This window comes from Kitasatospora sp. NPDC058190, from assembly GCF_042883685.1.
In the GTDB taxonomy this organism is placed as follows: Bacteria; Actinomycetota; Actinomycetes; order Streptomycetales; family Streptomycetaceae; genus Kitasatospora.
Window position 1 is genome coordinate 56,535 of the sequence record NZ_JBHVVI010000008.1, and the last position, 54,904, is coordinate 111,438.

At 71.3% G+C, this 54,904-nt stretch carries 60 protein-coding genes, 1 tRNA gene and 1 pseudogene (2 of these 62 only partly in view); 20 read left to right on the forward strand and 42 right to left on the reverse strand.

The genetic code is table 11. From position 1 onward, the window contains the following. From ACFVWU_RS05730 to ACFVWU_RS05745, 4 genes are all read left to right on the forward strand, one after another. Positions 1-1,709, forward strand: the 3' portion of a protein-coding gene (locus ACFVWU_RS05730; RefSeq protein WP_387616103.1) for a radical SAM protein. It extends 145 nt beyond the left edge of the window; only the last 1,709 of its 1,854 coding nucleotides appear in the window; its start codon lies off the left edge, out of view; it ends in the stop codon at positions 1,707-1,709. 93 nt (positions 1,710-1,802) lie between these two features. After that, positions 1,803-1,979, forward strand: coding sequence for a hypothetical protein (locus tag ACFVWU_RS05735; RefSeq protein WP_387616106.1), 177 nt, complete (start codon positions 1,803-1,805; stop codon positions 1,977-1,979). Positions 1,980-2,058: 79 nt separating this feature from the next. Continuing rightward, the gene (locus ACFVWU_RS05740) at positions 2,059-2,961 is read left to right on the forward strand and encodes an aKG-HExxH-type peptide beta-hydroxylase (protein WP_387616109.1); all 903 of its coding nucleotides are present in this window, start codon (positions 2,059-2,061) and stop codon (positions 2,959-2,961) included. Further along, on the forward strand, positions 2,958-4,241 hold the full coding sequence (locus ACFVWU_RS05745; RefSeq protein ID WP_387616112.1) for a serine hydrolase domain-containing protein: 1,284 nt from the start codon (positions 2,958-2,960) through the stop codon (positions 4,239-4,241). Before ACFVWU_RS05740 ends, ACFVWU_RS05745 begins: the two co-directional genes overlap by 4 nt. A 146-nt stretch (positions 4,242-4,387) precedes the next feature. Here ACFVWU_RS05745 and argS read toward each other — a convergent pair whose 3' ends face one another. Beyond that, entirely contained in the window at positions 4,388-6,112 is a 1,725-nt protein-coding gene (gene argS / locus ACFVWU_RS05750; protein ID WP_387616115.1) for an arginine--tRNA ligase, read from the reverse strand. Between the two features lie 378 nt (positions 6,113-6,490). Here argS and ACFVWU_RS05755 point away from each other — a divergent pair, with 378 nt between their 5' ends. Beyond that, positions 6,491-7,252, forward strand: coding sequence for a methyltransferase domain-containing protein (locus ACFVWU_RS05755; RefSeq protein WP_387616118.1), 762 nt, complete (start codon positions 6,491-6,493; stop codon positions 7,250-7,252). A gap of 131 nt (positions 7,253-7,383) precedes the next feature. On the opposite strand, the gene ACFVWU_RS05760 is transcribed toward ACFVWU_RS05755, so the two are convergent. The 3 genes and pseudogenes from ACFVWU_RS05760 to ACFVWU_RS05770 form a co-directional block, all read right to left on the reverse strand. Continuing rightward, entirely contained in the window at positions 7,384-8,214 is an 831-nt protein-coding gene (locus tag ACFVWU_RS05760) for a phosphotransferase (RefSeq protein ID WP_387616292.1), read from the reverse strand. Beyond that, a pseudogene (locus tag ACFVWU_RS05765) lies at positions 8,197-8,706 on the reverse strand (AAA family ATPase); the annotation flags it as partial. The gene ACFVWU_RS05760 and the pseudogene ACFVWU_RS05765, both read right to left, overlap by 18 nt. Before the next feature lie 434 nt (positions 8,707-9,140). Continuing rightward, on the reverse strand, positions 9,141-9,953 hold the full coding sequence (locus ACFVWU_RS05770) for a helix-turn-helix transcriptional regulator (RefSeq protein WP_387616121.1): 813 nt from the start codon (positions 9,951-9,953) through the stop codon (positions 9,141-9,143). 419 nt (positions 9,954-10,372) lie between these two features. On the opposite strand from ACFVWU_RS05770, the gene fabG reads away from it, so the two are divergent. The 4 genes from fabG (at position 10,373) to ACFVWU_RS05790 (ending at position 13,867) form a co-directional block, all read left to right on the forward strand. Beyond that, on the forward strand, positions 10,373-11,077 hold the full coding sequence (gene fabG, locus ACFVWU_RS05775; protein ID WP_387616124.1) for a 3-oxoacyl-ACP reductase FabG: 705 nt from the start codon (positions 10,373-10,375) through the stop codon (positions 11,075-11,077). A 406-nt stretch (positions 11,078-11,483) separates the two neighbouring features. After that, entirely contained in the window at positions 11,484-12,035 is a 552-nt protein-coding gene (locus tag ACFVWU_RS05780) for a hypothetical protein (RefSeq protein ID WP_387616127.1), read from the forward strand. 15 nt (positions 12,036-12,050) lie between these two features. Further along, positions 12,051-13,301, forward strand: coding sequence for an MAB_1171c family putative transporter (locus ACFVWU_RS05785; protein WP_387616129.1), 1,251 nt, complete (start codon positions 12,051-12,053; stop codon positions 13,299-13,301). Continuing rightward, a complete protein-coding gene (locus ACFVWU_RS05790; protein ID WP_387616132.1) occupies positions 13,298-13,867 on the forward strand; it encodes a hypothetical protein in 570 nt (189 codons plus the stop codon). The genes ACFVWU_RS05785 and ACFVWU_RS05790 overlap by 4 nt, the downstream gene beginning before the upstream one ends. Positions 13,868-13,892: 25 nt before the next feature. Here ACFVWU_RS05790 and ACFVWU_RS05795 read toward each other — a convergent pair whose 3' ends face one another. After that, entirely contained in the window at positions 13,893-14,774 is an 882-nt protein-coding gene (locus ACFVWU_RS05795) for a helix-turn-helix domain-containing protein (RefSeq protein WP_387616135.1), read from the reverse strand. Between the two features lie 741 nt (positions 14,775-15,515). Between ACFVWU_RS05795 and ACFVWU_RS05800 the strand changes: the two genes are divergently transcribed. The 9 genes from ACFVWU_RS05800 to ACFVWU_RS05840 all read left to right on the forward strand — a co-directional run bounded on the left by ACFVWU_RS05800 (position 15,516) and on the right by ACFVWU_RS05840 (position 22,446). Then, positions 15,516-15,830, forward strand: a complete 315-nt coding sequence (locus tag ACFVWU_RS05800; RefSeq protein ID WP_387616138.1) for a transcriptional regulator — start codon at positions 15,516-15,518, stop codon at positions 15,828-15,830. A 1-nt stretch (position 15,831) separates the two neighbouring features. Beyond that, complete coding sequence (locus ACFVWU_RS05805; protein ID WP_387616141.1) at positions 15,832-16,881, forward strand: hypothetical protein; 1,050 nt, start codon at positions 15,832-15,834, stop codon at positions 16,879-16,881. Then, positions 16,881-17,588 carry an ATP-binding protein gene (locus ACFVWU_RS05810; protein WP_387616144.1) on the forward strand — a complete coding sequence of 236 codons (708 nt, stop codon included), beginning with the start codon at positions 16,881-16,883 and terminating at the stop codon, positions 17,586-17,588. The genes ACFVWU_RS05805 and ACFVWU_RS05810 overlap by 1 nt, the downstream gene beginning before the upstream one ends. 109 nt (positions 17,589-17,697) lie before the next feature. Further along, positions 17,698-18,261 carry a WhiB family transcriptional regulator gene (locus ACFVWU_RS05815; RefSeq protein WP_387616147.1) on the forward strand — a complete coding sequence of 188 codons (564 nt, stop codon included), beginning with the start codon at positions 17,698-17,700 and terminating at the stop codon, positions 18,259-18,261. Then, the gene (locus tag ACFVWU_RS05820) at positions 18,258-19,271 is read left to right on the forward strand and encodes a DUF2637 domain-containing protein (protein WP_387616150.1); all 1,014 of its coding nucleotides are present in this window, start codon (positions 18,258-18,260) and stop codon (positions 19,269-19,271) included. Before ACFVWU_RS05815 ends, ACFVWU_RS05820 begins: the two co-directional genes overlap by 4 nt. A gap of 85 nt (positions 19,272-19,356) precedes the next feature. Then, entirely contained in the window at positions 19,357-19,581 is a 225-nt protein-coding gene (locus tag ACFVWU_RS05825) for a hypothetical protein (protein WP_387616152.1), read from the forward strand. 179 nt (positions 19,582-19,760) lie between these two features. Then, the gene (locus ACFVWU_RS05830; RefSeq protein ID WP_387616154.1) at positions 19,761-20,195 is read left to right on the forward strand and encodes a MobC family plasmid mobilization relaxosome protein; all 435 of its coding nucleotides are present in this window, start codon (positions 19,761-19,763) and stop codon (positions 20,193-20,195) included. Next, positions 20,192-21,937: a relaxase/mobilization nuclease domain-containing protein gene (locus tag ACFVWU_RS05835; RefSeq protein ID WP_387616157.1), complete on the forward strand. Its 1,746-nt coding sequence runs from the start codon at positions 20,192-20,194 to the stop codon at positions 21,935-21,937. The genes ACFVWU_RS05830 and ACFVWU_RS05835 overlap by 4 nt, the downstream gene beginning before the upstream one ends. A 110-nt stretch (positions 21,938-22,047) precedes the next feature. Next, positions 22,048-22,446 (forward strand): hypothetical protein, encoded by a 399-nt coding sequence (locus tag ACFVWU_RS05840; RefSeq protein WP_387616160.1) that lies wholly within the window; start codon positions 22,048-22,050, stop codon positions 22,444-22,446. A 50-nt stretch (positions 22,447-22,496) separates the two neighbouring features. Here the strand turns inward: ACFVWU_RS05840 and ACFVWU_RS05845 are convergent, their stop codons facing one another. The 6 genes from ACFVWU_RS05845 to ACFVWU_RS05870 form a co-directional block, all read right to left on the reverse strand. After that, positions 22,497-22,850 carry a hypothetical protein gene (locus ACFVWU_RS05845; RefSeq protein WP_387616163.1) on the reverse strand — a complete coding sequence of 118 codons (354 nt, stop codon included), beginning with the start codon at positions 22,848-22,850 and terminating at the stop codon, positions 22,497-22,499. A gap of 48 nt (positions 22,851-22,898) precedes the next feature. Further along, on the reverse strand, positions 22,899-23,129 hold the full coding sequence (locus ACFVWU_RS05850; protein ID WP_387616166.1) for a MarR family transcriptional regulator: 231 nt from the start codon (positions 23,127-23,129) through the stop codon (positions 22,899-22,901). A 114-nt stretch (positions 23,130-23,243) separates the two neighbouring features. Beyond that, on the reverse strand, positions 23,244-23,573 hold the full coding sequence (locus ACFVWU_RS05855; RefSeq protein ID WP_360466862.1) for an esterase: 330 nt from the start codon (positions 23,571-23,573) through the stop codon (positions 23,244-23,246). Positions 23,574-23,658: 85 nt separating this feature from the next. Beyond that, positions 23,659-23,871: a hypothetical protein gene (locus tag ACFVWU_RS05860; RefSeq protein WP_387616169.1), complete on the reverse strand. Its 213-nt coding sequence runs from the start codon at positions 23,869-23,871 to the stop codon at positions 23,659-23,661. A 925-nt stretch (positions 23,872-24,796) separates the two neighbouring features. Further along, a complete protein-coding gene (locus tag ACFVWU_RS05865) occupies positions 24,797-25,141 on the reverse strand; it encodes a hypothetical protein (protein WP_387616172.1) in 345 nt (114 codons plus the stop codon). 28 nt (positions 25,142-25,169) lie between these two features. Beyond that, positions 25,170-25,517, reverse strand: coding sequence for a DUF317 domain-containing protein (locus ACFVWU_RS05870; protein WP_387616175.1), 348 nt, complete (start codon positions 25,515-25,517; stop codon positions 25,170-25,172). Between the two features lie 197 nt (positions 25,518-25,714). Between ACFVWU_RS05870 and ACFVWU_RS05875 the strand changes: the two genes are divergently transcribed. Then, positions 25,715-25,975, forward strand: a complete 261-nt coding sequence (locus ACFVWU_RS05875; protein ID WP_387616178.1) for a hypothetical protein — start codon at positions 25,715-25,717, stop codon at positions 25,973-25,975. Positions 25,976-25,982: 7 nt separating this feature from the next. On the opposite strand, the gene ACFVWU_RS05880 is transcribed toward ACFVWU_RS05875, so the two are convergent. The 11 genes from ACFVWU_RS05880 to ACFVWU_RS05930 all read right to left on the reverse strand — a co-directional run bounded on the left by ACFVWU_RS05880 (position 25,983) and on the right by ACFVWU_RS05930 (position 34,496). Further along, complete coding sequence (locus ACFVWU_RS05880) at positions 25,983-26,468, reverse strand: hypothetical protein (protein WP_387616180.1); 486 nt, start codon at positions 26,466-26,468, stop codon at positions 25,983-25,985. 30 nt (positions 26,469-26,498) lie between these two features. Further along, positions 26,499-27,353, reverse strand: a complete 855-nt coding sequence (locus tag ACFVWU_RS05885) for a DUF317 domain-containing protein (protein WP_387616182.1) — start codon at positions 27,351-27,353, stop codon at positions 26,499-26,501. A gap of 18 nt (positions 27,354-27,371) precedes the next feature. Continuing rightward, entirely contained in the window at positions 27,372-28,154 is a 783-nt protein-coding gene (locus ACFVWU_RS05890) for a DUF317 domain-containing protein (RefSeq protein ID WP_387616184.1), read from the reverse strand. Between the two features lie 113 nt (positions 28,155-28,267). Next, positions 28,268-29,089: a winged helix-turn-helix transcriptional regulator gene (locus tag ACFVWU_RS05895; RefSeq protein ID WP_387616186.1), complete on the reverse strand. Its 822-nt coding sequence runs from the start codon at positions 29,087-29,089 to the stop codon at positions 28,268-28,270. A gap of 15 nt (positions 29,090-29,104) precedes the next feature. Next, a complete protein-coding gene (locus ACFVWU_RS05900; protein WP_387616188.1) occupies positions 29,105-29,947 on the reverse strand; it encodes a hypothetical protein in 843 nt (280 codons plus the stop codon). Further along, on the reverse strand, positions 29,944-30,594 hold the full coding sequence (locus ACFVWU_RS05905) for a hypothetical protein (RefSeq protein ID WP_387616190.1): 651 nt from the start codon (positions 30,592-30,594) through the stop codon (positions 29,944-29,946). Before ACFVWU_RS05905 ends, ACFVWU_RS05900 begins: the two co-directional genes overlap by 4 nt. After that, a complete protein-coding gene (locus tag ACFVWU_RS05910) occupies positions 30,594-31,085 on the reverse strand; it encodes a hypothetical protein (RefSeq protein ID WP_387616192.1) in 492 nt (163 codons plus the stop codon). The genes ACFVWU_RS05905 and ACFVWU_RS05910 overlap by 1 nt, the downstream gene beginning before the upstream one ends. Further along, positions 31,082-31,822 (reverse strand): glycosyl hydrolase, encoded by a 741-nt coding sequence (locus ACFVWU_RS05915; protein ID WP_387616194.1) that lies wholly within the window; start codon positions 31,820-31,822, stop codon positions 31,082-31,084. Before ACFVWU_RS05915 ends, ACFVWU_RS05910 begins: the two co-directional genes overlap by 4 nt. Continuing rightward, positions 31,819-32,409 carry a DUF4913 domain-containing protein gene (locus tag ACFVWU_RS05920; protein ID WP_387616196.1) on the reverse strand — a complete coding sequence of 197 codons (591 nt, stop codon included), beginning with the start codon at positions 32,407-32,409 and terminating at the stop codon, positions 31,819-31,821. Before ACFVWU_RS05920 ends, ACFVWU_RS05915 begins: the two co-directional genes overlap by 4 nt. A 135-nt stretch (positions 32,410-32,544) precedes the next feature. Further along, complete coding sequence (locus tag ACFVWU_RS05925) at positions 32,545-33,258, reverse strand: HAD family hydrolase (RefSeq protein ID WP_387616198.1); 714 nt, start codon at positions 33,256-33,258, stop codon at positions 32,545-32,547. A gap of 29 nt (positions 33,259-33,287) precedes the next feature. Beyond that, complete coding sequence (locus ACFVWU_RS05930; protein WP_387616200.1) at positions 33,288-34,496, reverse strand: MFS transporter; 1,209 nt, start codon at positions 34,494-34,496, stop codon at positions 33,288-33,290. 1,211 nt (positions 34,497-35,707) lie between these two features. On the opposite strand from ACFVWU_RS05930, the gene ACFVWU_RS05935 reads away from it, so the two are divergent. Beyond that, the gene (locus ACFVWU_RS05935) at positions 35,708-36,322 is read left to right on the forward strand and encodes a glyoxalase (RefSeq protein WP_387616202.1); all 615 of its coding nucleotides are present in this window, start codon (positions 35,708-35,710) and stop codon (positions 36,320-36,322) included. A 215-nt stretch (positions 36,323-36,537) separates the two neighbouring features. Here ACFVWU_RS05935 and ACFVWU_RS05940 read toward each other — a convergent pair whose 3' ends face one another. The 20 genes from ACFVWU_RS05940 to ACFVWU_RS06035 form a co-directional block, all read right to left on the reverse strand. Then, positions 36,538-36,741 carry a cold-shock protein gene (locus ACFVWU_RS05940; RefSeq protein WP_358908729.1) on the reverse strand — a complete coding sequence of 68 codons (204 nt, stop codon included), beginning with the start codon at positions 36,739-36,741 and terminating at the stop codon, positions 36,538-36,540. Between the two features lie 427 nt (positions 36,742-37,168). Further along, on the reverse strand, positions 37,169-37,813 hold the full coding sequence (locus tag ACFVWU_RS05945) for a hypothetical protein (RefSeq protein WP_387616204.1): 645 nt from the start codon (positions 37,811-37,813) through the stop codon (positions 37,169-37,171). A 265-nt stretch (positions 37,814-38,078) separates the two neighbouring features. After that, positions 38,079-38,155: transfer RNA gene (locus tag ACFVWU_RS05950), tRNA-Met, on the reverse strand. A gap of 252 nt (positions 38,156-38,407) precedes the next feature. Beyond that, a complete protein-coding gene (locus ACFVWU_RS05955; RefSeq protein WP_387616206.1) occupies positions 38,408-38,983 on the reverse strand; it encodes a hypothetical protein in 576 nt (191 codons plus the stop codon). Then, complete coding sequence (locus tag ACFVWU_RS05960; protein WP_387616208.1) at positions 38,980-40,158, reverse strand: DnaB-like helicase N-terminal domain-containing protein; 1,179 nt, start codon at positions 40,156-40,158, stop codon at positions 38,980-38,982. Before ACFVWU_RS05960 ends, ACFVWU_RS05955 begins: the two co-directional genes overlap by 4 nt. Continuing rightward, positions 40,159-40,377 (reverse strand): hypothetical protein, encoded by a 219-nt coding sequence (locus ACFVWU_RS05965; protein WP_387616210.1) that lies wholly within the window; start codon positions 40,375-40,377, stop codon positions 40,159-40,161. A gap of 28 nt (positions 40,378-40,405) precedes the next feature. Then, entirely contained in the window at positions 40,406-40,891 is a 486-nt protein-coding gene (locus tag ACFVWU_RS05970) for a hypothetical protein (RefSeq protein WP_387616212.1), read from the reverse strand. Continuing rightward, the gene (locus ACFVWU_RS05975; protein ID WP_387616214.1) at positions 40,888-42,669 is read right to left on the reverse strand and encodes a type IV secretory system conjugative DNA transfer family protein; all 1,782 of its coding nucleotides are present in this window, start codon (positions 42,667-42,669) and stop codon (positions 40,888-40,890) included. Before ACFVWU_RS05975 ends, ACFVWU_RS05970 begins: the two co-directional genes overlap by 4 nt. Before the next feature lie 104 nt (positions 42,670-42,773). Continuing rightward, positions 42,774-43,199: a hypothetical protein gene (locus ACFVWU_RS05980; RefSeq protein ID WP_387616216.1), complete on the reverse strand. Its 426-nt coding sequence runs from the start codon at positions 43,197-43,199 to the stop codon at positions 42,774-42,776. 27 nt (positions 43,200-43,226) lie between these two features. Further along, positions 43,227-43,871: a hypothetical protein gene (locus tag ACFVWU_RS05985; protein WP_387616218.1), complete on the reverse strand. Its 645-nt coding sequence runs from the start codon at positions 43,869-43,871 to the stop codon at positions 43,227-43,229. A 30-nt stretch (positions 43,872-43,901) separates the two neighbouring features. After that, a complete protein-coding gene (locus ACFVWU_RS05990) occupies positions 43,902-45,179 on the reverse strand; it encodes a hypothetical protein (protein WP_387616220.1) in 1,278 nt (425 codons plus the stop codon). 132 nt (positions 45,180-45,311) lie between these two features. Then, on the reverse strand, positions 45,312-45,809 hold the full coding sequence (locus tag ACFVWU_RS05995; RefSeq protein WP_387616222.1) for a hypothetical protein: 498 nt from the start codon (positions 45,807-45,809) through the stop codon (positions 45,312-45,314). Between the two features lie 33 nt (positions 45,810-45,842). Further along, entirely contained in the window at positions 45,843-46,604 is a 762-nt protein-coding gene (locus tag ACFVWU_RS06000; RefSeq protein ID WP_387616224.1) for a hypothetical protein, read from the reverse strand. Between the two features lie 93 nt (positions 46,605-46,697). Continuing rightward, entirely contained in the window at positions 46,698-47,762 is a 1,065-nt protein-coding gene (locus ACFVWU_RS06005) for a hypothetical protein (protein ID WP_387616226.1), read from the reverse strand. A gap of 105 nt (positions 47,763-47,867) precedes the next feature. Then, positions 47,868-49,133 (reverse strand): hypothetical protein, encoded by a 1,266-nt coding sequence (locus ACFVWU_RS06010; protein WP_387616228.1) that lies wholly within the window; start codon positions 49,131-49,133, stop codon positions 47,868-47,870. 17 nt (positions 49,134-49,150) lie between these two features. Next, positions 49,151-50,653, reverse strand: coding sequence for an ATP-binding protein (locus ACFVWU_RS06015; protein ID WP_387616230.1), 1,503 nt, complete (start codon positions 50,651-50,653; stop codon positions 49,151-49,153). Between the two features lie 26 nt (positions 50,654-50,679). Further along, entirely contained in the window at positions 50,680-51,129 is a 450-nt protein-coding gene (locus tag ACFVWU_RS06020; RefSeq protein WP_387616232.1) for a DUF6238 family protein, read from the reverse strand. Positions 51,130-51,163: 34 nt separating this feature from the next. Next, entirely contained in the window at positions 51,164-52,633 is a 1,470-nt protein-coding gene (locus ACFVWU_RS06025) for an SCO6880 family protein (protein ID WP_387616234.1), read from the reverse strand. Between the two features lie 142 nt (positions 52,634-52,775). Then, positions 52,776-54,227 (reverse strand): ATP-binding protein, encoded by a 1,452-nt coding sequence (locus ACFVWU_RS06030; RefSeq protein ID WP_387616236.1) that lies wholly within the window; start codon positions 54,225-54,227, stop codon positions 52,776-52,778. A gap of 22 nt (positions 54,228-54,249) precedes the next feature. Further along, on the reverse strand, positions 54,250-54,904 hold the 3' portion of the coding sequence (locus ACFVWU_RS06035) for a hypothetical protein (protein ID WP_387616238.1). Its footprint extends 41 nt past the window's final position; 655 of the gene's 696 nt are visible here — the last part of the coding sequence; its start codon lies beyond the right edge, outside the window — the gene reads right to left on this strand; its stop codon occupies positions 54,250-54,252.

The following is a 54,904-nucleotide window of genomic DNA, read 5'->3' on the forward strand; positions in this document are numbered from 1 at the left end:
AGAAGCGCAAGGAGGCCCCGGGCGGAGCCGTCATCACCCGCGAGCAGATCCGCAAGCTCGGCACGCTCTTCCCCGGCCGCCGGCTGGTCGTCGAACTCCACGGCGGCGAGCCGCTCACCGTCGGCCAGGACGCCATGGCCGAGATCCTCGACGAACTCGCCGCCCAGCCCGCCGTCCTGCGCGTCCACCTGCAGACCAACGGCATGCAGCTCGACGACTCCTGGCTCGACCTCTTCGAGAGGCACTACCCGCAGCTGGGCATCGGGATATCCCTCGACGGCGACGAGAAGGGCAACTCCTGGCGCCTCGGCTACGACGGGCAACCGATCTACCCGAAGATCGCCGCCGCGCTCCACCTCCTCGCCCGACGCGGGCGCACCTGCGGCGTCGTCACCGTCGTCACCCCGAGAGTCCTGGACCGGGCCGCCGAGATCATCGACCACATCGCCTCGTTCACCGCGGTGACCGCCATCAACCTGGTCCCGGCGTTCGACAGCTCGACCATCACCGCGACCGCCTCCGCCTCCCGCCGGACACCCACCAGCCGCGTCCTGCAGCAACAGGCCATCACCGAGCGGGGACCGGCCTGGGCCATCACCCCCGACCAGTACGCCCGGTTCGTCCTGCAGGCCGCCGCCCACTGGATCACCGCCGGCCATTACCGCCGTATCAAGCTCGACCCCGTCGTCGCGGTGATCCGGCAGCTCCAGGGCGTCGGAGGAGACCACTGCCACTTCTCCAACCTGAAGTGCTCCCACGTCTTCACCGCCTACCCCCACGGCCGCTTCGGCTCCTGCGACGAACTCCCCTGGCCCGCCGCCCGGCTCCTGCCGCTCACCGCAGTCGGCGAACAGCAGATCACGGCCGCCCAGCACACGAACACCCTGCTCACCGACGGGCGAGCCATGATGGCTAAGTGCCTCACCTGCCCCTACCGGGCCGTGTGCGGCGGTGGCTGCACCGCGACCCGCTGGCGCATGCTCAAGTCGACCGGCAGCGACGACGCCTACTGCGAGCACCGCGCCCGGCTGGTCGACGGCGTCGCCGCCCTGCTCGCCGCACCCGGCCACCCGGCCGGAGCTCTGTGCCGAACCGCCCACTGGCGGCGCCACACCGTCAACGAGATGGCCGACGCCGACGCCTTCCTCGCCCGCTGGGACGACCCCGACGCGCCTCGCCCGCCCGCCCGGCTGGTGACCAGCGAGCACGGAAACATCAACACGGTCGGCCTGCCCGGCATCCACGAGGCCGACGACCTCGACCCCCTCCACCCCCAGTGGTCGGACGGCATCGAACCGCGCGTCAAACCCCTCCTCGCCGCCGTGACCGGCAGCTGGCGGGCTGTCACCTACGACAGCTGCGAAGGCCACCGCCACCACGGCACCGAAGAGCCGCCGTCCCCGTTCCGCGTCGGCCTGCTGCCGCGCAGCCCCGCCGAGTACGGAGCGCTCGCCGCCCGCGCCTGCCACACCGTCACCCGCGCCGCCCCGTACCTGCCCACGGGGCTGGCGCTCCAGCTGATCCACACCGACCTCGCCAGCACGGCCACCGGAAGGACCCACCGCACCATCGAGATCCGGCTCGTCCCCGCCGACGGCGACTGGGACGCCTACTTCGCCGGCCTCGACCAGGGCGCCCGCGTCCTGATCCACGCCGCCCGCCACGCACCGGCCCTCGACCGCTGCCCCTGCGAGCGCGACACCCCCTGAACCCGCCCGCACCCGTGCGGGCGAAGGCGATGCACGCGAGACGGCCGCTCGCCCACCGCCCGACCATCACCACCCCGACAGAAAAGAGGACCCATGGACCACATCACCGGCTTCCTCGCCGCCGTCGACGAGCTGCGCGGCCAGGACGCCACCGTCCGCACCACGGCTCACACCTCGCGCGTCTCCGCCGAGGGCTGGCCCGCCGCCGACGACGCGCCGGTCACCGCCGAGGACGGCGAGGGCGCCGTCGAGGAGAACCACACCGTCTGAACCACCTGACCTGGGGCCGGGCCGCCATCCCCGACCGGCGGCCCGGCCCCAGCCACCACCAGCGACAGGAGGAATCCCCATGGCCACCCCCGTCCAGCACAGCGGCTTCCGCTTCACCCCCACGGACCGCCTGCACCCACGGCGCGTCCAGCGAATCCGCGACCTCGCCGCCACCGCACTGGCGCCGGCGGCGGAGCACGCCTTCGCCTACGCCACCGCGCACCACTACCTCGAAGGTGCCGACGCCGCCGCCCGCGCCGGAGACCACGACCTCTTCGCCTGGTACACCGCACACCCCGACGCCGGCGCCCACGCCCTCGCCACCCCCACCGCCGTCGGCAACTGCGTGGTCATCGCCCCCGAGCAGCTCATCACCTCGCCGATCTCCGACACCCCGTACTACCTCCTGAACCCCTACACCCGACCCGCCCCGGGCGGAGACCAGGAACTCGCCCGCGCCGCCTACGCCGTGGCCGACGACACTGGCTTCGGCGACCTCTTGGCCGGCCACGCCCGCATCCTCGCCTTTCTCGGTCACAAGCAGTACAACGACACCTTCGACAGCTGGACGATCAGTCGCCTGCCCGGCACCGTCTTCGTCGACCACGTCGCCGACCCGGCTGCCCTCGCCCGCGACCTCATCCACGAAGCCGGCCACAACTGGCTCAACGACGCGCTCGTCGCCACCGGCTGCAAGCTCGACGACCAGGCCCTGTTCCACTCCCCGTGGAAGCGCACCCTGCGGCCCGCGTACGGCTTCCTCCACGCCTGCTGGGCCTTCCCCCTCACCATGATCTACACCGCCCGAGTCCTGGACCGCACCGACGGCGCCAGCCGCAGGTTCCTCACCTCCTACCTCGACCTCCAGCGAACCTTCCTCGCCGACACCGGCCCCGACCACGCCCGAGCCCTCGCACTCATCCCCGACGAGGACCTGCGCGAGCACCTGCACGTTGTGCACCAGCAGGCCATCCAGCTGTGAACGCAGGCACCCCCGGCCTGTCGGTCCTGGTCCACCGCCCCGGCGAGAAGCCCCAGCGGTGGACCACCGGCCTGGCCAACCTCGAAACCTCCACCCCCATCACCACGGACACCGCCTTCATCGCCGGTTCCACCGCCAAGCAGATCACCGCCTACCTGGTGACCGAAGCAGCCGCCGCTGGCGCCCTGCGCCTTGACCAGCCGGTCGCCGAACTCGCGCCCGCCGTGCGCGTGCCCGGCGTCACCATCGCCGACCTGATCACCCACAGGTCGGGCCTGCGAGACACCGAGTCCCTGCTCCCGTTCGCCGGCCTGCGCGACCTCGACCACTACACCGCCGACGACCTCCTCGCCCTCGCCGCCCGCCAGCAGCATCGTGCCGTTCCCGCAGGCCAGTTCCTCTACAGCAACACCAACTACCTGCTCCTGGCCCGGATCCTGCAGACGGTCCACGGAGCCACGCTCGACGACCTCGCCCGCGACCGCGTCTTCGTCCCCCTAGGGATGGATGCCACACGCTTCAAGCACGACCCCCGCGACGTCATCCCCAACGCCGCGAGCGCCTACCGGCCCACCGCTTCCGGCTGGCAGCACACCGCCCAACCGGCACCCCTTTCCGGAGCCGGATCGCTCTCCACCACCCCTGACGACCTCAACCGCTGGCTCGGCCACCTCCACCAGCTCTGGAACCGGGACGCCGGACACCTGCCCTTTCAGCACGCGGTCCGCTACGGCCCCAGCGACCACAACCCCTACCTCTACGGCGCCGGGCTGTACGCGGACCCCCGGCCCGGCCGCCGCAGCGTATTCCACGCCGGGCACGAACACGGCTTCTCGGCCACCGCCCACCTCACCGCCTCCGGCACCCGGGTCGTATGCCTGTCCAACCACGCCAGCCTGGACGCGGCCCGCGTCGCGGCACCCGTGGCCGCCGCACTCAGGTCGGCCGCCCTCGACCTGCCAGCCCTACTGGCCGGGTACCTCGCGGACACCGGCAACAGCGTGGAATCCGGCTCGCGTTCGGACCCGGCCGACGACCGAGCGCACGTCGAGGTCGGCACGTACGCCTGCCTGGAAGTCCCGGGGACACTCCGGCTCACCCGCACCAGCAGCGGGCTCCACTTGTGGCGGCTGGGCACCCAAGACCAGCTCGCCCAGACCGGTCCACGGACCCACGTCGGCCCCGGCTACCGCATCACCCTCGACCACGGCTGGCCGGCGACGTCCTTCCGGCTGGACCTGCAACGAGCCCCCGGGCTGCTCTACCGGCAACGCGACTAGGCGCCAGGCTGATGCTCGCTACCCGAGCACGGGGTCGGCTGAACGTGATCAACGACTGCCTAACTGGGCTCAGCACCAAATCCGATACTGAGCCCAGCTATCAACTGGTGCCCTGCCCCACCCCGGTAGCCGGTGGGGCAGCTGCGTCACATCTGATTGGGCGCGTCGATCCCGAGCAGTTCCAGGCCGAGCTCCAAGGTCCGCGCGGTGAGGGCGCACAGCGCCAAGCGGCTCTGCCGGATGTCACCCTCGGCACGGAGCACATGGCACTTCTCGTAGAACGACGTGAAGGTGCTGGCCAGCCCGTAGAGGTAGTGCGCGAGCCGGTGGAACTCCAGGTTCTCTGCGACCTCGGAGATCAGGGTGCCGAAGCCGAGCAGCTCCAGTGCGAGGGCACGCTCGGCCGGCTCCGCGATGACCAGTGTGTCGATGGTGCGGTCGGGCTCGATCCCGGCGCGCCGGAAGATCGAGCAGATCCGGGCCCGCGCGTATTGCAGGTAGGGGGCGGTGTTGCCCTCGAACGAGAGCATCCGGTCGTAGTCGAAGACATAGTCCTTGAGGCGGTCGGTCGACAGATCGGAGTACTTGACCGCGCCGGTCCCCACAGCCCGCGCAACGGCGGCACGGGTCTCCTCGTCCAGCTCCGGGTTCTTCTCCGCGATGACGGCGGAGGCCCGGATGATCGCCTCCTCCAGGAGGTCGACGAGCTTGACGGAGATGCCGGCGCGGGTGCGTAGCATCTTGCCGTCACTGCCGAGGATCGAGCCGTGGCCGATGTGCTCGGCACGGGCCGGCGGGGCGAGCCAGCCGGCCTCGCGGGCCGTCTCATAGACCATCGCGAGGTGCTGGTGCTGGGGCAGACCAACGACGTAGAGCAGCCGCGTGGCGTGCAGGTTCCTCAGGCGATGCCGGATGGTGGCAAGGTCCGTGGCGCCGTAGCCGAACCCGCCGTCGCCCTTCTGGACGATGATCGGTAGCGGGTCGCCGTTGCGGTTGAGGTAGTCGCCGGGGAAGACGCACTTGGCGCCTTCACTGTCACGGAGCAGCCCGAGCTCGTCCAACTCGTCCAGAACCGATTGGAGCTGGTCGTTGTAGTAGCTCTCCCCGAAGAAGTCATCCTCGTTCAGGCGCACGCCCAACATGCTGTAGACGGTGAGGAAGTACTTCTTCGATTCGTCGACCAGAGTGCGCCACAGGCGCAGCGTGGTCTCGTCCCCACTCTGCAGCAGAACCACGCGCTTGCGGGCCCGGTCCTTGAAGGTCTCGTCGGCGTCGAACTTGGTGCGAGCGGCCCGGTAGAAGCCGTTGAGGTCGCCCACGGACAGCTCGTGGGCGGCCTCGGACTCGCCGATGTCCAGGAGGTGTTCGACGAGCATGCCGAACGGCGTGCCCCACTCTCCGATGTGGTTCTGGCGGATCACCGTGTGCCCCCGCCATTCGAGCAGGCGCACGGCGGCGTCGCCGATGATCGTCGACCGGAGGTGGCCGACGTGCATCTCCTTGGCGGCGTTCGGGGCCGAGTAGTCGATAGTGATCGTCTCGGGGGCCTCGGCCTGCGAAACGCCCAGGCGGTCGTCATCGAGCGTGTCGGCCAGCAACTGGCCGAGGACGTCGTCGGAGATGGTCAGGTTGATGAAACCCGGCCCGGAGATCCCCACGGACGAGCACAGGTCGTCGAGCTTGGCCTTTGCGACCACCTGCGCGGCGATCTCGCGCGGGTTGCCGCCGATCTTGCGGACGAGGGGCAGGGCGGCGTCGGACTGGAAGTGTGCGTGCTGGGATCGTCGGAGGAGGGGGTCCACGGAAGTTCCCGCCACTGCCTCGAACGCCGATTTGAGCCGCTGACCCAGCAGCTCTTCCAGGTTAGCCATTTCAAAAATTTAGCCGAGCCGAAGGAGAAGCGTCCAATCCCAGCCGCCGATCTGACGAGGAGTAGATCCGGCGATCGCCCCCTTGTTGCTGCAGCCCGACTGCCCTACCAGACGTCGGCTCGCCGCTGCCAAATCATCCGGACGGGCTGCGGCAAGGGTTGATGATTGACCGTCAAAGACATGTAGCTTATGAATCACCACAGGTCAGAACTGCCCGAGATGTCATGGCCGGTACCGCCCTCCGCTACCCAGAACATCGGTGGCGCTACCGGCTGGCGGTGAGAAATCCGTGCTTCCGGCTTCACGCAGCCGGCCACCGTTCTTCTTGCGCAGGATGGTCAGCTGTCCGCTGGTCGCAGCATCGATGGAGAAGTCGGGATGTCCGAAGAGGATGAGCTGATTCACCATCACCTGGTCGACTCGGCGAAACCACCGCCAAACGGGCGAGTGATCGATCTCGGCTGTGGAAGGGGACCCACGCTGGCGGCCTTCGCTCGTCGGTTCCCGATAGTGCATCTGACCGGCGTCGATCGCTCTGCCGCAAGTGTCGAAGCAGCCCGGGAGCTGCTTGCTGATCACGCCGGCGGTAGCGAAGTTCTGGTGACGGACCTCCGACAGCCCGTTCCCCTGCCAGATGGCTGTGCTGATGCGGTTGTCTCGTACAACGTGCTTGAGTGCCTTCCGGACGCACCTGCGTTCCTCGCAGAGACCTGGCGGCTACTCAAACCCGGAGGCCGTGCGGTCGTGGCGCACGTGGACTTCGACTCGATCGTGATTGCGGGCGCGCACCGCGACCTGGACAGACGAATCTGCCATGCCTTCACCGATGATCAACAGCAGTGGATGGATCACGCGGATGGACGAATTGGCCGGAAGCTACCCGGACTGGTCCAGGCATCGCCGTTGGTCTCGGAGCGGGTTGCCACCTGGGTCACGTCCTCAACTGAGCTGGTCGGCCAAGCAGCGCGGCGCATCGAGAATATGAGGCAAGCGCTGATCCACACAGCCTCTCGGGGGAAGGGCCTTGTAGACATCGAGGAGGTCGAGGCATGGCACGCGGCGGTGCAGGAGGCGGCTGCGGGCGCGCGGTTCTTCTTCGCTGAGACGGCAGTAGTCGTAACAGCCAAGCGTCTGGCGTAGCGTGAGGCGCGCCGCGCCCCAAGGCGGCAAGTATTCGTTGCCCGTACGGCTGATCGGGGCCGCCGCTCCGACTCCCTTACCAGCGGATTGATCCATCCAGGCGAGGAACCAGCGACCGCGCTCGTCGGGGCTCAGGCCGACACGTTCAACGCTTGATCGAATGTTCGGCGATGGGTGTGGACGAAAGCGTGCGCAAGTCGGCTCCACTGGATCCGGGAGGCGAAGGTGGATGCGCTGGCGCCGGTGTGGTCGGCGGGTTGTTGCTCGGCCCAGAAGCGGGCGTTGCGGATCTGCCGCTCCAGGATGGCGTCGACCAGCGCCGCCCGTCCGGCAGCGTCGAGGCGGTAGGCGTCCGCGAGGAGCCGAACCTGGGCCGCTTGCTTCTGGACGGTTGGCGCGGTCGGCTTCGCCGCGATGCACCAGGTCCAGGCCATGTATCCGATGTCCTCGAGCGCCGATCCGGGGGCCGCAGTATCGAAGTCGATGAACGCGGTCGGCATCCCGTTGCGGAAGGTCATATTGTTCGGGCCTGGGTCGTGGTGGCACACCACGGGGTGCCGGCCGGCGAGCGCGCTGCCCCTGGTCGCGTCGTGTAGCGAGCGTAGGAGGGCGCCGGCGGCGGCGACTTGCTCGTTCGACCAGGTGCGGAAGCGTGCCGGAACGTCGCCAGGCATATAGGTGAGGACATCCGTGGTGCCCTCGCGGCGGAGGTAGCGGGGCGCGCCGTCGAAGCCGCGGGCTTCCAGCAGCCCGAGGAGGGACGCGACGAACGGCGAGGCGGGGGTGGAGGGGCGTCGGACGGTGTCGCCGTCACGGACGATGCCCGGAGTCATGCGTCCGCCGGTCAGTTCAACGAGTTCCTGCGTGTCGGGTGCCGACCTGGGCGGCGGGGCGGTGGTCGGTTGGTCGGGCTGGCCGGTGAGGCTGGCAGTGTCCTCATTGACCAGGCCGGTGTCGAGCATGATGCGGTCGACAGTCTGGGTGAGGGTGCTGTCGGCGCCAATGACGGTCTCATCGACGTCGGGCAGGAGATCGAGCGGCCTGTACCAGCCGTGCATCTCGCGCTCGCCGTACTGGGCCGCCTCGGCCTTGGTCGCATGCCGGGCGAGCGTTTCCTCGAAGGGGACGTCCAGGTAGTAGCAGTGGGTCGGGCCGCGGTGGTCCTTGCATAGTTGCTGCAGCATGTCGCCGTAGTGGTCGGCATAGAGGATGCCTTCGAGGACCACGTGGTAGCCGGCGTCGAGGGCGTAGCGAGTGACAGTGTCGATCAGACCGATGTTCGCAGCGCCAGGGTGGTCGCGTTCGCGCAGGACGACCCTGCGGAGGTTGTCCTGGCCGACCAGGGCAAGGCCGCGGCCGAACCGTCGGCGGAGCTCGGCTGCTGTGGCCGACTTCCCCGAAGCCGAGTTGCCGCGTAGCACGATCAGGCGGGTCGCCGGGGTACCAGTCCTCATCTGGGCCACGCTACCGGCGCTCGCCGACATCGCCTACCGAGCGGCCACGTTGTCGAGAAGAGGGCAGGGACCAGTGTCGGCGGGCGCCGGTCTTGAGGCTCACCGCCTGGCGAGACGCATCCGGAGAGACGACTGGCCGGAGTGACGAATCTTTCGCGTGACCGCCATCACTCGACTTTCGCCGTTCTGACAGATCGGGCTGAGGAACCGGGGCGGGCAGCAGCCCATGCCTGCTGGACGGCGCAGATTTCCTCATCCGCGGGCTTGCCCGGACCTTCCGAGCCCTCGGCAAGTACGACAACACCGAGGCCGGCCTCGAAGCTCTGTGCGCAAGGCGTTCATGACTCCCCGGCATCCTGGATGTCCCCTGCGGCTTCGGCTGGCACACCGGCCCCCTCACCGACCGCGGAATGGGCAGGGCCTGTGTGGACTGATCAGACGCCGTGGAAAGCCACGATGAACCGCAATTGCCTATTTCTCAGCGGAGCCAGGGCCATGATGCGCACGGGAACCTCCTTGGCTCCACCGTGGGGAATCCGCATCTTGCGAATATCCCCGTCGGGGTGCTCATAAAAATCGTGCCGGTCCCACAGTTCCTGGGCCTCTGGACAGCCCTCCAAGATGTCCTTGACGAGAGATTTCAGCTGCCCGTCCTCGGGGTACTGGGCGGCGGCGGTTCGGATCTGGGCTAGGAAGGGAACGGCCCAGGATTCCTTCCAATTGACAAGCTGCTCGCGAGCCTCGGGGAAGAGGAATGCCCATCTCATGATGTTCGGCTGGTAGACCCAGGGGTACATTTCGCGGGACGGGTTATTGTGCGCGACGACATTCCACGCCAAATCTGAGATGTAGGCAGGGTCCGGCAGTACCTTGTCGAGGAGGCGCTGCATGTCGGCGTCCATAGCGGCCATCGCGTCCGGCTCCGGCCCTCTTGGGGCTGGACTTCGACCAGTCGCCTTGTGGTACAGGCCGATCCGTTCCGCGTCGCTCAGGCGGAGGGCGTATGCGAGGCGGTCAAGGAATTGATCGGAGAACTGGGCCGCTTCCCCATTCTCCAGCTTTCCGTACCACTTGACGCTGACGCCAGTCAGCCGAGCCACTTCGCTTTTAGAAAGCTCTCGCTTGCGGCGGGAAGGGCCTCGGTGTAGGCCGGGAATGGCATTGGGATCCATCCTTCGGCGCCACCGCTGCACCATGCTGGCGAGCTCTTCGTCGCGAGCGGCGAGACGCTCGTAGTCGGTTCCCATGGGGTCGATTCTATGTCAGCCCGCGAACTGCTCCAGGGCGCCGCCGGAGTGGATCAAGACCCGTGTGGGAAAGGCCACATCCGAGGCGCCATAGAGGGCTTGCATCGTATCGCATCGGGGATTTCTCGGAATGATGATGAGTTAGGAGGCATAGACCAGTTGTCTGGATCGCCTTATGGCATGTCAAGTGTCCACTGTTCAGGTGCAGCTGACCTCGAACCTTCCGGTGATCGAAATTCTTGATCATTCTTACTCTCTGTGCCCGACGTGTGCAGTTCGGAACTCCGACTTCCGGAACTGCCACTTCCGGAAGTCGGAGTTCTGGAAGTGCGAGTTCCCGTCCCGCCCTGGCATCGTGATCGCGTCGGGGGGCTGTAAGACGAGTTCGGCGCTCTGCGCCACAGGTAAGGAGTTCCCCCATGTCCCGTTCTGCTCTGGTGGTAGGCGGAAGCCGCGGCATCGGCCTGGCCGTCGCCCGGAAGCTCGCTGCGGACGGACACCGTGTGGCGGTCACGTCCCGCAGTGGGCAGGCGGTGGAGGGGCTCCTGGCAGTGCAGTGCGACGTGACCTCACCGGAGTCGGTTGACCGGGCCTTCGCAGAGGTTGAGGACCAGCACGGACCGGTGGAGATCCTTGTCGTCAACGCCGGGATCACCCGGGACACCCTGCTGCTGCGGATGGCCGAAGAGGACTTCGACGCGACGCTGCAGACGAACCTCGTGGGTGCCTACCGGGCGGCAAAGCGGGCCTCGCGAGGGATGCTCCGCGGCAAGTACGGCCGACTGGTCTTCATCTCCAGCGCCGTCGCCATGACCGGCGAGGCCGGGCAGGCGAACTACGCCGCGTCCAAGGCCGGCCTGATCGGGTTCGCCCGTTCCCTGGCCCGCGAACTCGGCCCGCGCGGCATCACCAGCAACGTCGTTTCCCCGGGCCTGACGGAAACGGACATGACCGCGGCCCTGACCCCGGAACAGCGCGAGACGCTCATCCAGCGCGTTCCGCTCGGGCGCATGGCCCGTCCCGAGGAGATCGCAGCCGCGGTCGCATTCGCCGCAAGCGACGCCGCCGGATACCTGACAGGTGCGGTCCTCCCCGTCGACGGCGGCGCCGGAATGGGCCACTGACCCTGCCGTAGGCCGTCATCGGTCCTGAGCGTGCGAGGGGACGCCCAGGACCGACTCGACAACCTGCGCGCCAGGGCGAGCACCCTCGTCCTGCAACGATGCGGTGATCACTGAGCGAGCAGTAGCAGCGCTCACTGGCACCGTGCCAGTCGACGTCCCGTGCCATGTCCACGTGCGGTGGCGATGACTCTGCTGCGTCCCCCGCGTTCCCCGGCGGCCGGCAGGACCCGCTGGCAAGCATTGCACCTTGACCGACCAACCCCCATGAGGACCCGGTGTCTACCCTCCAACAATCGGCGCCGCAGCTGCCGGACGGCCAATCGTCGAGCCCGGCAGTGGCGGGCACCAGTCATGGCAGGGTCTTCTGCGCGCAACGGGCGTTGCGGTTGCTGAGGAGATGGCTGGCATGCTGACGACAATGCGCCGGCTTCGCCGCGAGTGCGAAAGAAAGCTGGCAGACCTGCCGTTGCCGGACCCGTTCACGATCGAGGGTCTCGTGGCTGCCATGGAGGCGGCGAGCGGGCGCACCATCAAGCTGGTCCCGCTCGACGACCGAGGCGGTGACCTGCGTACTGCCTGCGGCCTGCGGATGCGGGCGGACGGGCTCTCCCTGATCTTCTATCGACCGAGGCCTACACAGCACCAGACGAACCACGTCAAATTGCACGAATTGGTGCACGAGTGGTTCGACCACGGCACCAGCCTCGGCTCGGACGAGTTGCGGCTGCTGTTGCCGGAGCACCTGCGCCAAGGCCTGGTCGAGCGAATGGGCAGAGGCGCCGTTGTCCAGGCCCGCGCGCGCTACGACACCCGCGAGGAGCAGGAAGCGGAGCTGTCCGCTTCGTTGATCAAGCGCATCGTTCAACGCCAATTCCACCCCGCCGGGGGCGACATGGTCAGCCTCCTGGAGCAAACCCTGTCCCACCCCGTGGCCCCGCCCCGCCGTGGCCAGAGATAAGAAGGAAGAATCTCCGTGCTTGCTCTCGCTGCGTACACCGCCGCGACCACGATGACCGCCGTCGCGGTCTGGAGACTGCCCGCGGTCCTCTACGGGGACGCGCACCGCCGCGCTCTCTGGGGCTGCTACATGGGGTTCGCGGCGGCGCTGTGGCTCAAGAGCCCCGGCGTGATCAGCCTGATGAACCACCAGTCGATCACCGATCTGTCGGTCCTGCTCAAGCACTACGTGAGCACCGGCGCGATCCTCGCGATCCTCACGTACGTGGTCGCCTCCTACGGCAAGACCGACCAGGAGGTGATCCCACGCCACGTCGCTCTCGCGCGCTGGATCGAACGGGTCGCCTGGAAGGCTGCGGTCGCGATGCTCGGGCTGATGACGGTGCTCTTCTTCACCGTGGTGAACCGCTCACACCCCAGCGTGGACTTCGTCCCCGACCACGCTGGGCAGTGGGGCGCGATCCTGTACGAGAGCATCTTCTACGTGTACTTGGGTGCGTCGAGTGCCGTCACCTGCTACCAGTGGACCAGCGCGATGCGTCGTGCCGAGACCCGCCTCCTGCGCATCGGACTGGGACTCATGGCCACCGCCATGGCGATCGGCGTGGCCTACGTCGCGATCCGGACGAGCTTCATGTGGGTCACCCTGGCCACGCCGCTCGACCCCGGCTTTAACCACCAACTGGGCGTTTACACCGAGTACATGCAGATCCTGCTCTTCATGACTTTTGCTCTGGGCGTCAGCATCCCCACCACCAACGCCGCAGCGTCGCGGTGGAGGTCCTGGCGAGCCCTGTGGTGCCTCTACCCGCTGTGGCACGACTTGGTCAGCGCCTTCCCCGGCATCCCGTTCCAGCGTCCAGCGAGCCGCTGGCGCGAGATCCTCCGGACCGCCCCGCCGATGGACGTGCGGCTGGACCGGTGGACCCAGGACATCGCGGACGTGGTCGAGCAGCTGCGTCACCACGCTTCGCCCGTCCTGCTCCCCGTGATCGAAGAGGCCGTGGACGGGAGCACCGATCCGCAAGCGGCGGCAGAGGCGATGTGGATTAAGGCCGCGCTGGCGAACGCCCAAGCGGGCCGCCGCCACGATGTGCCGGCGCCCGCGCTGCCCAGCAAGCCGATCTCGGACACGAATGCGGAGGCCGCCTGGCTGCTGCGCGTCGAGGAGGCGTACGCCGCCGCGAGCGACGCTCAGATCCGGGAACTGCTTGAGAGCGCCGAGGCCGAGGAACTCGCCATGGAGATGGAGGAGATGGTGCTGTGAACACGACCACCATCGCCCGTACCGTGACCGATGTCCTGCAGCCGCGCAACGTTCTGCTCAGCGGACTGACCGGCCTCGGGGCCGCTGCCGCCGGCAGCTGGACCGGCATCGGCTGGGGGCTCCTGGCCGCGCTGTGCGCCGGCATCATCCCGGCGAGCTACATCGAGTGGGAGCGCAAGAGAGGGACGTGGGGCGACCGGCACGTGGTTGACCGCACCAAGCGGGCACCGATCTTTGGCGTCATCCTCGGATCGATCGGCGTCGGCTCCGTGGTGATGATCCTCGGCCATGCTCCGCGCGACATCCTCGTCGCCATGATCGCCCTGTGGGTGATGACCGTGGGCCTGCTCGCAGTGAACACGGTCTGGAAAATCTCCGTGGACAGTGCGGTCGCCAGCGCGGTGGTCACCATGCTGGCAGTGGTCCACTCGCCTTGGTGGGTCGCCGCGTACTCGCTGGTCGTCGCCGTGTGCTGGTCGCGAGTGGCGCTGACGTACCACACCAGAGCGCAGACCGTGGCGGGCGCCGCGCTCGGCGCCGCTACCGCCGCCGCCTGGCTCTGCTGACGGCAGACCGAAGCGGGCCCCCGCGTCAGCGGTGAGGGCCCGCTTTCTGCTGTACCTCCGCCACGAGCGCGTTGATCTTGGCGATCATTGCCGGGTCGAGACCGCCCTGTCCGCCGCGGGCCGCCAGGGCGAAGTCGTCGGTGCTGCCGCGTAGGGCCAGCAGACTGATGGCGTCCGCGACCTGACGCTCCAGCTCCTCGTCGCTCTGGAAGTAGAGCGGGGTGATCCCGAAGAACTCGGCCAGGCCCTCCAGGACCACGCCAGCAGCGAGGCCGTCCAGAACTTCCGAGGGTGGGGGCGTGCCTGTACGCAGCGCCTCCACGGCGTCGGCGGAGATGACATCGACGCCGGCGTGGGCGTTGACGGCCGCCGCGATCTGGGCATCTGTCGGCCGGTCGCTCGGGAAGGTCGTCTCCAGCAGGTACGTGAGCTTCTCGGCGAGCGTTCGCGGGGCTGGTGGTGCGTCGACCGGGGCTGTGGGGGTGACTCCGAACGACCGGTCCTGCGCCGCCTGGAGCTTTTTCTCGGTCACGCCGTACGCCTCGGCGAGCCGAGGGACGTAGGCGGCGTTGAGCCGCCGCACTCCGCGCTCGGCGTTGCTGACGGGGATGTGGGACTTGGCGCCGATCAGCTCGCCGGTCTTCTTCTGCGGGTAGCCGGCATCACACCGCAGGTCGGCCAGATCCGGCTCGCCGTCGCGGGGGAACAGGGTGTCCAGCTTTTCGCCGAGCGCCCGCGCGATCGCGGGCAGCCGCTCCGGTTCCGGAAACGTGGTCCCGCTCTCCCACTTCGCGACCGTGGGCTGCTCGACCCCCACACCCTCAGCGCGTCCCAGGGCCTCCTGGGAGAGTTCGCGGGCTCTGCGGGCACGGCGGAGTTCCTGTCCGTCGAAGCGGCGAGCGGGCATCCGGATACTCCTGGTGGCAGCTGACGATTTATGAACTCTGGGTAACGGCCCGGGTAGGCGCTTGATAGCTTTAGGCATGTAGCATACTGTGCGCTATCGGAACGTTGCTCGGTCTATCTGTGAGCGGCGCATCCTCGCCCCAATCAACTTCCGCCGGGTTGCTGAACCCGGCGTGCCGGACCTGACCTGGAGATTCGCGACGGGTCCGGTGATCACCACTTGGAGACACAGGTGAATGTGGCACTGCCGCCTATCCGCAGGCGGTCCCGCCATGATTCTCGATATCGGAGTATCGCACACGAGTCGATAGCGCAAGGCATGCAGTCTCGGCGGAGTGCTGCTGGGCCGGCGTGGCCGACGCCGGCTCGGACCATCCCTCGGGTCCCGCGTGGGCGCCGCGCGAGCACGGGAGGTGATCACCGCCCGTTCTCTGGCGGTCGGCCGGGGCTGCGGCCAGGGCGGCAGTATGCGGAAAAGCCTGTCCTGACCTGGGAGTTAACGGGTGGATGTATGACCCCTGGTCGCCCTATGGTTCTGGTCCCGCCGCGACGGCCGGCGGGGGCGGAAGGAGGGGCGGATGCCGTAGATCACGGCCGGAAATGAGACCGGCGCCCTGGAGCTACCAACTCCTGGACGCCGGGCCAGCGCCCCGAAAGGGCGCCGAATCACTACCACGCGGGCGGCGGGACTTCCTAGCACGAGAGACCGCCGCGCGCGCTCCTACGAACCACGGAGTATCCCATGCTCGCCCTGCCCAGGGAAACCCATTACCCGGCACCCACCCCGAGCCAGCAGCGGCTCGGCGTCCAGCTCGCGGACATGATCCCCGGCGCGGTCACCATCCGCGTCAGCCTCACCGACCCCCGCCACCAGTGGCCCCACCCCTACACGGTGGCGCTCGACGCGCACGGCGAGCAGCTCAAGCTGAGTCGGAACACCACCAAGACCGCCGCCCGCTGGGTGCTGCGGACCTGGCCGGAGGCGGACTGGACGCGCCCGCACATCCTCGACCTCGCCACCGGGCAGCTCGCCGTCACCGTGGTCCGGAGCCGCTGACATGGCGCGTATTCGACCGGTCAAGCCGGAGGCCTGGGTCTCCGAGACGCTTGCCGAGGTGTCCATCCCGGCGATGCTCACCTTCCTCGGCATGACCAACCACGCCGACGACCAGGGCCGCCACCGCGACAACGCGGCGATCGTCTGCGGCCTCATCTGGCCGATGCGCGACGAGATCACCCGCACGGACGTCGAGGACCACCTCCAGCAGCTCGCCGCCGTCGGCGCGATCTGCCGGTACACCGGCTGCGATGGCCGGAAGTACTTCCACTACCCGACCTGGCGCAAGCACCAGAAGATCGACAAGCCCTCGCTCAGCCGCCTTCCCGCCTGCCCGCACTGCGAGCCGGAGCGGTGCGGCGTCTGCAAGGGCTCCTGCATCCAGCGGGCCGCTCTCGCCGACACCCCGGGAACCGCAGCCGAGGACGCCGCGAGTGCTCCCCGAGTGTTCGCCGAAACCTCGGCGAACACTCCTGCAGCTCTCGACCAGCCGCACGGGCCCTTCCCGGCGTCGGCCGCGCCGACGGCTCCTGGCGCCGCCGAAGCGGCGGACCCAGCGAGCGGCGCCGATCGCAAGCCGGTTCCGGTCCCTCGGAAAACCGCAGGTCAGACGGCATTCGGCGAAGCCTCCCCGAAGCTTCGCCGAGACCTCCCGGAGCCCTCGACGCCTGGATCTAGGATCTTGGATCCTGGATCTTCTTTCCCTACGGGGCGCCAAGCGCCCGACGCAGACACCGTCTCGGCCAACCAGCTGATTGGCGAGTACGTCGCCGCCTGCACTGAGCGTCCGCCGGGCGGCGTGCTGGGTTACCTTGGCAAGGTCGTCAAGACCCTGCTGGACGAGGGCATCGCGGCCGAGCACGTCCGGGCCGGGCTGCGGCGGTATGCCGAGATCCAGGGCCATCCGTCCCGGCTGCCGAGCCTGGTCAACGACGCCATGAACGCACGAGGCGCCGGTTTGGCGCGGCCGGGATTCCGGCCTAACGTGCCCGCTCACCAGGCGTGGACCAACCCGGTCGACGCCGTCGCCGCCTACGCCGAGGAGCTGTGATGCGCACCCACCGCGACCCGCAGACCCTCGCCGACGGCCCCTCGGTGCTCGACCGGATGGCCCGCATTCTCGCCTCCCGGGGCATCACCCAGGCCACGGTCGACGCCCTCCCGGACGAGGCGGAGCCGTACTCGGCACTGGAGGCGCTGTCCGCCGGGATGCCGCCTCGCTACCGCGACGCGGTCGCCGAGCACCCGCAGGTCCTCGCCTGGGTCCGGCAGGTCTCCGACCAGGCCGTCGCCCCGAGCCTCGGCGCTCGCCGCCAGGTGACCACCGGCCCGAGCCTGCTGATGGCCGGGGTCGTCGGCGCGGGCAAGACCCACGAGGCGTACGGCGCCGTCCGCGCCCTGGTGCAGGCCGGCATCGGCGTGCGCTGGCGCGCCACCACCGCCGCCGACCTCTACGCGGAGCTGCGGCCCAGCCCGGACACCGACGCCGAGCGCGTCCTCGCCGCCTACAGCCGGGTGCCGCTGCTGATCCTCGACGACCTCGGCGCCGCCAAGTCGACCGAGTTCGTCGAGGAACAGACCTACCGGCTGATCAACCGCCGCTACAACCACATGCTCCCGACCCTGATCACCACCAACCTCCCGATCAAGGACCTCCGCACCTGCCTCGGTGACCGCGTCACCTCCCGGCTCGCCCAGATGACCACCCGGGTCAGCTTCGAGCCGGTCGACCACAGACGCCTCCAGCGCGCCGCCTGACCGACGCCGCGCCCGGCCGTCCCACGGCGAGCCGCACAACCCTCACCGACCCAGCGCACCTCTCCGCCGACGCCGCCCTGCGCGCGGAGAGCGATCGGAGCAACCCAGCATGACCACCACGACCAGCCCTGCCCGCCACCGCAGCCTCGGCGACCACACCTGGCAGAACCAGGCCGTCTGCAACCCGACCGAGTACAACCCCGTCGACCCGGAGACCTTCTTCCCGGGGCCGGAGGACGCCGACAAGATCGCCACCGCCAAGGCACTGTGCGCCCAGTGCCCAGTCGCCCGCGCCTGCCTGGACGCAGCCCTCGAAGGAGGCGACACCCACGGCATCCGGGGCGGCCTCACCGAGGAGGAACGCGACCCCCTGCACAACAACCTGGCCAACCGCCTCGACTACAGCCGCGTCAACGCCACCCTCGCCGGACGCGACATCCACCTCACCAAGGCTGAGCGCCGCGCCGTCGTCCTCGCCGGATACCGCCATGGCGTCACGGTCGAACGCCTCGCCTGGCTCCTCAAGATCACGCCGGAGCACGCGCTCAAGCTCTACCGGGAGACCCGCCGCGCGATCCGCCACCGGCAGATCGCCGAGGAAGCCGCCCGCGCCGCCACGACCGGCGACACCGCCGACCAGCTGAACCGCGACGACTTCGGGACGGCCGCATGAACACCACCGCCACCGCGACCACCCCGAACTCCGCGCACGTCACCGGCTGGGACCGGACCGTCGTCATCGCCCTCGGAGCCGCCGGATGTGCCCTGTCGTACGACGCACTCCAGCAGATGGCCGTAGCCATCCACGTCCGGGGCTTCCTCACCTACCTGTTCCCGCTCGTGATCGACGGCTTCATCTCCTACGGGGTCCGCGCCCTCCTGGTGCTGCGCGACGCCCCGCTGCGGGCCCGGATCTACGTCTGGACGCTCTTCGGCGCGGCCACCGGGGCGAGCCTGTGGGCCAACGCACTGCACGCGGTCCGGCTGAACGAGCAGAGCACCGCCGTCGGCCTTCGGCTGGGTGACACGGTGGTCGCGGTGCTGTCCACCATCGCCCCGCTCGCCCTGGCCGGCGCCGTCCACCTCTACATCCTCATTGCCCGCGGACAGGTCAACCCCGCTGACCCGGACAGCCGTGGCCAGCGACCGGCCGACGCTGACCTCGGTCAGGTCACCGCCAAGGTCGACCGGGCCGAGCGACCGGGTGCGCTGACCGGCGGTCAGGACAGCGCCGGTCACTCCGGTGCCGGTCAGCCGGTCAGCCGCCCGGTCACCGCGCCGGAGAACTGGCCGCAGCTGACCCCGGTCAGCCTGACCAAGCCCGCTGACCTGGGCGGTCACCCGGACACCGCCCGGCCGGTCACCGGCCGACCAGCGGACGGCGGGCAGGTCACCGCCGCGCAGGTCAGTCTCGCCGAGGCCGCCGGTCAGCCGGCCACGACCCCGGCCACCGGGCCGCAGGTCACTGACCGGGAGGCCGCCGACCGCCGCACTGACCTGGACACCGAGGAACTGCTGGCCATCGCCCGGGAGGCAGTCGAGGCCGAGGACAAGCTGACCCGCCGGGTGGTCGCCCAGGCGATCCGGGGTCAACAGATCCCGCTGTCCAGCGCGACCCTGACCCAGCTGATGGCCCAGCTGCGCGAACAGCACGGTCAGCCGGTCACCGCCGACCGGAACTGACCTCACCCGCACCGTCCGGGGTGACCGATCTGGTCACCCTGGCCGGTCACCCGCCCCAACCACCACCGAACGGGAGCACCCCACCATGCGCACCACCTCTGCCACTTGGGCCGAGGCGGACTCCTGGCTCGCCGTCCTGCACCAGCGCGGTCACCTCCATCGCGTCGAAACCGGCTCCGACGACACCCGCAGCGTTCAGCGAGGCCGACACTCCCGCCCCTGGACCCTCCACCACCCGGTTCTCGCCCTCGACTTCGTCGAGGACCTCGTCCGCGAGATTCGCCAGCGTGACACCGAGGCCAGCCGGTGACCGCCACCGGGTCGAACGGCACCACGGCGGGACCGGAGGGTGACCGCGATCGGGCTCCTGGCGGAGCAAGTTGTGGGGTAAGGAGTCCTTACCCCGCCCCCGCCCCGAAGGGGGCGGAGGCTCCCCGGTCGTCGGCAGACCCAGGGGGGCCTGCCGACGACCGGGGAGTCGGCCCAGGGGTGCCGACGAAGGGGGAGAAGCAGCAGACCCCGCCGATCGCCGAAGCCGTCCGCGCCGCGCCGCGCCGCCGCCTGCGCCAGAGCGTGCCGCGAACCAACCGCATCTGCCCACGATTCAGCGACCCCGAGTGGTCCCTCCTCCAGCGCGCCGCCGCCCGAGCCGAACTTGCCCCCGGCGGCTACACCGCTGCAGCCGCCGTGGCCGCCGCCGCCAGCACCGACCCCAGCGCCGCGGTCGCCGACTACCGGCGCGGCATCCAGGAACTCATGGAGTCCAACCGCCAGCTCGGCGCCGTGGGCAACAACCTCAACCAGCTGGCGCACTACGTGAACGCTGGCGGCCAGCCAGGAGCCGAGCTGCGGCAGCTCCTGGCCCGCGTCGAAGCCTCCATCGACGCGGTCGACGAGGCCGTCGACTGGCTGGTCCGCCGGTGATCCCCAAGATCCGCACCGGCACCGACCGCTCCTTCCCCCTCATCGACTACCTCTTCGGACCCGGCAAGCACGAGGAGCACACCAACCAGCACCTGGTCGCCTCTTGGAACAACTTCGCGCCCGATCCGGGCCCCAACCCGGAGCGGCACCTGGTCGCCAAGCTCGCCAACCAGCTCGACCAGCCGGTCAAGGCCCTCGGCAAGCGGGCACCGGACAACAAGATCTGGCATTGCTCGCTGCGTACCGCTCCCGGTGACCGGCGCCTCGACGACGCCGAGTGGGCCGCCATCGCCCGGCGCATCGTCCACGCCACCGGCATCGCGCCCGAGGGAGACACCGCAGCCTGCCGCTGGGTCGCCGTTCGCCACGCCGAGGACCACATCCATATCGCCGCCACGCTGGTCCGCCAGGACGGCCGCCTGGCTGCCCTGAGCTTCGACAAGCGCAAGGCCCAGGCCGAGGCCCGCCTCATAGAGAAGGAGTACGGCCTGCGACAGCTCAACCCGGGCGACGGCACCGCCGCCAAGAACCCCACCAGCCAGGAACAGTGGAAGGCCGAGCGCACCGGCCGCACCGAGACCCCGCGCGAGAGCCTGCGCGAAGCCGTCCGCCAGGCCGTCGCCGGAGCCGCCGGCGAGGAGGAGTTCTTCACCCGGCTGCGCGAGGCCGGCCTTCGCGTGAAGCTGCGCAACGCCCCTTCCGGCGACGTCCTCGGCTACAGCGTCGCCCTGCCCGGCGACCGCAACCGCGACGGCGAGCCGATCTGGTTCCCCGGCAGCACTCTGGCCCCCGACCTCTCCCTCCCGCGCATCCGCCGCCGCCTGGACACCGCGCCCGCCACCGCCACCCCGGAGCCGGACAACCGCCCGACCCGCTCCAGCCGCTCCGCTCCCGCGCGCCGCCGCCGAGAAGCTGCCGACACCGCCGAGCGCGCCGCCGCGGTCCTCGACCAGGACGACGACGAAGCCGCCGCCCACCTCGTCGGCGCCGGTGAACTCCTCGACGCCCTCGCCCAGACCTCCCCAGCCGCCACCCGCACCGAACTGCGAAACGCCGCCCGCGCCTTCGAACGCGCCACCCGCAGCCACGTCCGCGCCGAGAACGCCGACATCCGCGCCCTGCGCTCGGCCGCCCGCGGAATCGTCCACGCCGGCAGCGCCCTCGGCCGAGGCGAGGACGGCGGCGCCACCGCCATGGTCCTGTCCACCCTCGTCCTCGTCGCCCTGGCCGCCGCCCGCTGGCACTCCGCCCGGGGCCACGCCCAGCAGGCCGCCGCATCCCGCCAGGCCGCCGAACACCTGCGTGCCGCCTACCAGCAGGCCGGCGCCACCCCGATGCGGACGATGCGCGAGATCGGCCGTACGCTGCCCGAGCCCGAGCGCTGCCGCTACCAGGCCACCATCCGCGCCGCCCTCGGCGAGACGGACACCCCGGCAGGCCCGGTCCGCGAGTACGATGCCCTGGCCGCCGTGCTCGCCGAAGCCGAGCAGGCCGGCCACGACCCGCAGGCGCTGCTCGCGCAGGCCACCTCCTGGCGAGAACTCGAAAGCGCCCGCGACACCTCCGACGTCCTCGTCTGGCGCATCCGCCGCATCGCCGACCTGCCCGCCAACCCCCAACGGCCGCGCACCGGAACGACCGCCGGCTCCCGGACCGCGACCGAGCCGGCGCGGACCCGCACCGCACAGCCGGCACTGGCCCGGCCCGCGACCGACCCGCGCCGCCCGGCACCCCGCCGCTGACGGGTGGTTCGGCGGACACACCACCGTCCGCCGGACCACCCCGGAACCCTCTCGCCACCCGGTCCCACCAGGTGTTACGCAAGAACCCGAGCACCGCGAACGGAGAGCCTGTGCCCAGAACCACCGAGCAGACCACCACCCCGGCTTCGATCATCGCTCTGACCCCGGCCGGCACCGACCCGCTCCTGCAACTGGAGTACGAGACCCAGCCTCCCAGCGGCCCGGAGGCCGTCCGCCTCGTGCAGTGCCCCACCGAACTGGCCCTGCGCGGAATCCCGGTGACCTGCTCCGGCTGCCGGGCCCGGCGCGACTGGCTGCTGATCAACCATCGCCGCCACGTCTGGATCCGCTGTCGCTGCGGAGCGGAATGGCTGGAGCCGGAGATCACCCGCCGGGACTTCGACGCCATGCTCGCCGACAACCCGAGCTGGACGAACTACCGGACCCTCGACGACGCCAGAATCGCTCTGGGGTTCGACGGGGTCTTCGCCGGGCTGTACCTGCAGTAGCGCGGCAACAGTAAAGGACCGCCACCGGTGTGGCGGTCCTTCTCGTTCGGTCAGCGGGCTGGGTCTGGCGGAGTGGCTGGTGAGGGGAGTCGGCCGGAGGCGGTGAGCCGGTGGAGGCTGAGCTTGACGGCTGCGGAACGGAGGCCAAGGTCGGCGGCCAGTGCAGCGGGTTCGGGCGCGGCGGGGTGCTGTAGCCGTTCGAGGATGGCTCGGTCGGTCCGCTCCTCGGCTGTCTGCACGGTGCGGTAGGCGGCCAGCGCGCCGCCGCCGAGGGCGAACAGGCCTACGGCGCACAGCGCGTACGTACTGGCCACTGCGGCACCGGTTGCGGTGGCGGTGCCGATCGCGGAGGTGGAGCACCAGGCGATCAGCGCGCCAGGGCGGCGGACCGGGTGGTCGGGCATCGGCAGGTTGTCCTGTCAGCGCTCGTACGAGCCGCAGGTGCTGGTCGGTCAGCCAGAGGTGGGCTCGGGCTGGTTGCTGCGGAGGTCGCTTCGGTGGCCCTGGCCGAGGGGTTTCCAGCCCCTGATGGTGGCGGGCTTCCAACGGGGGCGGTCCGGGACGCTGGTGTCGTCAGGGGCGGGCAGGGTGCCCCTGTTCCTGCGGTTGCGGGCGGCGCCGACGCTGATGCCCAGGTGCGCGGCGACCTCGGCGTAGCCCCAGAGCTGCTGGTCGTCGGCCATGTGCGTGTCCTTCCTCGGTGTTCCGGTGATGAGCGTACGCGCCGCCGGGCGGGTGGGCGTACGGCGAGGCCGCCCCGGCCTGGTCGGCGCGGGGCGGCCTTGGGTGGTGTGTGTTCAGGAGTCGGCGAGGCGGTTGGCGAGTTCGAGGGCGGCAGTGGCGACGGCGAGGGCTGAACACAGGCCGGTGACCTCGTAGAGGGTGGGGCGCACCAGGCGGGGCCAGTCGTCGGGGGCGGCGGGCCAGGTGGCGAGATGGACGTCGGTGGTGGCGAGGCCGAGGCGGGCGGTGACGTCCCAGCCGGCCTCAGGGGCCTTCTCCCACCGGAGCAAGATGCGGCCGAAGGGGAGTCTGGGCACGGTGGTCGGGATCCAGAGGACCTCGATCGGCTGGTCGGGCGGTGTGGGGACGCGGCGGACGAGCGCTCCGCTCGCCCACGGTGGCATGGGGTGCAACGCGAACCTGTCGAGCGGCTGCGGGCGGCTGAGGCGGTAGTTGGTCGGGATGCGGTTCTCCTTCGGTCGGGGCGGTTCAGGCCCAGGCGAGTTCTTCGCGGACGGCGGTGGGCAGGTAGCCCTCCTGGCCGTCCTCGGCCAGGTAGACGAGGCCGTTGTGGACCGTGACGTTCGAGGCCAGCAGGTGGGAGAACGGCCAGTCCGGGTTCACGGCGAGCCGGACGCGCAGGTTCGGGTCGAGGTTCTGGAGCTGGGCGATCAGGTGGGCGACGGTCAGGTACTGGGGCACGGTTGTCTCCTCGGCGTGGTGGCCGGACGGGTGTCGGGGTGGTCCAGGGGTGTTGCGGGTCGAGCGGGGGGCGTCACACGGGCGGCCGGGGTGTCGGGCGGTGAGGAAGAACGAGGAAGGGTTCGTCGGCGGGCCACGGGTCGCAGGACTCCCAGGGGAAGTCCCGGGCGAGGAGCACGGTGCCCTCCGGCCACTCGACCTCGGGCAGGCCGCAGACACCGCATCCACACGTCGGGTTGTACGGTCCGGGGCCTGCCCGGTAGGGGCCGGAGGCGAAGTACTCGGTGCGGCGGTAGCGCCCGGAAGCAGCGGGTGCGAAGGCGGAGACGATCAGGTCGCCGGAGCGGACCTCGTCGGCGCGGACGATCCGCAGGGCCGGGCTGGCGAGGATGCGGCGGGAGGCGCGGTGTTCGGTGGCGGCGGTGACGATGAGCGGGTGGAAGTCGACGTGATGGGCGCTCGTGGCGGTGCCTCTCGTGGGCGGTGGGTGCCCTGGGATTGGCCGGGGGTGCTGGCGGTGGTTCAGTCGGCGAGGCGGTAGGAGCGCAGGGGCAGCGGCTCGCCCTCGGTAGCGAGGAGCGCGAGGGCGTCGTCGGCCAGGCGGTCGAGGGATCTGGCGACCGCGCGGTCGCGCAGGCCGAGGGCCGTGCCGATCTGGCGGACCCGTGCGCCTCCGGGAGATTTGGCGAGCTGGACGACGATACGGGCGTCCCGGCGCAGGCCGCTCTCATGGACGTCGTCGAAGGCCAGCAGCAGGCCGCTCGCGCTGAGGGCGAGGCCGAGGCCGAACGCGGTGGACTCCGGTGGGACGGCGAAGGCGTTGGCCAGGCCGAGCGCGGCGATGGCCGGGCCGGGGATGCGGGTGAGATCGATGGTGATCGTCAGAGTTGTCTCCTTCGTCGAAGTTGGTTGCGGCGGTGGGTGGTTAGGAGCGCTGGTGCGGAATGGGCGGGGCTTCGCCGCCGTGGGCCTCGATCAGGTCCCGCACCAGGGCGACAGGGACGTTCAGGTACACGGACTCGGTGGGGTCGTCATCCTCGGAACCCGGGTCGAGGTAGGTGCTCCAGGTGTCCCACGGTTCGGGGCGCCGGGTAGGGAAGCCGATCTCCAGTGTCTGGGCGGGCAGCAGGAGCACGTCGGCGGGGGCGGGGGCGAGCACCGAGAGGCAGAAGCCGTCTGCGCACATGATGTGCGGGTCGTCCAGGGCAAGGCCAAGCGCGTTGCGCGCGGTGCCGTGGGTGATGCGGCGGTCCAGTCGGGGTGTGGGCAATGGGTCCTCCGTGCAGGGGTGTTGGGGATCAGCGGGTGGGGTTGGCGATGAGCGCGGCGAGGAACCCGGTGACGGCCTCGGAGGGGGTGTGGATGCTGAACTCCTGGGTCCACGCGTCGGTGTCGGCGGGCTGGACCCGGATGCGCCAGACGATGCCGCGCTGCCAGGCGCCGGGGTCTTCGGGCAGCCAGCCGACGTAGACGCGCCCGTCCGGGCTGGTGCAGTGCACGTTGGCCTCGGGGGTGTCGACCATTGGCCAGCCGAGGCTGTCGAGCAGCGTGAGGACCGGCTCCGCGCTGTGGTCGCAGGAGAGCCAGGAACGGTCCTCGGCGGTCGGGCGGACGGGGGCGGGCAGGAGGCTGCTGGGGGTGTTCACGGGGGCCGGTCCCTTCGTTGACCTGCGGTTTCGGCGACACGAGTACGTTGACATGCCGCATACCGAAGTTCGTAGTCGTTTCCCCGGGCCGGCGGTCTGCCGTGGGCGAACTGGGAGGGAATGGATCGGAGCACCCGGGTGCTGAACCAGGGTTACGGCGTGGGGCCGTAAGTGGCGCGAGGGGGACAAGGGCGTTGGTGCCGAGCAGAGGCCGGGACATGGCGGCGCTGGAGCGCAAGGTCCGGGCGGTGGGGCGGGCGTGGACGATGGGTGACGTCGTGGTGATCGCTGATGGCCAGTGGGCCGTCGCCACGACGAGCCGCGCCGAGCGGGAGCAGGACGAGGCGGTCGAGGCGCGGCTGGCGGATGGTCAGCGGATGGAGCTGACCCTGGAGGAGCTGGCCCGCGTGGTGGGCGCCGTCGACCCGGGCGCCCACCACGACCGGGAGGCGAACTGACCGGCGGCTAGCGCCGGTTCGCCACGTTATGGGCCGCAGAGGCGGCGGCCGGTGGGGCGGGCTGGTCTGCGGGCAGCCCCAGGGGGCGGGGTGCCTGCGAGGTGCGGGCGGTGGCGGCCCGTACTCGCTCGGCGTCGGGTCCGCCTTTGGCCTTGACGGCGAGTTCGCGGGCATCGACGACGTGGCGGATCATCTGGAGGGCGGTGTTGCTCTCTGCGTAGGCGGTGCGCAGGGCGCTTGCCGAGGCGGTGATCCGGTCGAGGTCGTAGAAGGCGGGGACGTGACCGGGCCGGGTAAGGGCGTGTAGCCGCTCCTGGTGCACGGCAGCGGAGTTGGAGACGACGACGAGGTGGGCTCGATGGTGCATGGCCGAGCGCAGCATCGGGTCCTCGACAGGCAGACGGGGCGCGGCCTTCTCCAGTTCGGCGATGGGTCGGCCCCAGGCGCGTTCGATCATCGCGTCCGCGTGGTCGAGGGCGGTGGCATCGGGCACGGCGTTCTCCAGGGTGCTGGTGGGGGTCGGTCAGTGGGAGCGCCCGGCGAGGGCGGACTGCCGGGGTGCCGGCGGCCCGGTCGCGGTGGTGTAGGCCAGGGCGGAAGCGGGCCGGCGCGAGGCTGCGAGCGAGCGGGCGGTGGCGGCCTGGATGCGGGAGATCTCCAGCGGGGTCGGCGCCACCGGGACGGCGATGGCTTGCCGCGGTAGGCGGTTGAGGGCGGAGGGCCGCAGGTAGCGCTCGACCGGTGCGGGGTTGGCGACGGCCGTGGCGAGCGCGCCGAGTAGCTGGTCGGGGACGTTTGAGGAGGCGGTGGCGTACCAGCGGTGCTCTGGCGGCCCGACTTCGAACAGCCAGCGCTCCGTGTCGCCGGCCATCTCGGCCTCGTGGCGCAGGTGGCCGCGCCGTCGGTGCAGGGTGACGAGCCGGTCGGGTGTCTGGAAGGCGGTGTCTGAGGGACCGGGGTCGATGCGCCAGCCGCTGCGCAGGAGGTCGTTGGTGGTGTCGAGTCCGATCCTGGCGCTGCCGCCCAGGACGGTGTCGGGGTCGTTGGCGTGGACGGCGGCGAGAGCGGTGGTGAACTCGCCGACGATCTCCGGCGGGGCTTGAAGGTCGAAGGTGATCAGCCACTGCGGCGGCGCGAACGCGTGGGTGTGGGCGCTGATCGACCACAGCTCACCGTGCTCGCCCTCGGGCAGGAAACCGCAGCGGACGGTGTGATCAGGGGTGGTGACGAAGACGTTGTCCAGGTCGTCCCGGCTGAAGTTCCAGCCCGCGTCGATCAGCGGCTGAAGTCCGGGGTCGCCGGTGTGGGTGGGGCCCGCGAGAAAGCGGGGCGAGACACGGTACTCGCGCGGACGCTCGAGCCAAGGGTAGTCCGGCATGGGGAGGCGCTCCTTCGGTCAGCGGCGGCGCGGGCCGACGGCCCCGGTCGAGTTCGGTGCGCCGGCAGGCGCGGGCGGTTCTTCGGGGCTCAGGGAGAAGGACGCCGGTGCTGCGCGTCCGGTGGTCACGTGGGGACGGTTCGCGCGCGGGATTTCCGTCCGGAGACGCCTGGCCGGATGCACGGCGAGGGCGATGGCGGCGTTACAGAGGAGGTAAAAGGGGACGCCGATGGTGAAGTCCGCCTGCCAGAGCGGGTGGTGGGGACTGCCGGCGATCACGCTCCAGGACGGAGCGGCCTGGCCCTCCAGCTCGGCCTCCGGCGGCTGGTAGCCCACCCGGTGGCGGTAATAGGCCCGGCCGTCCGGAGCGATCTGGTCGTGGAAGCCCTTCGGGCTGTTCGGGTTCGGCCACCAGCCGCGCTCGGCCAGCAGGGAGGCGGGGCTGCCCGGCTTGTACCGCGGACCGCCTTCGAGGTAGTCGCGGTGGTTGCTGCGCAGGCCGTCGATGAGCGGGGTGGTGAACGCGGCGGTGATCTCGGCCGGGGTGCCGGGGCCGAACCGGGCAGCCCAGAGCAGCTCGCCGCCGCGGGCCGTGTACTCGCGGACGGTCCACGATCCCTGCCCGGCTGCAGGCTCGTGGGTGACGGTGGCGCGCCCGCAGGGGCTGATGTACCGGAGGACGTCAGTGCTCTCGGTCCTGGACCAGCCGGGGGCGGTGTCCAGCGGGAAGGTGACGGTGAAGGGGTCGCCGGGGCCGGCGAGGTAGAGCGGGCGGACGTACACAAGGGGGAAGGCGGACACGGGGGTTGCTCCTGGTGGCGGGGAGCGGGCCCGTGCGCCGTCGGCGGTGACCTGACGGCGCACGAGCCCGCCGGGGCGGTGGCGGTCGGGTCTGGCCGGGGTGTTCACGGCGGTCACCTGCTGCGGGCGGGGATGGAGCCGGCGGTGACGGCAGCCGGAACGCGCGGCTGCGGCAGCGGGGAGTGGCTGAACAGGGTGGAGGGGACGGCGCTTCGCCGCAGGGCCGCCGCGGTCCGGGCAGCGTTCGCTCCGGTGACCGGGGCACCGAGGGCGCTCGTCGCGGTCGGCACCTGGACCTTGGGGGCGGAGGAGTGCCGGTTCTCCCACTGCTGCACCGCTGTGAAGACGGGGCCCAGGGCCCGTCCGGCGTCGGTCAGGGTGTAGGGGTCGCCGTGCCGGTGGCCGGTTCGGGTGACCAGCCCGTCCGCCTGCATGCGGTTGAGGCGGGTGGCGATGAGCTGCTCGTAGTCGCCGACCTGCTCGGCGAGATGGCTGACACGCATGCTGCTGCGTGCCGAGAGCAGCCGGACCACCTCGGTGGTGTCCACCAACTGCAGGCGGTGCAGCGCGTCCTCGATCCGGCCGGACCGTCCCTGGGGCGTGTGATCGAGGTGGTCCGAGGACCACTGGGCGAGGGCCCGGTAGACCGGGCCGAGCGTGCGCGCCCGGTCAGTGAGCCGGTAGGGAGCCGTCCGGTCGAACTGGGCATCGCGGGTCACCAGGCCGGCGGTGGACATCGTGGTCAGCCGCTTGCTGGTGTACGTCTGGCTGAGCGTCGGGAAGTACTGGCCGAAGTCGCGAACGCGCAGCTCCGGCCCGTACTTGGCGATCGTGTGGACGAAGGCGGTGGTCCACTTCGGGGCGAGCCGGCGCAGGGTCGTCTGGACGGCCTGCGCGTCGGCGCGGGCGAACTCGGTGGCGAGGGTCTGGGACATGGCGATGGTTCCTGGTCAACGGGAGTGGGCCGGCTGGGCGGACATGCCGGGGGCGGACGGCGCAGGCCCGGTGGCAGGTGATGCGGTGGAGCCGGTGGCACTGCGGGAAAGCGCGGCGGATACGCGCTGGTCGGCGGCGCGTGAGGCGTCGAGGAGGGCCTTGCCGGCGGGCGTGAGCGAGAGCAGGTGACCGGGCCGGTAGGACGAGGTGCTGGTGTCGGCGACGACGAGGTCCACGGCCATCAGCTCCTCGACGATGTGTGGCCAGACCGACGGCGCGTCCCCACTGCCGTCGGACATGAACTTGTAGCCGTAGACGGCGCTTTCACACAGCCGCAGTTCACCGCGGTCGATCGCCGACAGGGCCTCGAACTCCCGGATGCGCGGGTCGTACCGGGACGGCGCGCTGGGCAGGTCGGGCTCTGCGGCCGGCACCGGGGAGACATCGGCCGTCGCGTGCTTGAGAGCGAGTGAACTCTCGGGCACCGGCACGCCCGCCTCGGCGCACCTCTCGTAGGCGCTGATCGCACCGGTGAGCTGCTCGAACGCCGCGCCCCGGCCAGCGCTGAGCAGCTCGACCTGGAGGCCGACGGACTGCAGGATGCCGTTGACACCGCGCATCGAGGCATGGTCTCCCCGGGCGATCGGTGCCAGGCGTTCGATCACCTGCCGTGCCTTCGCGGTGAGGTCCTGGTGGAGCCGGTCGACCTCGCGGGCTGAGGATGCCACCATGAAGGCGAGGCGTCCGACGGCGTCGTAGCCGGGGTAGCCCGCGCTCAGTTCCCACGGATTCGGAGCGCCGAGGCGGTCGAAGACCAGGTGGGCGCCGGGGTTCTTCAGCGGGTCGTGGGGATTCACTCGGCCGACTCCATCCGGGACAGGAGGGAGCGGACCAGGGCGGGCAGGCTGCCCGGGCCCTCCCCACCGAGCGGGACGGCGCTGACCGACTCGTCCAGGAGCTCGCGGGCATCCTCGAACAGACCGCCCGTGATCTCCGTGCACGCCTCCGCGAAGGCGGCACAGGCGACCAGGGCTCCGCCGAGAACGTGGAGATACAGGCCGGGCGGAAGGCCGGCCTCGGCGGCCAGGGCGGTGATGGCCTGCTGGTCCGCCGTGGAGTAGGCGGTCATGTCGAAGCCCGCCACTTCGCCGGCGCTGCCGGCCCCCGCGTCGGCGGTGCCAGGGAGACCCGCGCGGGTGCACAGCAGGTCGACGACCTGGGTGAGTTCAGCGAGGGACTCGGTCAGCCAGCCCAGGGCGGAGGCGTACGAAGCGACGGTGAACAGGACGGCGGGGGTGGCCGGGTACTCCTCGGCCAGCAGGTCCTCCATGCGGAAGGCCAGTTCACCGACCACATCGGGCCCGGCGGCCAGCGGACCGAGGACCGGCTGGAGGTAGGAGCGCGACGGCGGGGCGGAGTGCTGGGCGGTGACGATGGCGGCGACGGCCTCGGCCGCCTCGACGAGCCACGTGGCGAGGTCGGCGTGGGTGGGAGCGGTGGTCATCAGCGGGCCTTTCGGGTAGTGGCGGTGGTGGCGTAGCCGGGGGAGGCGGTGGTGTAGGCAGCGCCGGTGCCGGAGTTGGGTGCCGGGGTAGTGGAGCGGGCGCGGGCGGCGCGGACGCGGGCCTCCTCGGCCGGGCCGAGGCCGATGGGGAGGTTGAGTCCGGTGCGGCCCAGGCGGTTCTGGGCGGAGCGATAGACCTGGTAGTCGAGCCGGGGACCGGCAGCGACGAGGTACACCTCCCGTCGGTGCTGGGAGTCGGTGGGGGCGTCGCGGAACTGGACGACCAAGCGGTGGCTGGCCCACTGCTCGCCGACGCCGAGGTAGATCTTGTGGCAGCCCTCCAGCCGGCCTTCGAGGCGCTTGGCGACGCGCTCGCCGTGGACGAGGTCCTGCAGGTGCAGCAGGGCCTGGTCGCGAATGGCGTCCGGGAGTTGGCGCAGATCGGCGATGGCGTCGGGGTGGGCGGCGAATCCGTACCTGGCGCGGCTCACAGGGACCGTCCCCGATCCGGCTGTGCGGCGGCTGCCGCGGGTGCGGAGGCCTCGACGGCGGCGGTGATCGGCGCGGTGGTGCGGGCGAGTGCGGCGCGGGTGCGCAGGGCGTCGGCGTCGCGCCGGTACTCGGGCGGCTGTGGCAGCGGCGTGCTCTGCGTGTACAGCCAGTCTTCGGCGGCGGCGTAGTCGGGGAACGCGCCTTCGCGGACCGTGTAGGTGCCCTGGTCCGGCTGGGACTGTTCGATGAAGACCCGGACCGGCACCTCGATGGCGTGCCTGTCCATGGCTATGGTCCACGCCTGGGTCGGGTCCTCATCGGCGGCCTTGACCTCGATGAGGTCGTAGCGCTCGCCGGAACGGTGGATCTGGTCCTCGATCCGGGTGGTGAGTTCATCGGCCGGGGCGAAGGGGGTGCGCAACTCCATCGCCTCGGGCGGGCAGCCGCGGTCGGCGAGCCACTTCCGCGCGAACGCCACGTTGGCGTGCGCGAAGCTGTCCATCGCGAACGTGCCCTGGGCCCGGTCGCGTTGGACATCGAACGTGGCGATGTTCGGCAGATCCCGCTCGACGTCCCACGTGGCGGCGGTGTCGAAGGTGAGGAAGAAGCTGCGCTCGCCGACGTCGTGCCGGGCCAGGAGGTCGTAGTCGCTCTCCCAGGTGTACCGCCACAGGTGGTCGGAGTGGTCGTCGGCGGGGGACAGGCCGTCGACGTCGAAGTCGAGATCAGTGTTCATGCGGCGAGTCCCAGCTGGTCGGGGGTGGACAGGAGGCGATGGGCGGGCCGGGAGGGGCTGGTGGTGCACGCGGCGAACGGCCCGTCGGGGGAACGGAGTTGGAGGAAGGCGTGGTCGAGGTGGTCGCGGTGCCAGGTGGAGGGCCCGGTGTGGCCGGCCTCGGCGGCGGTCAGTTGCTGCCACGCGAGCCACAGGGCGTGCAGGCGGGCGACGGCCTCGGGGTGCTCGTACCAGCGCGCGCACCAGGGGCGGTTGGAGCTGATCTCCCGGCCGTAGGCGGGCAGCAGGAGGTGGGTGACCCAGTTCGCCAGCCCGGCCAGCTCGGCGGCGTACTGCGCGCCGCCCATCGCCAGGATGAACAGGGGCGGGGTCGCCTCGGGTTCGCCCTCGGTAGCGGGGCCCGGCTGCTCGGAGCCGGGCCCCGCGTCGGGCTCGGTCGCGGCTTCGGAGCCGAGGCGGTCCAGGAGCACGCCGTGCTGGCGGACCTCGGCCATGGTGCGGTTGAGCGCGCTGACGAGGTCGTCGAGGTCCTCGTCGGGGATGCGGATCGGCTCGGGCTCGGAGGCGCCCGGCAGTGGGTCGGACATGGCACATCCAGGGGGTTCGGACGGGCAGGGGATGGGGCGGTGGGTCTTCTTCGGCAGGGCACGGCTGGTCTCCGGTGGTGCGGGTGAGGAAGAGGATCCGCAGGATCGGTGGTTTGGTACGGCCGCCAACTCGTGCTAGACGCACGCCGGGTGAGCACGCCGGGAGGCAGCGAGTCGCAGGCCGAGGACGACGGCGTCGGCGAGGGTGTCGGTGAGCGGGTGGCCGGCGGCGGCGAGCTTGGCAGGGTGGTGGAGCCCGCCGGTGTGCAGCACCGCGAGCGCCCCGTTGGCGTGGGCGGCATCCGCGTCGTCGATGGCGTCGCCCACCAACAGCACCCGGTGCGCCTGGTCGGCGAGGCCGAGCGCTTCGAGGTGGGTGGCGAGCGGGGCGGCCTTGGTGCCGCCGGAGGGCCCGGTGCGGCCCTCGACCCGGTCGAAGAAGTGCCCGATGTCGGCCTGTTCGACCTCGCGGATCAGGGTGTCGTGCGGGCACAGCGACAGCAGCGACTGGGTGTGGCTGGCCTCGCGCAGTGCGGTCATCAGCTCGATGGCGCCCTCGCGTACGCGCACCGGCTGAGCGCGCAGGTGGGCGAGGAAGGCGTTGTCGCTGGAGATCCACTCCTGCTCGGTGATCGTCCGGCCGAGCAGGCGGGCATAGAAGTTCGGGATCGGCACGGTGTGCTTGGCCCGGTAGGTCTCCCGGTTGACCGCTTCGCCGCCGAGGGCGGGCAGGGTCGCGTTCAGCGCGGAGACGTGGTCGTCGAGGTCGTCCTTGACCGTTCCGTTCCAGTCCCAGACAACGTGCATGCGGGTGGCGGGAGTTGCGGCGGCGAAGAGGGTGGTGTTCACGGCGGTGTCCTTCGGGATGAGCGTGGTAATCAGGCGGAGAGGCGGTCGTTGAAGCGGCGCATCAGCCACAGCGCGAAGGCGGCCCCGGCGAGCGGGACGGCGGCGACGAGCAGTGGGCCGGCCGCGTCGGCGAGGGAGGCCAGGCCGGTGCCGGCGGCCTGGCCGACGCCGATGCAGGCGATCAGCCAGGCGAACGCCTCCGTGCTCTCGCCGTACGGGGCGAGGCGGTCGATGGTGAGGAACGCGGCGGTCAGCAGCGGCGCGAGGAAGGTGCCAGGCAAGGCCGCGCCGAGCACGGCGACGGCGGGCGCGGGGTCGGGCAGCAGGGGCAGCCATCCGGCCGCGAAGCCGGTGGCCGCGGCGACCAGGTGCTTGGCGGGGGCGCCGGGCCAGGCGTGGCGGCCGTAGGCCAGGCCGCCGAGCATGCTCCCCAGGGACAGCGCGGCCGGCATCACCCCAGCCAGCCACCCGGCGTGGTGGCGCTCGGCCGTGCTGATCGCCAAGACGTTGACCGCGCCGAGCGCGACACCGGTGCCGATCAGCGCGGCGAACAGCACCCGAAGGCCCGGCACCCGCAGCGGACCCATCCAGTGCACCGCTTCGGTGACCTCGGCCGGCGTCCAGGCGCGGGAGGGGCGGGAGGTGACGACCAGGCCGGTGCCGAGCAGGCCGAGCGCCGCGGTCGCCACCAGCGCGGTGGTCGCACCGGCGCCGACGGCGAAGCCGGAGGCCAGCAGGGGACCGGCAACGAACACCAGGCCCTGGGTGCTGCTGTCCAAGGAGAGCGCGGCGCGCTGATGTTCGGGATCGGGCAGAAGGCGCGGCCACAGCACCCGAAGCCCGGCCTCCAGCGGCGGCGTCGCCAGCCCCGCGACCAGGACGGTCAGCGCGGCGAGCACCGGGTGGCGGGCCGGGCCGGTGCACGGCAGCAGCAGGAACGCCGTGCTGGCCGCGATCGTGGCGGGGACGAGGACCTGGGTCTGGCCGTGGCGGTCGACCAGGCGCCCGAGCAGCGGCTGTCCCAGGGCCGAGGCGAGGCCGTAGAGGGCGCCGAGCAGTCCGGCCAGGGTGAGGGGGCCGTGTTCGGCGCGCACCATCAGCAGGATCGCGATCGGTGCCATGCCGGTGGGAAGGCGGCCGATCAGGGTGCCGCCCAGCAGCCGGGCGACGTGCGGCGAGCCCAGGACTGCGCGGTAGCCGCTGCCCTGGGCTGGGCCGGTGACGGTGGTGGTGCTCAAGGAGGACGTCCTTCGGTTCTACGGCCGGCGGCGCGCGGGCGCGCCGGGCCGGGGCATGCGCAGGCATGACAGCCCCCTCGGTTGGTGCGGCTGCGGAGAGAAGAGTCCGCGGATTCCGGGATTTGGTACGGCCGGGAAAAAGAGGTAGAAGCCCCCTTACCCGGCATGGCAGCGCGGGCAGCGCGAGAACGGTGGCGCCAGCAACTCCAAGGCGCGTGCGGCCTGTTGGGGCACAACTCCGTTGCCGAGAGCGGTGAGCTGGGCCGGGTGGCCGAGCCCCGGGGTGGCTGTCACCCGGCCCGGCTCAAGCCCTTGCATCCACTCGACGAACTCGGCCCGGAGCTTGCCGCTTTCGTCGGTGGGCGGCGGCGCCGGGCGGGTGAGCGTCTCCCATCGGGCGACGGCGCCGGCGTACGGTCCCCATCGTCCGGGGTCGGGCCGTCCTACGGCGCGGCCTCCGGCCACAGCGGCAGTGCCACCGCCTCCGGCGCGGGCGGAGCTGGCCGCATGAGGGAGCGCGAGGCCGGCTGCCGGGGTGAAGAAGGCCGGAGCGACGCTGCTGCCGAGGGCAGGGTCAGGTCCCCACCGCCGTGCCGCTGGTTCGGCGAGTCCTTGACTCCGTCCGGTGCCTTCGGGGTGGGCAGCAGCCACTCCACCTCGTCGGGGTCTTGAGCAGCACCGACCCCGGCGGGCCAGGCGGTGAGGAGGACCCTAGCCCGGTGGTGAGGCGCTCCGTGTCGGAGGCGCGAAGCGCACGCCATTTCGGGCTCTTCTGCTCCATCTGTGGGTCGCTTCGGAGAGCCTCACGCAGTGCACGCCGCTTCCTGAACAGATCTTGACTCATCGGCCAACATGACAGCGCCTCGTCGCCCGGGTACTGCCGACAGCGTCGCATCCCCCGGTACCTCGGTGGCCGTGCCGCTTGCCTATCGCGCAGCGCCAGGCTGCTCAGCCTTTCCCAAGCTCGCCGAGCGTCCAACCACTGGTCGCATCGATCGGGCCCTCCACGTCGGCAGGTCGACAGACGCGACCGCAGCCAGGCAGACAAGGCTGTGACCTGGCTGGATGACCTATCGGCACCCGCAATGCTGAAGGTCGGTGCGGAACATGAAACCCGAAACGGACCTCGGGCAGCACTGCCTGAGCCACGTTCGGAGACCGGTCAGGATTCGAGAAGCGCCGCTTCCAGGGGCCCAACTACCTTGATGGACATGACCTTCATCGAGAACGTAACCCTGGATGTGGCGGACGAGACAGTCGCCAAGGAGTTCTACCGCACGGCCTTCGGGCTGACCCCGGAGCAGCTGCGGGTGCGGGCCGGTGTGGAGGCGAGCAGCGGCTTTCGGGGGTATGCGCTGTCTCTGACGGTGGCCCAGCCGGCGAACGTCAACGCCTTCTTCGAGGCGGCGATCGCTGTCGGGGCGACGGTGCTGAGGCCCGCGAGCAAGTCCCTGTGGGGCTATGGCGGCGTGTTGCAGGCGCCGGACGGGGCCATCTGGAAGCTGGCGTCCTCGGCGAAGAAGGACAGCGGGCCGGCCAAGCGGGAGTTCGAGTCGCTGGTGCTGCTGCTCGGGGTCGAGGATGTGCTGGTGAGCAAGCAGTTCTACGTCGAGCAGGGTCTGACGGTCGGCAAGAGCTTCGGGCGCAAGTACGTGGAGTTCGCGAGCGGCGATGCCCTGGTCACGCTGGCCCTGTACCGCCGCACGGCCCTGGCCAAGGAGGCGGGCGTGGCTCCGGAAGGGAGCGGATCGCACCGGATCACGCTCGGCGGCGGGGCGGCGGCGTTCACGGACCCGGACGGGTTCGCCTGGGAAGAGGCGGCGTAGCGCCCCAGGTCCGCAGGGAGCGGTCGGGGTTTCCGATGGCGGCCGGGGGTCTTGCGCGGCGTGACCGGCGGCATGGGAACCGGCGGTCGATCCGGGCTCGGGGCCGGCGCTGGATGCGCGGCTCGCGCTGCAGTTGTCTGCATTTCCTGGAAACAGCACAAACCGGGGTCCGCACCATGACGGTGCGGATCCCGGTGCGGATACGCGTCCGGCGATCAGGCGGGGACGATGTTCTCCGCCTGCGGGCCCTTCTGGCCCTGCGTGACCTCGAAGGAGACCCGCTGGCCCTCCTGGAGCTCACGGAAGCCCTGGGTCGCGATGTTCGAGTAGTGGGCGAAGACGTCGGGGCCGCCGCCGTCCTGCTCAATGAAGCCGAAACCCTTTTCGGCGTTGAACCACTTCACGGTTCCCTGTGCCATGACCTTCTCCTTCTGTAGGCAGAGGCCCCATCCGGAGATGCCGGAAACAAATAATGCGCCTGAGGGAGGAACATTCCCGTCAGACGCACATAGGTTCATGGGTACCATAACTGCAACTTCGAAACGGTAGCACGGCTCGGGGGCCCGTGGTGGATCATCGAGGCGCGTACACCACGACCTCGAACTGCGGTACCCCGTGCGCAGTTCCTCCTCCGCTGCCCAGATCCGATTGTCGGCCGCAGCGGGGAGGGGGCGCGGACGGCGTCGGCCGCCTTCTGGTACCAGTGCCGTCGAATGCATCCGCTTCACACAGCTGGGCCTGGACGGTGACGGCCCCACGGTGCGCAGGGGCGGCCGGGCCGTCACCGTCGGCCAAGGCGCAGCACACCGCCCCCGGCCCCGGCAATGAGATCGGGTCTGTGTGCGGTCAGCTGTCGAGCGCCGCGTACATTCCCCGCTTCGGGTTGGTGGCGCGGCTGGTCTTCGCGAGCTGGCCGAGCAGGGCCCGCACGTTGTTGACGTTCGCGGCAGTGCCATCCAGTCCCAGCTTGGCGGTGACGTCCTTCGCCGGGACCGGCTCCGTAAACTCGCCGAGGGCCGCGAGGACTCCCTCAGCACTCAGACGGCCGCGCTTGGCAGCAGCCGGCTGCTGCTGTCCGGCGGCAGGCTTGCGGGGCGCGGGGACCCGGACGCCCTTCGTGGCCTTCCGAGCGGAGGCCTTCGCGGAACCGGCCTTCTCTCCCGCTGGTGCGGCCTTCTTGGCCGCAGGCTTCCGCGCTGCCTTCCTGGCGGTCGGAGCCTGGGCAGGAGCGGTCGGTTGCTGCTCCGTGGTGTCCTGCGTGGGCTGAGCCTGGGCGGGCAGTGCCTGAGCGGCGACCGCAGCAGGATGCACCAGGCCGGCGGCCGGAAGCGTGCGCAGCACGCTCAGGGCGTTGAGGGCGGCCTCCTTCTTTGTGCGGATCTCCTCCAGCGCTTGCAGGGCCCGTCGTTCCTCCTCCTCGAACTGGGGCAGCACCGTTTCCAGCACCGCGATGACCGAGGTCGCGTCGAACTGGACTGCGATCGGTTCCATGGATTACCTCACAACACAAATGGAATGGTGTCCACGGACTTTACGGCCAATTGAAGGCTCAGCGCCTCCCGGCGGCAGACCGACCACCGACTTTTAAGAAAAGGCGCTTCGGGCCGCCATCTCGCGAAGTGTCGGCCCTCGGCGCTCCGCGTGGGCTCGGCTGGGGAACTGCGAAGTCGCAGGCTGATCCGCCCACTTCCGCGTGCGCTGCTGACCAACGAACAGGGCCGGGGCCCGCGCAATCATGCGCAGGCCCCGGCCCTGGTGGTAGCGGGGACAGGATTTGAACCTGCGACCTCTGGGTTATGAGCCCAGCGAGCTACCGAGCTGCTCCACCCCGCGTCGGTGGGATCACCCTAAGCGATGACCGCGCCAACACGAAATCGGCTTCCCACAATGGGCCACAGCCGAAGCCACCGTGTCGTCGTCGACCGGCGGGCTGGGCCAGCGGGAGTTGAGCCCGGCGCCAGCGCGGGCGCCTGCAGCTTCGACTTGAACGCTTCCAGCCCGGTGCCGCAGGACTGCGGGGCCAGGGGTTCGCTGGCGGGGGTGTGTATGGCGGATCCGTTCGTGGGGGCTGGCGTGGTGGGTGGTTCAGCGGAAGCGTGCGGCGGAGAAGGCCGGCGACGCAGGGGGCTGCGCCGGGTTCGGTGCGGGCCCTGCCGCCACGGCGGTGGCCGAGCGGCTTCGGGCGGCCTGCACTCGGTTGTCGTCCGGCGCGATGACCGACGCCGCCTGTCGCAGGGTCAGGGCGGCCTGATGGAGCTCGCCGCGGGCGGTCTCCGAGGCGAAGTCGATGACCTGCCTGGCGTTCTGGCGAAGCCCCTGGACCTTCAGACCGTGGCGCTTGTCGTCCGTGCGTTGCAGGTAGGTGAGTTGCTCGGCAGCCTCCCCGAGGTCGGAGGCGGCCCGACCGAGATGCCCGATCGCTTCGGCGTACGCCCCGGCGGCACGGAGCGCATGGTCGGGTGCGGGCTGGTCGGTGATGCGGGTGGTGAACTCGGTGCCCATGGCCTGGATGAGGGAGCCGAGTTGGGAGATCTGACGGCTCAGGGCAACAGGGTCCGACACCTGAACGGGGAAGCCGGCAGCGAGCAGCAGGTCCCTCTGCTGCTCCAGGGTGGTCGCGTGCTCGTGGAGGGCGAGGGACTCGCCGTCGGGAGTGTTCACAGGAGGCTCCGGGAGGGCTGGTGCGGGGTAGCGCGGTCGCGGCCCCGGTTCGGCGGCGGGCCGACGGGAGGGACGCGGTCCGGTGTTGGGGTGTTGCGGGCCGGTGGCGGCGTGGGGCTGCGGGCGAGTGCCGCCTGGACGCGGGCTGCTTCGCCGATGTCGGGCCGGGTCTGCGGATCGGACGGGGACGTCGCCGTGAGCCAGCGGGCCCGCACCTCGTCGAGCGGGCCGAGGGCGTGCAGCGCATGGCCGATCAGCTGCCCGGGTGCGAGGCGCCGGTTGTCGGCGTGGGCGGCGATCTGCAGCGCGGCGCCGACAGCGGCGCGGGTGACAGAGGAACGCAGGAGCTGCTCGCCAAGCCACTCGGCCGAACCCGCCGCCCCGTCGCGCAGCACGGGCCCGAGCCGCTCCTCGGTGAGCGTGCCGTCCGCCAGCAGGCCGCGCCGCTGCACCTCCCACAGGGCGGTGACCGGGTCGATCGGCTCACCCCGGTGGTGGAGTGCGCCCAGGCAGCGGTAGAGCTGGCCGTGGCCGGGATCGGCGAAGTCCTGGGGACGCAGCCAGTCGAAGACCTCCTCGATCGCTCCGTCTTGGTTCACGAGCAGGGCCAGCAGGAACTGCTCGTCCTCCAGCTGGGCCGCCGCCGGTTCGGCACCGGCAGTGGTGATCGGCAGCGCCCCGGGAGCGGCGGCGCGGGGCTGCGTCCCCCACCGTGCGGCGAGTTCCTCCAGCACGCCCACGAAGACGTCGGCCTGGGCGACGGCGCCCTGGACCTCGGCCTGGCCGGCGTCCTCCTGGGCGACGGAGAGCAGGCGGGCAGCGTGCTCGGCGACGGTGCGGTGGATCGAGCCCTCCAGCACCATGCGCCCGTAGACCGGGGCATGGGCCGGACGGGGACAGGCGGCGATCAAGGTGTGCGGGTACGAGGCGGTGAGCCCGCGCACGTGCTGGCCGGCCTGGGCGAGCGTGTCGGTCAGCCACGCCAGCGGCACCGCGCCCTTGGTGGTGAGCGCCGGGTGGCCCTCGGCACGGAGTCGGCGCAGTGCCGTGAACAGTGCCTGATGCGCGGGCCGGTAGAAGTCGCGGGCCTCCAGCCAGTCGAGGTTGCCGAGCTGGCGCGGGTCGAGCAGGACCGCGCCGAGTACGGCCTGCTCGCCCCGAAGCAGCGGGTCCATTTACCGCTCCCGCTGCTGGGCGCGGAGCTGGTCGACCGCGCGGTCGGCGGCGGCTTTCGCGGCGGCGAAGCGGTCCAGCTCGCCGGTGAACGTGGGGTCGGTGGCGAGGATCGAGCCGTCGCCGGTGATCAGCCACCATTGGCTGCCCCGGCGGACGACCGGCGCACCGGTGAGCGGCTTCGGACGGCCACGTCGGGTGGGCGAGTTGTTGTCGGACATGGAGAACTCCTCGGGGAGTCGGGCGGATTCAGCGGCGACGGTGGGCTGGGGTCGCGGCGGCTGGTGCGGGGGCCGGCGTCTCGGTCGGGAGGGCACTGGGCCGGGCAGGCGAGGCGGCGGTGGCAGCGCGGACCCTGGCGTTGTCCGGTACGGGGCGGCCGTGGGCGCGTACGGCCTCGGCGGTTGCGGTGAAGCGGCGCCGGGAGGAGTCAAGGCCGGACGGCGGTGCCCACCTCGCGGCGTTGGCGGTGAGCGCCGGGGCGAGGGCGGCGACCTCGCTGGCGGGAGCCGAACCGCAGGCGAGTAGCCGGGACTGCGCCGACCACAGGTCCAGGAACCAGTTCCCGTCGTCCAGCAGGACCGCCTGCACGTGGGCAGCTCCCGGGGCGTCCTGGTAGACCCAGGTGCCGCTGCGCGGTTGGCGCCAGCGAGGCCCGGCGAACGGCGGATCGGGCACTGCGGCCTGGGGGTTGGCCCCCGAGCGGTTGAGGGCGGAGGCGTTCGAGATGGTCATGCCGCCAGCCCGAAGCCGTCGTGGTCACGGGACTTGGCGATGGCCCGTTCGGTGATGGCCTTGGTGGCGCGGGCGGAGGCCGGGCCGATCTCCTTGGCGGAGCGCTCCTTGTACCAGGGCTTGAGGTCGAGCATCGCGACCCGCATGCCGGTGGCGAACAGGAGGATCTTGCCCTTGGGGAGCGCGCGGATCTCGTCCGGCGGCAGAATCCGTTTGGTGCGCATCGACACCGAAGTCGATTGGCCGCCGTCGGAGTTGGAGACGGAGACGGTCTGCACGTCGTGCTCGCCGATCTGCCGGGAGAGGCGGTCCGCGAAATCGGCGTCGTCGATGCCCGAGCCGATGATCTTCGTGGTGGCGGCGGACCAGAGGGCGTCCATGCCGGCCTCGCCCCAGCAGCGCTGGCCCTGCCGGTAGGACTGCAGGATGGTGATCGGGATGACGCCCCGGCTGCCCAGATGGGAGTAGAGGTCGGGCAAGTCCGAGATCTTGCAGACGTTCGCGGCCTCGTCGAGGACGCACAGGGCAGGCGGGTCGAGCCGTCCGCCGTTGCGTTCGGCGACGATGACGGCGGCGCGCATCATGGCGTCCGCCGCAGCCGCGATGATCGCGCTGGCGGAGCCGCCGCCGTCCTTGCTGAGCAGGAACAGCGTGTCCCGGGAGGAGGCGAAGTCGAACGGCTTGAACTCGGGCAGGCCGGGCGCGGGGGTGACCCAGGCGGCGATCTCCGGGTCCAGCAGGCAGCTCGCGTACTGCCTCGCCGTCTCGTAGATGCCGTCGCGCGTCTCCGTGGCGCCCGTGACGGTGCCCTGGAGCTGGGCGGCGACGGCGTGGTGGCCGGCGTCGCCGAGCAGGTCGACGGGGGTGCGGTCCGCCGGAGAGGCGAGCCAGGCCAGCACGTCGGTGATCGGACGGCGGTGGCTCGCGGCGGCCAAGAACAGCGCCCCCAGCGTGTTGGCGGCAGCCGTGGACCAGAAGTCGGAGCCGCTCGCCTCGTCCACGCTCGCGGTCACGAAGTGCCCGGCGAGGCGCTTGGCACCGGCGAGGTCGCGGGCGTCGGCGAGGATGTCCCACCACATCTCGCGCGGGTGGTGCGCGATCTGCTGCGGGTCCAGCGTCCAGACCCTCCCGACCGTCGCGCGGGCGTCGACGCACGCCGTGTAGGCGTCGTTCGCGGCCTTGTTCGAGGTCAGCAGGACGGGACCGGGGGCGGCGAGGATCGCGGGGATCGCGATCCCGGACGTCTTGCCCGAGCGGGGCGCCATGATGGCGACCATCACGTCCTCCCACGAGGCCCGGACCTCGGCCCGGCCAGGGGAGAGCGTGCCGACCAGGATGCCGCGGTCGGCCGGGGCGATCTCCTTCTGGTCCTTCAGGCTCGGGCGAAGGCTCCTGGCCTTCTGCGTGATCTCCTTGTCGAGCAACGGCGCGATGTCCGTCTTGCGGGCCAGGCCGCTCTTCGCCCCGGCGCGCCGGCGCAGCACGATGACGAGCGCGGTGCCGCCGAGGAGAGCGGTGACCAGGCCGGGGACGATGCGCGCGCCGACCAGTACTGCGGTCGGGGTGAGGTGCGGCCACAGCCGGTCGGGGTGGAGCAGCGCGTCGGTGACGCGGAACGGAGTCCAACCGCCGGAGCCGATGAGGGCGTTGGTGAGGTTGCCGGTCAGCCAGGCGAGGCTGCCGAAGGCGAGGGCGGCGCCGAGGACGCCGAACAGGAGGTAGAGGAGCGCGTCGGTGCCGGTGCTGGTCGACGGCGCGTTGGTACGCGGGGCAGGCAAGGGAGGTTCCAGGTGTGTGCGAGCGGGCGGCGGGCGGTGCGCGCTCGGCTCTCGTACGGATCACGGAACTTGCTCTCCTTCGAGGGGGGAGGTGGAGGAACGTTTCAGCGGGTGCGGTGGGTCGTGCGGGTGGTGGTCGGTGTGGCTACGGTGGGCGGCGGGGCGGTGGTGGCCCTGGCGGATGGGGAGGTCTGGCGGGCTGCCGCGAGCCGTTGCTCGTCCGGCAGGACGATGCTGTTGCTTCCGACGTAGCCGATGACCAGGTGCGGTTCGATCGCGACGCGGTACCCGGCGTCGTCCAGCAGGCTGGCTGCGCCGGACGCGGCGCTCAGCTGGTCAGCGCTTGGCCGGTCCGGAGGGAGGCTGTAGGCGGCGGGGTTGCCGGGGGCGGGCGGGGCGGTGAAGCCGCACTCGCGCAGGATGCGGTCGATGAGGCCGGGGGCGTCGGTGCGGCAGTCTGCCCAGATCTGGCCGTCGCCGCCGTGGTAGATCTCGACGTCGGTGCCGTAGGCGTCGACGAGGTTGCCCATGATGGTCTGTCCTTTTCGGTGGTGCTGTTAGCGGGTGCGCCGCGGTTGGGCAGCCGGGGCCGCGCTTGGCGTGGTGGTGCGCTCGGGGGTGGTGGAACGGATGTTGGCTGCGGTGGGGGAGCTGGCGACGGCTGCCTGACGGCGTTGGGCGTCCGGCGTGGGCGGCGGCACGGCGCCCATGACGTCGTGCAGCAGCTCGCGCGTCCGCAGGACGGGCAGCAGATTGCCGAGGGGATTCTCCGCGACCTCGGCCGGGCAGTCGGCGATTCGGACGAGGGCGGTCTCCAGATCCTCTTGGGCGAGGGTCAGCATGCGGTGGGCAGAGGCGAGTTGGGTCCAGACCTCGGCGACCGGTCCGTGGTCCGGGGAGCCGAGTTCGACTCGCACCCTGGCCCAGTCCGCTGCCGCCGCTACCAGCTCGGTCAACTGCGGGAGTGGGCCGACCAGGGCGCCGGTCGTCTCCTCGATGATCCCCGCGACGTCCTGAGGGCTGGCGTCCTCCTCCAACCGGACGACCATGCCCGGCAGCGAGTAGCGGTCGGCGGCTGGCGGAGGGAAGTAACGGACCTGGAGAGGCGGTTCGGACGGGCCTTCGCCGCGCTGGGCCAGACGGACGTTGTGCTGCATGGCAGCGCCGACCGCTTCGCCGATCGAAGAGTAGTACTCGGGCACCGGGGCTCCTGGGAAGGGGAGATGACGGGTTCAGCGGCCACGGCCGGCGCCGGAGACCGCTGCGGCCGACACCGGCACCGGTGCGGCAGGGCCAGCGGTTGTCCGCAGGCCGGCCGCGGCGGCAGGGGAGACGGCGAGCGCCGCGCTGGTGACGGCGGGCGAGGGGTAGACAGCCGCGGTCTGCTCCTGGCGGGCGAGTTCGCGCCCGTCCGGCGGAGCACCGAGGGAGCGCAGATCGCCGATGGCGTCCACGAGTTCCGCCTCAGCGGTGCCGACCCATTCGGCAGCGGTGGAGAAGCGGTCGGATAGCTCGTACTCGTCGGGGTCCAGGTCGGTGACCTGCTCCGCCGCAGCCTCCAGCGCTTCCCGCAGTCGGGCGAGGACGCCGTCGTCGGGGTCCAGGAGCTGGTCGATCGCCTCGGCCGCCTGGGCGGCGGTGGCCGCGCCGCGGATGCGGTCGGTCAGCTGGAGGACCTGCTGGCCGGTGACCTTGAGACCGTTCGGGTCGGTGGGCGTCAGCCGGTTGAGGTCGAGCTTCGGGTCGAGGTCGACGCTGTAGCGGGCGGCGCGCAGCATCTCGGTGGCGTGGGTGGCGATGGCGGCCCGGTCGGGGGTGGCGGTGGTGGTGGGCAGCCGGTGCCGGCGACCGTACCAGTCCTCGGTCTGCCGAAATCCGGCTGTTCGGAGCAGGGTGGCGGACAGGTCGTCGCTCGAGCCCTTGGCGGTGACGCTGCCGCTCGGCTCGATGCTGATGGTGATGACGGGGGCGGGCATCCGGTAGTCCTTGGCGGTGGTGATGGAGGGGGCGGACCGGGTGAGGCCGAGTTCGGTGGCGATGCGGTTGCACTCGGCCTGCACGTGGAAGGCGTCCCGGTACGAGCTGTGAATGTGACCGTCTTCGCGGACGAGGGTGGCGACGATGTGCACCGAGCGGTCGAGGTTGCGGATGGCAGCCCACCGGCAGCCGTCCGGGTCGCCCTCGGGAGCGAGCCCGGTTGCGGCGACCACACGCCGGGCGACGTCGGCCCACTGGGCGTCGGTCAGGTCCGGCTGGCGGGGGTCGGAGCGCACCGAGCACAGCCACACCGGCCGGTCGGGTGCGCGGGCGCCGATCCGTGCGGCCGGGGCGTCCAGCACGCCGCCGCCGAGGACTTCCTGCGGGTCGCCGAAGAGGGGCAGCTGCTTGTCGGCACCGCGGTAGTCGGCGGCGATCAGCCGGGGCCGCAGCCGGTAGCGGGGATCATCCTGTCCGTAGAGGGCGGGAATCAGCGCAGCCGTCGTGGCGGCGCGTTGAAGGTGGGCGATCACGGCGTCCCCTCTCGGACGATCGGATGGCGGTGCCCGGCGGCGCGGGCTGACGGGACGAGGATCCGCAGGATCTGCGGTTTGGTCCGGCCGCCGACCGGTGATAGAAGCCCGCCGCCGGGCACCGCCTGCTGGTCACACGAAGGGGTTCTCGGTCGGGCGGTCGCCGTCCGTCGCCGCGTCCAGCAGCTCGGGAAGATCGCTCGGTTCGGAGGTGCGCTGGTCGATCCACCAGCCGGCACGGGTGATGGTGCGAGCCTGGTCCTCGATCTGCTCCCACGCGGACTCCGGCATCCCGCCGTCCAGGACCAGCGCGGCGTAGGCGGCGGCGAGAACCTGGTGGCGGCAACGGATGCCCCAGGCCGTGCCCTTCTCAGTGCCCTCCAGCGGCGGCATCCGGTACTGCTCGGACCAGGCGTCCGATTCGGCCTGCTCGGCCGCCCGCTTGGCCTCCAGCCATGCCGCCTTCTCCGCCTCGTCGCCGGCCTTCGCCGAGCGCCAGCAGTCCGTACACTCCTGCTTGGCCAGCCACTCGGCGAACCCGGCCCGCCGGTCGGCCGGGCGGTCGCCGAGGTTCCGTTCCACCTCGTGCCCGCACGAGTGGGTGATCTGCCAGACCTTCTTCACAGCCATGTCTGCTCTGCTCCTTGGGTATCGGGGTGGTGGTCAGCGAGCACGCGCGAAGGCGATGCGCGGATCGACGGCCGCCGGGGGCGGGACGGCGGGCGCCGCGGCGGCGCGCGGCCGGGAGGGCGCGGCGGCGAGGACGGCCTCGTCGACGCGGAACTTGCGCGTGGTGAACGCCTGGTGGGTCGTGGCGTGGTGGGCGGCGACGTCTGCGGCGAGCTGCGGTTGCACGGCCACGCGCAGGTCGCCCGCACGGTGCGTGGCCGTGGTCGCGGAAGCCAGACGCTCCAGTGACTCGCCTCGGCCGACGGTGGAAGGAAGGGTGTAGACGTCGAGAGGGTGGTTGAACTGCCACCCGTGGGCTTCGAGGATCTCTCCGCCGCGCTCGACCGCGTTGACCGTGTCGGCGGTGGCGGCGACGATCCCGAGCCGGGGGTGTTCGGCGAAGGCGATGTCCGGCTCCGGATCGGGCTGCCGGTTGGTCTCGGGCTCGTCAACACCGGTGTGTGCAAGGACCCGTGGCGCTTGGATGGTGTTCGCCGGGGCCAGGGACATGTCGGTGTCGACGCGGTAGCCGGCGCCGGTGAGTAGCTTGGCGGCCCAGGCGGCGCGCTCATCAGCCTCGCGCTGCTGGTTGGTGAGCGCGAAGAGATTCGGGTGGCCGGGAATCCGCTGGAAGTCGAGGCGTTCCAGCATCCACTCGGCGGCGGCCGACTGGGTGGGGAGAGCGGCGACGATGCCGTGCTCGGGGTGGCGCCCGATGGTGACTTCGGGCAGGTGGCTGGGATCGGGGGACGACACGGTGGAACTCCGCTTCGCGGTATGGACGGTGAGGGGCGCGGAACGGGAGAGGTCTGGTCCGGCGAGACACGGCGGGCACCTTCCTGGCGGGGTTCACCGGCGGGGCCCGGTGGAACGGACAGTGCCGGTGGCTGCGGCGAGAACGGCTTCGGCAGGGTGGCCGGTGAGGGTGCGGGTGGAGGAGGGGGAGGTGGCGAGCGCGGCGAGCACCCGGGCGTCGACGCCGCTCGCTGCGACCTGCGGAGCGGGCCGGGCGAGGCCGGGGTGGGCGGTGTGCCGGTCGGCGAGGTCGCCGCGCATCGCCCGGATCTCCTGCACGTAGCCCTCGGCCACGGTCGCGATGTAGCGCAGACGCGCCGCGTAGTGCGGATCGGACGCGCCGCCCAGCCCCTCCCACGAGGAGGCCGTCTCGTGGAGGGTGCCGACGACCTGGTCGAGGACGCCGTCGCCGGGAGCGGTCAGCTCGCTGAGCGCTTCGACCACCTCCCGGGTGTGCCCGGCCTCCGCGATGGCCTCGGTGACCTGGGCCAGCGACCGTGTCGGCGGCAGTGCCGGCGGGAGGCCGGGGTCGAGCAGTTCGGCCGGACAGGCAAAGGCGTAGCCGTTGGCCTGCAGGTGGTCGACGGCCCGGGTCACGGCAGCGCGGCGCTCGTCGGGGGCGACCATGGCGACCGGGAGCCGGTGGTAGGTCTCGTGCACCCGGACGACGGGGACGAACCCGGCACGGTGAAGGACGGACTCCGCACTGACCCGCAGGGCCTGAGCCTGCTGCCGGGTCGGAGCGCCGAGCCGGTCCAGACGCTCGCCGATGGAGGCGAGCATCGATTCGACGCTGCGACCGCGTCGTGCGTCCGGGCCGGTCGGCTGGCTGTCGTACAGCACCTCGCGGGTCCTGGTGCGGGGGTCTTCCCGGAACGCGTACCAGCCGACGACCTCGCCGTCGCCGGTGCGAGGGACGATGAACATGAGGCCGTCGTGGGGCAGTTCAGCTTCGATGTACGGACCGGGCCGGGTTGTGCAGGGGAGTCCTCGTGATGCGAGCGACCTGGTGATGTCGGGGAACGGGTCGTGCGCCGCCGGGCGGATGGTGTGGTGCACGTACGCGTTGACGCCGGAAGCGGCTTCGGTGAACTGGACGATCAGCTGGTCGGGTTGCATGGCGTGCTCCTGCTGCGGTCTCCCCCGGGTACCGGGGGCCGTGGCACTGATGATGCGGAGATCCGGGAGTTTGGTTCGGCCGGAATCTGCTGGTACAGCGGATGGTCACCGGGCCGGGCGCCGCGCATCTGGACGCGGTGGTGCCGGCACTGCTGGGGCCGGGGCGTTCCGGTCCCGGAGGTGGCCGGAGCGGGCGACGGCGACCTTGACCTGCGCCTCGCGGTCCGGGGCGGGGAAGCCGATCCTCGGGGTGACGTGAGCGGCCAGCGCGGGCAGCGACCCGTCGACGGCTCGTATGGCGTGGACCCACGCCTCCTGGTTGCGCAGGTCCTCGGCGCGGTGCCGGACCCGGTCTGCCTCAGGGTGGGTGCCGACGATGCTGGCCGTCGCCGTCTGCCAGCCGTTCCGGATCTCCTGGAGCCGGGTGAGGGCGCCCTCGGTGACGTAGAGCCGCCGCAGGTCGGGCCCGATGACCGGGTCCAGGTGGTCCTCGATGGTGGCGGCTGCCCGGATGCCGGCCACGACGTGCGGACCGTGGTCGATCAGCGTCTCGATGTCGCGCCAGGCCGCTCGGTTGCGTGCCGCCTCGGACTCGAAGCTGCCGATCTCGCCATGGTGGCCGTACGGCCAGTCGGGGGCCGGGATCCAGGTGGTGGTCAGATCCTGGATGTGATTGGTGGCATAGGTGACGAATCCCGTGCGTTCGTGCCAGACCGCCTGCTGGTAGCGCGGAGCGAGGTTTTCTGTGATCTCGGACGCGACCGTCGCCGGGGTCGCGTCGGCGGTAAACGCTAGGGGGACCGGCGGTTTCACCGCTCCGATCGTGTATGCGAAGCCGTCGGGAACGAGGGCGCCGACGAGGAGCGGGGTGTCCTCGCTGACTTGGACGGCGAGCAACTTCTCCCCCCGCGGCCCGGTGAGCGACAGTGCGATGTGCGGAGCGGCGGCGATGTTCCAGGGCGGCGTGCCCCAGCCCCAGGTCTGCTCCCGCAGTTCGGCAAGGTCCCTGCCGGGGCTGACCGGGCAAGGCTGGACGGACCAGCCCGGCAGTTGCGCGGTCAGGTCTGCGGCGAGGGGCGGAGCCGGCGCGGGGCGGCGAGGCCGGTCAGGCAGGGCCCGGCCGGCCTCGTCGAAGTACACCCGCACGTACACCTCGTCGGCAGTGCCGAAGGCGCCGCCGGACCGGAACAGGGAGTAGGTGGACTCCCACTGCTTGCCGGTGCTGCTGGTGTGGGTAAGGACGAGGTCCCAGTCGGAGCCGAGGTAGGGGCGGGAGTCGCGGCGGGTGGCGAGGATCTGCTCGAACGTGGTGAAGTCGGCCGGGGTGAGGCGGGAGTGGTCGAGGTAGGACTCGTTGTCGTTGTAGGACACGGAAGTTGGCGCCTTTCTCAGGCGGCGAGGCGGAAGTCGGTGTCGTAGAGCTGGCGTTCGCGCGGGTGGAGGAGGTGCTGCACGATGAAGCTCAGGCCCGCGACCTTCCAAAGGCCCCGGCCGCGGGTGAGTGCGGCGATGGCCTGGGCTTCGACGCCGGTGAGGCCGAGCAGGGACATGGACAGCTGGACCTGGTCGGGTTCCTGGCGGTAGATGATCCGAGTGGAGCAGTCGGCGAGCAGGCCCTCGGCGAGGACGCGCCCGCGCGATCCGGCGTCGCCCGCGGACAGCAGGTCGGAAAGCCGGTGCAGGATAAGCAGGTTGGCGATGCCAAGGCCACGGCTGAGCTTCCACTGCTGCTGCATGCGCTCCAGGAGGCCGAGATGGCGCATGATCCGCCACGCCTCGTCGTAGATCACCCACCGCCTGCCGCCGGCGGGGTCGGCGAGCGCTGCCTCCATCCAGGCCGAGGCGCAGGTCATCGCGAGGACGAGGGCGGTGTCGTCGCCGCTGCTGCCCAGGCGGGATAGATCGATGGAGAGCATCGGGGCGTCCGCGTCGAAGGTCACCGTGGACGGCGCGTCGAACATCCCGGACAGGTCGCCGCTGACCAGGCGGCGCAGGGCGTGGGCGAGGTCGTCGGCGGCGTGGCCGATGCGTCCCTCGTCGCCGAGGGTCGCATCCAGGCGCTCGCGGGTGCCGAGGAGGCGGGCAATGTCGCCGAGCAGCGGCACGGTGCCGGCCGCGGTGGCGTCGGCGACGGCCAGGTCCAGGGCGGCGGACAGGCCGGTGTGCTCCATCGGCAGCAGATCGCGCTTGAGTACGGTCGCCGCGAGGCTCGCCAGGAGGAGCAGGCGGCGCTTGCGGACCTCGCTGGTCCAGTCCTCCTTGCTCACCCCGTCCGGCTGCGGCGGCGCGTCCAGCGGGTTCAGCCGCCCTGGCAGGCCAGGGCCCAGCGCGATGGTCTGCCCGCCGAGTGCCTCGGCCAGGCCGGACCACTCACCCTTCGGATCGCTCGGCACGTAGATCTTGTATCCGTGGGCAACGGCGCGGGTCGCGATCGACTTGGCGAGCGCGCTCTTGCCCATGCCGATGACGCCGCACAGGATCGCGTTCGGGTTCGTGAACCCCTCGATTCGGCCTGAGTTGTAGAGCGCGAACGGGTCGTAGCAGAAGGAGCCCTCGGCGTGGAGGTCGCGGCCGATGAAGATGCCCTCGGCGCCGAGGCCGGCCTCCGCGAGGAAGGGATAGGCCCCGCCGGCGACGGCGGTGGTCATGCGGTGCTTGGGCAGGCGAAGTCGGCTGCCGCGGGCGGAGGCCGGGCCCGGCCGCCCCGACGCGGGGTAGGGGGGCTGCAGGTCGGGGTCGGCGCCCTCGTGCTCGCGGCGTTCGGTGGGGCCCTGGGCCTGGCGGGCCTTGGTGCGGGCTGCGGCGAACTCGGCGCGCGCGGCGCGCTGCTGGGCACGGGTGGTCTTGCGCGGGACGAAGAGGTGGGATGCGGTGGCGCGGTTCCTGGGCATGATCACGTATCCGGGGAGGTCGGGGTTCAGCGGCGGACGAGGCCGGTGAACGGGGAGTGCAGGTCGGCGGGGGTGGTGCGGCGGCGGACCAGCTGGGCGGTCTGCTGGTGGCGCCGGCAGATGGTCAGCTCGGGTGCGCCTTCGGGCAGACGGGGCCGGCAGGCGTCCGGGCCGGGGACCTCGCCGGTGCCGGGACGGGGAGAGCAGTGGTAGGCGGTGTGGAGGTGGTCGGCGGCCTGCCACAGGCGAGTGCGGGCAGCCTTGAGGTGCTCCCCCTCCGCGGGTAGCAGCGGGGCGGTGCGCTGGGCGTGGGCGTCCAGCAGGCCATGCAGCGAGACCAGGTGCTCGTGGAGCGAGTCGAGTTCGGCGCGGGAGGCGACCAGCGGGCCGGTGGGGATGTTGAGCGCGCGGTGGAAGTCGATCGCGGCGGTCGCGTAGGGGACGAAGTCCTGCGCGGTGGCGGTGGTGGCCGGCATGAGGGTGCTCTTTCGGGTTCGAGACGGGCTGGCATCAGGCGGCGAGGGCGAACGGCAGGGCGGCGGCGGTGAACGCCTCGGCCTGCTGCCAGGTGAGCGGGCGCAGGTCGAGCTGGGCGCCGACGGCCGCGGTCTCCACCACGGCGCAGGCGGAGCGCAGTTCGTCCTCGGTGTCGGCCGAGACGGTCAACAGGCCGGTCAGGGCGACGTCGGCGTGCCCGGCGATCAGCTGGCGCTCGCGGTCCTGGATGTCCTGGTACTCCACCGAGTCGGCCTCGGAGGCGACCTGTCCCTTGCGGGCCCGCTCGGCCGAGTCGGCGATCACGCTGGCCTTCTTGCGGCGCACGTCGCGCATCGCGGAGTCGATGTCCTTGGGCTCGTAGGCCAGGGAGACGGTGCGGCGCACACCGGAGGCGAAGAGCACCTGGTGGAGGAAGCCCGGGTTGACCTGGGTACGGGGCCAGTTCTCCACCCAGTAGGTGGAGTGGTGGGCGGAGTCCGTCGAGATGTGGTCGGCCTTCTCCAGGACGACCACGGGGCCGGCGGCAGCCGGGTCTGCGGCCGGGCGTCCGTCCTCGGACCAGCGGTCCAGCGCGGCACGGGACTTGGGGTCGTAGGCGGTGCGGGCGACGGCGGCGATCTCGCCGGCGTTCAGCCAGCCGGTCGGGTTGAGGCCGGCGGTGCGCGCGGACTGCTCGAAGGAGCTGGTCAACTGGGCGAGGACCGCGAAGCCGCCGGTCAGACCACCACCGGCCTGCGCGATCAGGCGCTTGGCGGCCTTGAAGTCCAGGGCGATGGCCACGTACGCCTCGTGCGGGGCGCTGGCCGGGCCCGCGTTCTGGATCAGCTCACCGTACAGGGCTCCCGCGAGCGGCGCGTCGGGGCGGCCGTTCTCCTCCCAGTGACGGCGAAGCCCGTCGCCGGAGTCGGGCACGGTCCGCTCGATCACCTGGATCCGGGCGACCTGGCCAGTGCGGGCGAGCGCCGCCAGCGCACGACCCCACCCGTTCACGTTGGCGTTCTGGGTGCCGGGGTCCAGGAGAGCGTAGGCGCGACTGCTGACCTTCACGATCGCGGTGAGGGTGCCGGCGTGCGGGTCGTGGACGGCACCGTAGCGGCGGTCGGGGGCGGTGACCACGCGCAGGCTGGCCGCGCTGCCGGGCAGGTGGAGCAGGCCCTCGCGCACCGGGCGGGAGGAGGGGCGGACGAGCCAGATGAGCTGTCCGCGGAACCGGCGCAGCGCGTAGCGGGCGGCGACCGGAGCCCAGTCGGCGAGGGTGCGGCCGCGGTAGCGGACGAAGACGAACGGGGCCATCGCGCCCCAGACGGGGAGGAACTGGAGGGCGCCGGTGACGCCCCGGGTGGTGAGGACGGCGAGCAGGAGCAGGCCGGCGGCGGCGGTGGTGATCAGCTGCGGTGCGCTCAGGCCGAGCAGGATGCCGCGCTTGGAGCGGTGGGGGAACTTGACGGACGCAGGCGTGGTGTCGGGCGTCGAGGAGGACATCGGGGTTCCAGAGGGGGGTGAGCGTGCGGGCGGCGGGCGGGGGCGCGGCACTCTTCTGGACGTCATCGCAAGGGCTCCTTCGCTGGTCATGGGGCCCGGGGCGGGCGGCGGGCCGCCGCCCGCCCCGGGGAGGGGGTACCGGTCAGGTACCGGGGTTGCTCGGCCGGTTCGGGTAGACGAACCGAACCGGATCGGAAGCAGAGGCTCCGCTCGGCGCAGGTGCGCTCGCCGCGGGCGGTGCCGGAACGGCGGGGACCGCAGGTGCCGATGGCGCAGGCACGCTCGGTCCCGGGGGCGCGCCAGGTGCGGACGGCGCGGCCGAGCCCTCCGCAGCGTTCCGGATGCTCGGGGCGACCGGTGCCTCCTGGCCGCCGGACGTCGGCGGGCCCTCACCGCCGCCGGAGGAGGCCCGGGTGATCAGGGCCGGGATGCCGGGCCGGGTGACCAGGGCACGTCCGCGGTCGCCGGGCGCGCTCGGATCCTCGCCGAAGCGGAACTTCGTCGGCTGCTGTGCCGGGCCGGCGTCGATGCCCTCCTTGCTGACCCGTCCGGTCGGGTCGATGCCGGAGGAGACGCCGCCGCCGTCTATCCCCGGGACCTGGCTGGGGCCCTGCGGGGCAGGGACACCGGTCCCCACCTGCATCGCGAGGCCAGCAGCGGTCTTCGCGGCCCCGGCGGCCACCGCCATGCCGGCGACACCGGTGCGGTGCATGTCGTCGTGACCCGAGCCGTCGGTCGCCCAGTGAATGAACTTGTAGACGGCGTAAGGACACAACAGGACAAGCACCATGATCACGACACCGGCCATGACGTCCGAGAGAGCGGCCATCCCGTCCTTGGCGTCGGAGTTGCCGATCGCGGAGACGCCGGTGATGAACACGACGGTCATCAGCAGCTTGGAGACCACCAGGGTGGCGGTGGCCTCGATCCAGCCGCGCCGCCAGCGCTGGGCCACCTCCCAACCGCCACCGGCCCCGGCGAAGCTGGCGAGCACGACCATGATCAGGACGCCGACCTTGCGGGCCACCATCACGCCCCAGTACAGGAACGCGCCGATCGCGCATCCGACGGCGACCAGGGCTGGGATCGCCCAGCCGAGCCCATACATGAAGCCGAGCTCGGACACCTTGATGATCCGCCGGATCGCGTCCTCCAACGACGTGCCCGCCGCCTTGAACAGCCCGGCGGACAGGGCATCGACCACGGTCACCGCCACGGCGGTGAACGAGATCGCGCAGAACGAGAACAGGACACCGGTCATGGTGCCCCAGGCCGCACGGGCCAGGGCCCGGTCGTCCCTGCGCCAGGCGGCCAGGATCAGCTGCGCGCAGAACGTACCGACGGTCAGGACCAGGCCGATCGGCAGGATGAGCTGGTAATTGTTCCTGAACCAGGGGGCGTTCAGGTCGATGGCCGTGGTCTGGTCGACCGCTCGCGAGGCGAGGTTGACGGCGCTGGTCGCCAGCTCCGTCATCGACTTCGTGATCCACGCGCCGATGCCGTCGGTGATGCTCTTACCCGGGTCCGAGACGAAGTTGATCGCGTCGACCGCGTCGCAGACCTGGTTGATCATCGGGATGTTGCAGACATCCATGAGGGGAACCTCCTTCCTCGGGTCAGGGCGAGACGGTCGGCAGCACACCGACCAGAGCGCAGGGACGGTCGGGGCGGCACTGGACGGCGAGGGTGGACGAGCGGTCCTCGGCCCCGCCCTGAGGGGCACCGTTCCAGGAGATCGACTGCTTGCCGGTAACGGTGACGGCGTAGATGTACGCCTGCTTGATCGCCCCTGGATCGGCCTGCAGCGCCCTGGTGAACGTGTCCGGGAAGTGCGCGTCCTCCACGGTCGCGCTGGCGAACTGGCCGGAGTCGGCCATCCGTCCCCACAGCAGCGGCGAGGGCACCAGGCGGTCCACCGAGTCGGCGTCGGCGTAACTTCCCTCGGGCGTCAGCCACCGATGGAGGCCAGCCACCAGCTCCGGCTGCGAGTAGGAGCGGGTGTCGTACGACCACAGCGCCACCGCCGCAGCCTTCGCGTAGGCGATCGGATCGTGCGTCGACGGCGGACCCGGCAGCGAAGCGGCACCGTCCTTCGGCCCCGCCGAGGCAGACACGGTCGGAGCGGCAGCTGTTGGCGAACTCGGCACGTGGGGAGCAGGGTTGGGCACGGAACGGGTGCCGCGGGTGAAGTAGGCGAGTGCGCCGGCCAGGACCATGAGGGCCACCAGGACCACCAGACCGAGCAGCGCCCGGCGGCGCACGCGCGATGCG

What these genes read in the sequence shown, in the direction of transcription:
- ACFVWU_RS05920 (WP_387616196.1), bottom strand. Translation starts at nt 32,409, where the DNA reads ATGTCCGACCCACTGCCGGGCGCCTCCGAGCCCGAGCCGATCCGCATC.
- ACFVWU_RS05935 (WP_387616202.1), top strand. Translation starts at nt 35,708, where the DNA reads ATGACCTTCATCGAGAACGTAACCCTGGATGTGGCGGACGAGACAGTC.
- ACFVWU_RS05735 (WP_387616106.1), top strand. Translation starts at nt 1,803, where the DNA reads ATGGACCACATCACCGGCTTCCTCGCCGCCGTCGACGAGCTGCGCGGC.
- ACFVWU_RS05825 (WP_387616152.1), top strand. Translation starts at nt 19,357, where the DNA reads ATGCGCACCACCTCTGCCACTTGGGCCGAGGCGGACTCCTGGCTCGCC.
- ACFVWU_RS05740 (WP_387616109.1), top strand. Translation starts at nt 2,059, where the DNA reads ATGGCCACCCCCGTCCAGCACAGCGGCTTCCGCTTCACCCCCACGGAC.
- ACFVWU_RS06025 (WP_387616234.1), bottom strand. Translation starts at nt 52,633, where the DNA reads ATGTCCTCCTCGACGCCCGACACCACGCCTGCGTCCGTCAAGTTCCCC.
- ACFVWU_RS05995 (WP_387616222.1), bottom strand. Translation starts at nt 45,809, where the DNA reads ATGGCTGTGAAGAAGGTCTGGCAGATCACCCACTCGTGCGGGCACGAG.
- ACFVWU_RS05845 (WP_387616163.1), bottom strand. Translation starts at nt 22,850, where the DNA reads ATGCCCGACCACCCGGTCCGCCGCCCTGGCGCGCTGATCGCCTGGTGC.
- ACFVWU_RS05965 (WP_387616210.1), bottom strand. Translation starts at nt 40,377, where the DNA reads ATGTCCGACAACAACTCGCCCACCCGACGTGGCCGTCCGAAGCCGCTC.
- ACFVWU_RS06020 (WP_387616232.1), bottom strand. Translation starts at nt 51,129, where the DNA reads ATGCCGGCCACCACCGCCACCGCGCAGGACTTCGTCCCCTACGCGACC.
- fabG (WP_387616124.1), top strand. Translation starts at nt 10,373, where the DNA reads ATGTCCCGTTCTGCTCTGGTGGTAGGCGGAAGCCGCGGCATCGGCCTG.
- ACFVWU_RS05850 (WP_387616166.1), bottom strand. Translation starts at nt 23,129, where the DNA reads ATGGCCGACGACCAGCAGCTCTGGGGCTACGCCGAGGTCGCCGCGCAC.
- argS (WP_387616115.1), bottom strand. Translation starts at nt 6,112, where the DNA reads ATGGCTAACCTGGAAGAGCTGCTGGGTCAGCGGCTCAAATCGGCGTTC.
- ACFVWU_RS05760 (WP_387616292.1), bottom strand. Translation starts at nt 8,214, where the DNA reads ATGCTCGACACCGGCCTGGTCAATGAGGACACTGCCAGCCTCACCGGC.
- ACFVWU_RS05800 (WP_387616138.1), top strand. Translation starts at nt 15,516, where the DNA reads ATGCTCGCCCTGCCCAGGGAAACCCATTACCCGGCACCCACCCCGAGC.
- ACFVWU_RS05945 (WP_387616204.1), bottom strand. Translation starts at nt 37,813, where the DNA reads ATGGAACCGATCGCAGTCCAGTTCGACGCGACCTCGGTCATCGCGGTG.
- ACFVWU_RS05755 (WP_387616118.1), top strand. Translation starts at nt 6,491, where the DNA reads ATGTCCGAAGAGGATGAGCTGATTCACCATCACCTGGTCGACTCGGCG.
- ACFVWU_RS05960 (WP_387616208.1), bottom strand. Translation starts at nt 40,158, where the DNA reads ATGGACCCGCTGCTTCGGGGCGAGCAGGCCGTACTCGGCGCGGTCCTG.
- ACFVWU_RS05815 (WP_387616147.1), top strand. Translation starts at nt 17,698, where the DNA reads ATGACCACCACGACCAGCCCTGCCCGCCACCGCAGCCTCGGCGACCAC.
- ACFVWU_RS05770 (WP_387616121.1), bottom strand. Translation starts at nt 9,953, where the DNA reads ATGGGAACCGACTACGAGCGTCTCGCCGCTCGCGACGAAGAGCTCGCC.
- ACFVWU_RS06015 (WP_387616230.1), bottom strand. Translation starts at nt 50,653, where the DNA reads ATGCCCAGGAACCGCGCCACCGCATCCCACCTCTTCGTCCCGCGCAAG.
- ACFVWU_RS06030 (WP_387616236.1), bottom strand. Translation starts at nt 54,227, where the DNA reads ATGGATGTCTGCAACATCCCGATGATCAACCAGGTCTGCGACGCGGTC.
- ACFVWU_RS05940 (WP_358908729.1), bottom strand. Translation starts at nt 36,741, where the DNA reads ATGGCACAGGGAACCGTGAAGTGGTTCAACGCCGAAAAGGGTTTCGGC.
- ACFVWU_RS05980 (WP_387616216.1), bottom strand. Translation starts at nt 43,199, where the DNA reads ATGGGCAACCTCGTCGACGCCTACGGCACCGACGTCGAGATCTACCAC.
- ACFVWU_RS05810 (WP_387616144.1), top strand. Translation starts at nt 16,881, where the DNA reads ATGCGCACCCACCGCGACCCGCAGACCCTCGCCGACGGCCCCTCGGTG.
- ACFVWU_RS05780 (WP_387616127.1), top strand. Translation starts at nt 11,484, where the DNA reads ATGCTGACGACAATGCGCCGGCTTCGCCGCGAGTGCGAAAGAAAGCTG.
- ACFVWU_RS05970 (WP_387616212.1), bottom strand. Translation starts at nt 40,891, where the DNA reads ATGACCATCTCGAACGCCTCCGCCCTCAACCGCTCGGGGGCCAACCCC.
- ACFVWU_RS05805 (WP_387616141.1), top strand. Translation starts at nt 15,832, where the DNA reads ATGGCGCGTATTCGACCGGTCAAGCCGGAGGCCTGGGTCTCCGAGACG.
- ACFVWU_RS05895 (WP_387616186.1), bottom strand. Translation starts at nt 29,089, where the DNA reads ATGTCCCAGACCCTCGCCACCGAGTTCGCCCGCGCCGACGCGCAGGCC.
- ACFVWU_RS05820 (WP_387616150.1), top strand. Translation starts at nt 18,258, where the DNA reads ATGAACACCACCGCCACCGCGACCACCCCGAACTCCGCGCACGTCACC.
- ACFVWU_RS05795 (WP_387616135.1), bottom strand. Translation starts at nt 14,774, where the DNA reads ATGCCCGCTCGCCGCTTCGACGGACAGGAACTCCGCCGTGCCCGCAGA.
- ACFVWU_RS05915 (WP_387616194.1), bottom strand. Translation starts at nt 31,822, where the DNA reads ATGAACACTGATCTCGACTTCGACGTCGACGGCCTGTCCCCCGCCGAC.
- ACFVWU_RS05885 (WP_387616182.1), bottom strand. Translation starts at nt 27,353, where the DNA reads ATGCCGGACTACCCTTGGCTCGAGCGTCCGCGCGAGTACCGTGTCTCG.
- ACFVWU_RS06005 (WP_387616226.1), bottom strand. Translation starts at nt 47,762, where the DNA reads ATGCAACCCGACCAGCTGATCGTCCAGTTCACCGAAGCCGCTTCCGGC.
- ACFVWU_RS05905 (WP_387616190.1), bottom strand. Translation starts at nt 30,594, where the DNA reads ATGACCACCGCTCCCACCCACGCCGACCTCGCCACGTGGCTCGTCGAG.
- ACFVWU_RS05855 (WP_360466862.1), bottom strand. Translation starts at nt 23,573, where the DNA reads ATGCCACCGTGGGCGAGCGGAGCGCTCGTCCGCCGCGTCCCCACACCG.